At 63.3% G+C, this 49753-nt stretch carries 77 protein-coding genes and 1 tRNA gene (2 of these 78 running past the window's edge); 49 read left to right on the forward strand and 29 right to left on the reverse strand.

Annotated features, from left to right (window positions below; all coding sequences use genetic code 11):
* Together BRA1417_RS0122820 and BRA1417_RS0122825 are read left to right on the forward strand one after the other, a co-directional pair.
* Positions 1-605 carry the 3' portion of an acetyl/propionyl/methylcrotonyl-CoA carboxylase subunit alpha gene (locus tag BRA1417_RS0122820; protein WP_027517804.1) on the forward strand. 1399 nt of this gene lie to the left of the window's left edge, so only the last 605 of its 2004 coding nucleotides appear in the window; its start codon lies off the left edge, out of view; its stop codon occupies positions 603-605.
* 1 nt (position 606) lies between these two features.
* Positions 607-1518: a hydroxymethylglutaryl-CoA lyase gene (locus BRA1417_RS0122825; RefSeq protein ID WP_027517805.1), complete on the forward strand. Its 912-nt coding sequence runs from the start codon at positions 607-609 to the stop codon at positions 1516-1518.
* Positions 1519-1631: 113 nt separating this feature from the next.
* Here BRA1417_RS0122825 and BRA1417_RS0122830 read toward each other — a convergent pair whose 3' ends face one another.
* The 4 genes from BRA1417_RS0122830 to BRA1417_RS0122845 form a co-directional block, all read right to left on the reverse strand.
* Complete coding sequence (locus BRA1417_RS0122830; protein WP_027517806.1) at positions 1632-2558, reverse strand: dihydrodipicolinate synthase family protein; 927 nt, start codon at positions 2556-2558, stop codon at positions 1632-1634.
* Positions 2559-2632: 74 nt separating this feature from the next.
* A complete protein-coding gene (locus BRA1417_RS0122835; RefSeq protein WP_027517807.1) occupies positions 2633-3616 on the reverse strand; it encodes a TRAP transporter substrate-binding protein in 984 nt (327 codons plus the stop codon).
* Between the two features lie 24 nt (positions 3617-3640).
* Positions 3641-4906 carry a TRAP transporter large permease gene (locus BRA1417_RS0122840; RefSeq protein WP_027517808.1) on the reverse strand — a complete coding sequence of 422 codons (1266 nt, stop codon included), beginning with the start codon at positions 4904-4906 and terminating at the stop codon, positions 3641-3643.
* Positions 4906-5514: a TRAP transporter small permease gene (locus BRA1417_RS0122845; RefSeq protein WP_027517809.1), complete on the reverse strand. Its 609-nt coding sequence runs from the start codon at positions 5512-5514 to the stop codon at positions 4906-4908. Before BRA1417_RS0122845 ends, BRA1417_RS0122840 begins: the two co-directional genes overlap by 1 nt.
* Before the next feature lie 204 nt (positions 5515-5718).
* On the opposite strand from BRA1417_RS0122845, the gene BRA1417_RS0122850 reads away from it, so the two are divergent.
* Positions 5719-6402, forward strand: coding sequence for a GntR family transcriptional regulator (locus BRA1417_RS0122850; protein ID WP_027517810.1), 684 nt, complete (start codon positions 5719-5721; stop codon positions 6400-6402).
* A 58-nt stretch (positions 6403-6460) separates the two neighbouring features.
* Here BRA1417_RS0122850 and BRA1417_RS0122855 read toward each other — a convergent pair whose 3' ends face one another.
* Genes BRA1417_RS0122855 through dctP form a run of 3 tightly spaced genes read right to left on the reverse strand, consistent with a single transcriptional unit; the run spans position 6461 to position 9389 of the window.
* Positions 6461-7819, reverse strand: coding sequence for a TRAP transporter large permease (locus BRA1417_RS0122855; RefSeq protein WP_027517811.1), 1359 nt, complete (start codon positions 7817-7819; stop codon positions 6461-6463).
* On the reverse strand, positions 7816-8370 hold the full coding sequence (locus BRA1417_RS0122860; RefSeq protein WP_027517812.1) for a TRAP transporter small permease: 555 nt from the start codon (positions 8368-8370) through the stop codon (positions 7816-7818). The genes BRA1417_RS0122855 and BRA1417_RS0122860 overlap by 4 nt, the downstream gene beginning before the upstream one ends.
* Positions 8367-9389 carry a TRAP transporter substrate-binding protein DctP gene (gene dctP / locus BRA1417_RS0122865; RefSeq protein ID WP_027517813.1) on the reverse strand — a complete coding sequence of 341 codons (1023 nt, stop codon included), beginning with the start codon at positions 9387-9389 and terminating at the stop codon, positions 8367-8369. Before dctP ends, BRA1417_RS0122860 begins: the two co-directional genes overlap by 4 nt.
* A 342-nt stretch (positions 9390-9731) precedes the next feature.
* Between dctP and BRA1417_RS0122870 the strand changes: the two genes are divergently transcribed.
* Positions 9732-9974, forward strand: a complete 243-nt coding sequence (locus BRA1417_RS0122870; protein ID WP_027517814.1) for a pentapeptide MXKDX repeat protein — start codon at positions 9732-9734, stop codon at positions 9972-9974.
* A 137-nt stretch (positions 9975-10111) separates the two neighbouring features.
* Here BRA1417_RS0122870 and BRA1417_RS0122875 read toward each other — a convergent pair whose 3' ends face one another.
* Positions 10112-10459, reverse strand: a complete 348-nt coding sequence (locus BRA1417_RS0122875) for a DUF6481 family protein (RefSeq protein ID WP_007591299.1) — start codon at positions 10457-10459, stop codon at positions 10112-10114.
* A 268-nt stretch (positions 10460-10727) separates the two neighbouring features.
* On the opposite strand from BRA1417_RS0122875, the gene BRA1417_RS0122880 reads away from it, so the two are divergent.
* The 3 genes from BRA1417_RS0122880 (at position 10728) to BRA1417_RS0122890 (ending at position 12302) form a co-directional block, all read left to right on the forward strand.
* The gene (locus BRA1417_RS0122880) at positions 10728-10964 is read left to right on the forward strand and encodes a hypothetical protein (RefSeq protein ID WP_027517815.1); all 237 of its coding nucleotides are present in this window, start codon (positions 10728-10730) and stop codon (positions 10962-10964) included.
* Between the two features lie 77 nt (positions 10965-11041).
* Positions 11042-11311 carry a hypothetical protein gene (locus tag BRA1417_RS0122885; RefSeq protein WP_027517816.1) on the forward strand — a complete coding sequence of 90 codons (270 nt, stop codon included), beginning with the start codon at positions 11042-11044 and terminating at the stop codon, positions 11309-11311.
* Positions 11312-11495: 184 nt separating this feature from the next.
* On the forward strand, positions 11496-12302 hold the full coding sequence (locus tag BRA1417_RS0122890) for a hypothetical protein (RefSeq protein ID WP_027517817.1): 807 nt from the start codon (positions 11496-11498) through the stop codon (positions 12300-12302).
* A 111-nt stretch (positions 12303-12413) separates the two neighbouring features.
* On the opposite strand, the gene BRA1417_RS44920 is transcribed toward BRA1417_RS0122890, so the two are convergent.
* On the reverse strand, positions 12414-12575 hold the full coding sequence (locus BRA1417_RS44920) for a hypothetical protein (RefSeq protein ID WP_007610185.1): 162 nt from the start codon (positions 12573-12575) through the stop codon (positions 12414-12416).
* A gap of 246 nt (positions 12576-12821) precedes the next feature.
* Here BRA1417_RS44920 and BRA1417_RS44925 point away from each other — a divergent pair, with 246 nt between their 5' ends.
* On the forward strand, positions 12822-12971 hold the full coding sequence (locus BRA1417_RS44925; RefSeq protein ID WP_197031201.1) for a hypothetical protein: 150 nt from the start codon (positions 12822-12824) through the stop codon (positions 12969-12971).
* A gap of 238 nt (positions 12972-13209) precedes the next feature.
* Entirely contained in the window at positions 13210-13428 is a 219-nt protein-coding gene (locus BRA1417_RS0122905) for a hypothetical protein (RefSeq protein ID WP_027517818.1), read from the forward strand.
* Between the two features lie 126 nt (positions 13429-13554).
* On the opposite strand, the gene BRA1417_RS0122910 is transcribed toward BRA1417_RS0122905, so the two are convergent.
* Positions 13555-13782, reverse strand: a complete 228-nt coding sequence (locus BRA1417_RS0122910; RefSeq protein WP_027517819.1) for a DUF2171 domain-containing protein — start codon at positions 13780-13782, stop codon at positions 13555-13557.
* Positions 13783-13921: 139 nt separating this feature from the next.
* On the opposite strand from BRA1417_RS0122910, the gene BRA1417_RS0122915 reads away from it, so the two are divergent.
* On the forward strand, positions 13922-15205 hold the full coding sequence (locus BRA1417_RS0122915) for a hypothetical protein (protein ID WP_027517820.1): 1284 nt from the start codon (positions 13922-13924) through the stop codon (positions 15203-15205).
* A gap of 15 nt (positions 15206-15220) precedes the next feature.
* On the forward strand, positions 15221-15586 hold the full coding sequence (locus BRA1417_RS0122920) for a hypothetical protein (protein ID WP_007610194.1): 366 nt from the start codon (positions 15221-15223) through the stop codon (positions 15584-15586).
* Positions 15587-15645: 59 nt separating this feature from the next.
* Here BRA1417_RS0122920 and BRA1417_RS0122925 read toward each other — a convergent pair whose 3' ends face one another.
* The 18 genes from BRA1417_RS0122925 to BRA1417_RS44170 form a co-directional block, all read right to left on the reverse strand.
* Positions 15646-15888 carry a hypothetical protein gene (locus BRA1417_RS0122925; RefSeq protein WP_027517821.1) on the reverse strand — a complete coding sequence of 81 codons (243 nt, stop codon included), beginning with the start codon at positions 15886-15888 and terminating at the stop codon, positions 15646-15648.
* A gap of 719 nt (positions 15889-16607) precedes the next feature.
* The gene (locus BRA1417_RS0122940; protein ID WP_084462277.1) at positions 16608-17270 is read right to left on the reverse strand and encodes a PEPxxWA-CTERM sorting domain-containing protein; all 663 of its coding nucleotides are present in this window, start codon (positions 17268-17270) and stop codon (positions 16608-16610) included.
* Positions 17271-17813: 543 nt separating this feature from the next.
* Positions 17814-19004 (reverse strand): tyrosine-type recombinase/integrase, encoded by a 1191-nt coding sequence (locus tag BRA1417_RS40700; protein WP_051448364.1) that lies wholly within the window; start codon positions 19002-19004, stop codon positions 17814-17816.
* Between the two features lie 5 nt (positions 19005-19009).
* Positions 19010-19282 (reverse strand): AlpA family transcriptional regulator, encoded by a 273-nt coding sequence (locus BRA1417_RS40705; RefSeq protein WP_063628392.1) that lies wholly within the window; start codon positions 19280-19282, stop codon positions 19010-19012.
* The gene (locus BRA1417_RS0122955) at positions 19279-19548 is read right to left on the reverse strand and encodes a GIY-YIG nuclease family protein (protein ID WP_027517823.1); all 270 of its coding nucleotides are present in this window, start codon (positions 19546-19548) and stop codon (positions 19279-19281) included. The genes BRA1417_RS40705 and BRA1417_RS0122955 overlap by 4 nt, the downstream gene beginning before the upstream one ends.
* 107 nt (positions 19549-19655) lie before the next feature.
* Positions 19656-19820 carry a hypothetical protein gene (locus BRA1417_RS44160; protein ID WP_156948864.1) on the reverse strand — a complete coding sequence of 55 codons (165 nt, stop codon included), beginning with the start codon at positions 19818-19820 and terminating at the stop codon, positions 19656-19658.
* Positions 19817-20083 carry a hypothetical protein gene (locus BRA1417_RS0122965; RefSeq protein ID WP_027517824.1) on the reverse strand — a complete coding sequence of 89 codons (267 nt, stop codon included), beginning with the start codon at positions 20081-20083 and terminating at the stop codon, positions 19817-19819. The genes BRA1417_RS44160 and BRA1417_RS0122965 overlap by 4 nt, the downstream gene beginning before the upstream one ends.
* Entirely contained in the window at positions 20080-20529 is a 450-nt protein-coding gene (locus BRA1417_RS44165; RefSeq protein ID WP_156948865.1) for a hypothetical protein, read from the reverse strand. The genes BRA1417_RS0122965 and BRA1417_RS44165 overlap by 4 nt, the downstream gene beginning before the upstream one ends.
* Positions 20519-20770 carry a hypothetical protein gene (locus tag BRA1417_RS0122975; RefSeq protein ID WP_027517826.1) on the reverse strand — a complete coding sequence of 84 codons (252 nt, stop codon included), beginning with the start codon at positions 20768-20770 and terminating at the stop codon, positions 20519-20521. Before BRA1417_RS0122975 ends, BRA1417_RS44165 begins: the two co-directional genes overlap by 11 nt.
* Positions 20767-21336, reverse strand: coding sequence for a hypothetical protein (locus BRA1417_RS0122980; protein WP_027517827.1), 570 nt, complete (start codon positions 21334-21336; stop codon positions 20767-20769). Before BRA1417_RS0122980 ends, BRA1417_RS0122975 begins: the two co-directional genes overlap by 4 nt.
* Before the next feature lie 283 nt (positions 21337-21619).
* The gene (locus BRA1417_RS0122985) at positions 21620-21871 is read right to left on the reverse strand and encodes a hypothetical protein (RefSeq protein WP_027517828.1); all 252 of its coding nucleotides are present in this window, start codon (positions 21869-21871) and stop codon (positions 21620-21622) included.
* A 5-nt stretch (positions 21872-21876) separates the two neighbouring features.
* Entirely contained in the window at positions 21877-22092 is a 216-nt protein-coding gene (locus BRA1417_RS0122990) for a hypothetical protein (RefSeq protein ID WP_027517829.1), read from the reverse strand.
* Between the two features lie 83 nt (positions 22093-22175).
* A complete protein-coding gene (locus BRA1417_RS0122995) occupies positions 22176-22598 on the reverse strand; it encodes a hypothetical protein (protein ID WP_156948866.1) in 423 nt (140 codons plus the stop codon).
* A gap of 4 nt (positions 22599-22602) precedes the next feature.
* Positions 22603-23019, reverse strand: coding sequence for a hypothetical protein (locus BRA1417_RS0123000; RefSeq protein ID WP_027517831.1), 417 nt, complete (start codon positions 23017-23019; stop codon positions 22603-22605).
* Positions 23019-23390, reverse strand: a complete 372-nt coding sequence (locus tag BRA1417_RS41790; protein ID WP_051448365.1) for a hypothetical protein — start codon at positions 23388-23390, stop codon at positions 23019-23021. The genes BRA1417_RS0123000 and BRA1417_RS41790 overlap by 1 nt, the downstream gene beginning before the upstream one ends.
* Positions 23391-23466: 76 nt before the next feature.
* Positions 23467-23952: a hypothetical protein gene (locus tag BRA1417_RS0123010; RefSeq protein ID WP_027517832.1), complete on the reverse strand. Its 486-nt coding sequence runs from the start codon at positions 23950-23952 to the stop codon at positions 23467-23469.
* Between the two features lie 13 nt (positions 23953-23965).
* Entirely contained in the window at positions 23966-24427 is a 462-nt protein-coding gene (locus tag BRA1417_RS0123015) for a hypothetical protein (RefSeq protein ID WP_027517833.1), read from the reverse strand.
* A 109-nt stretch (positions 24428-24536) separates the two neighbouring features.
* Positions 24537-24890 (reverse strand): hypothetical protein, encoded by a 354-nt coding sequence (locus BRA1417_RS44170; protein WP_156948867.1) that lies wholly within the window; start codon positions 24888-24890, stop codon positions 24537-24539.
* Here BRA1417_RS44170 and BRA1417_RS44175 point away from each other — a divergent pair.
* From BRA1417_RS44175 to BRA1417_RS0123175, 31 genes are all read left to right on the forward strand, one after another.
* Positions 24883-25155, forward strand: a complete 273-nt coding sequence (locus tag BRA1417_RS44175; protein ID WP_156948868.1) for a hypothetical protein — start codon at positions 24883-24885, stop codon at positions 25153-25155. The genes BRA1417_RS44170 and BRA1417_RS44175 overlap by 8 nt on opposite strands.
* Positions 25156-25181: 26 nt before the next feature.
* Complete coding sequence (locus tag BRA1417_RS0123030; RefSeq protein WP_035968740.1) at positions 25182-25427, forward strand: hypothetical protein; 246 nt, start codon at positions 25182-25184, stop codon at positions 25425-25427.
* Between the two features lie 405 nt (positions 25428-25832).
* Positions 25833-25910 (forward strand) — tRNA-Met (locus BRA1417_RS0123035).
* Between the two features lie 295 nt (positions 25911-26205).
* On the forward strand, positions 26206-26673 hold the full coding sequence (locus BRA1417_RS40720; protein ID WP_156948869.1) for a hypothetical protein: 468 nt from the start codon (positions 26206-26208) through the stop codon (positions 26671-26673).
* A 118-nt stretch (positions 26674-26791) separates the two neighbouring features.
* Positions 26792-27034, forward strand: a complete 243-nt coding sequence (locus tag BRA1417_RS0123045) for a hypothetical protein (protein WP_027517836.1) — start codon at positions 26792-26794, stop codon at positions 27032-27034.
* The gene (locus BRA1417_RS0123050; RefSeq protein WP_027517837.1) at positions 27031-27363 is read left to right on the forward strand and encodes a hypothetical protein; all 333 of its coding nucleotides are present in this window, start codon (positions 27031-27033) and stop codon (positions 27361-27363) included. Before BRA1417_RS0123045 ends, BRA1417_RS0123050 begins: the two co-directional genes overlap by 4 nt.
* Positions 27363-27887 carry a phosphohydrolase gene (locus BRA1417_RS0123055; protein WP_027517838.1) on the forward strand — a complete coding sequence of 175 codons (525 nt, stop codon included), beginning with the start codon at positions 27363-27365 and terminating at the stop codon, positions 27885-27887. The genes BRA1417_RS0123050 and BRA1417_RS0123055 overlap by 1 nt, the downstream gene beginning before the upstream one ends.
* Complete coding sequence (locus BRA1417_RS0123060) at positions 27887-28222, forward strand: hypothetical protein (protein ID WP_027517839.1); 336 nt, start codon at positions 27887-27889, stop codon at positions 28220-28222. The genes BRA1417_RS0123055 and BRA1417_RS0123060 overlap by 1 nt, the downstream gene beginning before the upstream one ends.
* Complete coding sequence (locus BRA1417_RS0123065) at positions 28219-28548, forward strand: hypothetical protein (protein WP_027517840.1); 330 nt, start codon at positions 28219-28221, stop codon at positions 28546-28548. Before BRA1417_RS0123060 ends, BRA1417_RS0123065 begins: the two co-directional genes overlap by 4 nt.
* Positions 28545-28709 carry a hypothetical protein gene (locus tag BRA1417_RS44180; protein WP_156948870.1) on the forward strand — a complete coding sequence of 55 codons (165 nt, stop codon included), beginning with the start codon at positions 28545-28547 and terminating at the stop codon, positions 28707-28709. Before BRA1417_RS0123065 ends, BRA1417_RS44180 begins: the two co-directional genes overlap by 4 nt.
* Positions 28709-29320, forward strand: a complete 612-nt coding sequence (locus BRA1417_RS0123075) for a J domain-containing protein (protein WP_027517841.1) — start codon at positions 28709-28711, stop codon at positions 29318-29320. Before BRA1417_RS44180 ends, BRA1417_RS0123075 begins: the two co-directional genes overlap by 1 nt.
* Positions 29320-30405 (forward strand): DUF5131 family protein, encoded by a 1086-nt coding sequence (locus BRA1417_RS0123080; protein ID WP_027517842.1) that lies wholly within the window; start codon positions 29320-29322, stop codon positions 30403-30405. Before BRA1417_RS0123075 ends, BRA1417_RS0123080 begins: the two co-directional genes overlap by 1 nt.
* Positions 30402-31631 (forward strand): ParB/RepB/Spo0J family partition protein, encoded by a 1230-nt coding sequence (locus BRA1417_RS41795; protein WP_051448366.1) that lies wholly within the window; start codon positions 30402-30404, stop codon positions 31629-31631. Before BRA1417_RS0123080 ends, BRA1417_RS41795 begins: the two co-directional genes overlap by 4 nt.
* Positions 31628-32683, forward strand: a complete 1056-nt coding sequence (locus tag BRA1417_RS42940) for an MT-A70 family methyltransferase (RefSeq protein WP_245286263.1) — start codon at positions 31628-31630, stop codon at positions 32681-32683. The genes BRA1417_RS41795 and BRA1417_RS42940 overlap by 4 nt, the downstream gene beginning before the upstream one ends.
* On the forward strand, positions 32662-33030 hold the full coding sequence (locus BRA1417_RS0123095; protein ID WP_027517844.1) for a hypothetical protein: 369 nt from the start codon (positions 32662-32664) through the stop codon (positions 33028-33030). Before BRA1417_RS42940 ends, BRA1417_RS0123095 begins: the two co-directional genes overlap by 22 nt.
* Positions 33027-33248 carry a hypothetical protein gene (locus tag BRA1417_RS0123100; RefSeq protein WP_027517845.1) on the forward strand — a complete coding sequence of 74 codons (222 nt, stop codon included), beginning with the start codon at positions 33027-33029 and terminating at the stop codon, positions 33246-33248. The genes BRA1417_RS0123095 and BRA1417_RS0123100 overlap by 4 nt, the downstream gene beginning before the upstream one ends.
* Positions 33245-33592 carry a hypothetical protein gene (locus BRA1417_RS0123105; RefSeq protein ID WP_027517846.1) on the forward strand — a complete coding sequence of 116 codons (348 nt, stop codon included), beginning with the start codon at positions 33245-33247 and terminating at the stop codon, positions 33590-33592. The genes BRA1417_RS0123100 and BRA1417_RS0123105 overlap by 4 nt, the downstream gene beginning before the upstream one ends.
* 3 nt (positions 33593-33595) lie before the next feature.
* Positions 33596-34024, forward strand: coding sequence for a hypothetical protein (locus BRA1417_RS0123110; protein WP_027517847.1), 429 nt, complete (start codon positions 33596-33598; stop codon positions 34022-34024).
* Positions 34017-34178, forward strand: coding sequence for a hypothetical protein (locus BRA1417_RS44185; protein WP_156948871.1), 162 nt, complete (start codon positions 34017-34019; stop codon positions 34176-34178). The genes BRA1417_RS0123110 and BRA1417_RS44185 overlap by 8 nt, the downstream gene beginning before the upstream one ends.
* Before the next feature lie 15 nt (positions 34179-34193).
* A complete protein-coding gene (locus tag BRA1417_RS0123120; protein WP_027517848.1) occupies positions 34194-36050 on the forward strand; it encodes a hypothetical protein in 1857 nt (618 codons plus the stop codon).
* Positions 36051-36055: 5 nt separating this feature from the next.
* A complete protein-coding gene (locus tag BRA1417_RS0123125) occupies positions 36056-36310 on the forward strand; it encodes a hypothetical protein (RefSeq protein WP_027517849.1) in 255 nt (84 codons plus the stop codon).
* Positions 36311-36312: 2 nt separating this feature from the next.
* The gene (locus BRA1417_RS40730; RefSeq protein WP_051448367.1) at positions 36313-36621 is read left to right on the forward strand and encodes a hypothetical protein; all 309 of its coding nucleotides are present in this window, start codon (positions 36313-36315) and stop codon (positions 36619-36621) included.
* Positions 36618-37049 (forward strand): hypothetical protein, encoded by a 432-nt coding sequence (locus BRA1417_RS44190; RefSeq protein ID WP_156948872.1) that lies wholly within the window; start codon positions 36618-36620, stop codon positions 37047-37049. The genes BRA1417_RS40730 and BRA1417_RS44190 overlap by 4 nt, the downstream gene beginning before the upstream one ends.
* On the forward strand, positions 37049-37510 hold the full coding sequence (locus BRA1417_RS0123140) for a hypothetical protein (RefSeq protein ID WP_027517851.1): 462 nt from the start codon (positions 37049-37051) through the stop codon (positions 37508-37510). Before BRA1417_RS44190 ends, BRA1417_RS0123140 begins: the two co-directional genes overlap by 1 nt.
* A 2-nt stretch (positions 37511-37512) precedes the next feature.
* The gene (locus tag BRA1417_RS0123145; protein ID WP_156948873.1) at positions 37513-37794 is read left to right on the forward strand and encodes a hypothetical protein; all 282 of its coding nucleotides are present in this window, start codon (positions 37513-37515) and stop codon (positions 37792-37794) included.
* A 44-nt stretch (positions 37795-37838) separates the two neighbouring features.
* Complete coding sequence (locus BRA1417_RS0123150) at positions 37839-38099, forward strand: hypothetical protein (RefSeq protein ID WP_156948874.1); 261 nt, start codon at positions 37839-37841, stop codon at positions 38097-38099.
* Positions 38099-39295, forward strand: a complete 1197-nt coding sequence (locus BRA1417_RS0123155; RefSeq protein ID WP_035968745.1) for a CHC2 zinc finger domain-containing protein — start codon at positions 38099-38101, stop codon at positions 39293-39295. Before BRA1417_RS0123150 ends, BRA1417_RS0123155 begins: the two co-directional genes overlap by 1 nt.
* On the forward strand, positions 39292-39531 hold the full coding sequence (locus tag BRA1417_RS0123160) for a hypothetical protein (protein ID WP_027517855.1): 240 nt from the start codon (positions 39292-39294) through the stop codon (positions 39529-39531). The genes BRA1417_RS0123155 and BRA1417_RS0123160 overlap by 4 nt, the downstream gene beginning before the upstream one ends.
* The gene (locus BRA1417_RS40735; RefSeq protein WP_051448368.1) at positions 39528-41792 is read left to right on the forward strand and encodes a phage/plasmid primase, P4 family; all 2265 of its coding nucleotides are present in this window, start codon (positions 39528-39530) and stop codon (positions 41790-41792) included. The genes BRA1417_RS0123160 and BRA1417_RS40735 overlap by 4 nt, the downstream gene beginning before the upstream one ends.
* 420 nt (positions 41793-42212) lie before the next feature.
* On the forward strand, positions 42213-42839 hold the full coding sequence (locus BRA1417_RS0123170; RefSeq protein ID WP_245286369.1) for a GIY-YIG nuclease family protein: 627 nt from the start codon (positions 42213-42215) through the stop codon (positions 42837-42839).
* A 136-nt stretch (positions 42840-42975) separates the two neighbouring features.
* Complete coding sequence (locus tag BRA1417_RS0123175) at positions 42976-43551, forward strand: transcription termination/antitermination NusG family protein (protein WP_027517857.1); 576 nt, start codon at positions 42976-42978, stop codon at positions 43549-43551.
* A gap of 108 nt (positions 43552-43659) precedes the next feature.
* Here BRA1417_RS0123175 and BRA1417_RS0123180 read toward each other — a convergent pair whose 3' ends face one another.
* Positions 43660-43926 carry a hypothetical protein gene (locus BRA1417_RS0123180; protein ID WP_156948875.1) on the reverse strand — a complete coding sequence of 89 codons (267 nt, stop codon included), beginning with the start codon at positions 43924-43926 and terminating at the stop codon, positions 43660-43662.
* A gap of 58 nt (positions 43927-43984) precedes the next feature.
* On the opposite strand from BRA1417_RS0123180, the gene BRA1417_RS40740 reads away from it, so the two are divergent.
* The 7 genes from BRA1417_RS40740 to BRA1417_RS40755 form a co-directional block, all read left to right on the forward strand.
* Complete coding sequence (locus BRA1417_RS40740) at positions 43985-44224, forward strand: HNH endonuclease (protein ID WP_084462501.1); 240 nt, start codon at positions 43985-43987, stop codon at positions 44222-44224.
* A gap of 95 nt (positions 44225-44319) precedes the next feature.
* Complete coding sequence (locus BRA1417_RS0123190; protein ID WP_027517860.1) at positions 44320-44949, forward strand: hypothetical protein; 630 nt, start codon at positions 44320-44322, stop codon at positions 44947-44949.
* Between the two features lie 2 nt (positions 44950-44951).
* Positions 44952-46889: a terminase large subunit domain-containing protein gene (locus BRA1417_RS40745; protein WP_035968749.1), complete on the forward strand. Its 1938-nt coding sequence runs from the start codon at positions 44952-44954 to the stop codon at positions 46887-46889.
* On the forward strand, positions 46882-47085 hold the full coding sequence (locus tag BRA1417_RS0123200) for a hypothetical protein (RefSeq protein ID WP_027517861.1): 204 nt from the start codon (positions 46882-46884) through the stop codon (positions 47083-47085). Before BRA1417_RS40745 ends, BRA1417_RS0123200 begins: the two co-directional genes overlap by 8 nt.
* Before the next feature lies 1 nt (position 47086).
* A complete protein-coding gene (locus tag BRA1417_RS0123205; protein ID WP_027517862.1) occupies positions 47087-48472 on the forward strand; it encodes a phage portal protein in 1386 nt (461 codons plus the stop codon).
* Positions 48465-49532 carry a collagen-like protein gene (locus BRA1417_RS40750; RefSeq protein ID WP_084462279.1) on the forward strand — a complete coding sequence of 356 codons (1068 nt, stop codon included), beginning with the start codon at positions 48465-48467 and terminating at the stop codon, positions 49530-49532. The genes BRA1417_RS0123205 and BRA1417_RS40750 overlap by 8 nt, the downstream gene beginning before the upstream one ends.
* 8 nt (positions 49533-49540) lie before the next feature.
* Positions 49541-49753, forward strand: the beginning of a protein-coding gene (locus BRA1417_RS40755; RefSeq protein WP_051448370.1) for a head maturation protease, ClpP-related. The gene runs 525 nt beyond the window's last position; only the first 213 of its 738 coding nucleotides appear in the window; its start codon is at positions 49541-49543; the stop codon falls past the right edge of the window.

The raw sequence follows: 49753 nt of genomic DNA on the forward strand, positions 1-49753 counted from the left end.
AGCTCTGCGCCGCGGTGGCCGCTGTGATCAAGGACGAGCGGCAGGCTGCGCAGGCGAAAGCGAATTCACCCTGGCAGACCTTTGGCTGGATGCCGGTCGGCCGCCGCCAGCGCAGCTTTGCGTTCCGCGTTGGCCACGGGCCGGAGCAGAAGGTTATGCTGAACTACGGCAGCGGCCCGTCCACACTGGTGATCGGCGAGCGCGAGCTGGCGTTCACGACCGTGGTGAAGGACGGCGGCTTCGATCTGACGCTCGACGGCGTCAAAACGTCGGTCGCGGCCGTAATCGACGGCCATGAGCTGTATTTGCGCACGCGCAACGGCCGCTTCGACCTGCATTGGGTCGATCCGTTCGGCGGCGAGACGGAGGAGCAGGCCGGCGCGGACAAGATCGCGGCGCCCTTGCCGGGCACCGTCGTCGCCATGCTGGCCGAGGAGGGCGCCAAGCTCGAGAAGGGCGCGCCGATCCTGACGCTGGAAGTGATGAAGATGGAGCAGACGCTGCGCGCGCCTTATGCCGGCGTGCTGAAGTCCATCAAATGCAAGGTCGGCGACATCGTCCAGGAGGGCGTCGAGCTCGCCGTGGTCGAGCCTTCCGGAGAATGAGATGAGCGATCAGGTCCGCATCATCGAAATGGGGCCGCGCGACGGCCTCCAGAACGAGAAGACGGCGGTCAGCGTCGAGGCGCGCATCGCCTTCATCGAGGCGCTGGTCGCGGCCGGCCTCAATACAGTCGAGGTCGGCGCCTTCGTCTCGCCCAAGGCGATCCCGCAGATGGCGAGCTCGGACGCCGTGCTGCGCGGCGTTGCCCACGTGACCGGCGCCGAATTCCACGTGCTGGTGCCGAACGAGAAGGGCTATGACGCCGCGCGCGCGGCCGGCGCCAAGATCGTCTCGGTGTTCGCCGCCGCCTCCGAGGGCTTTTCGCGGGCCAACATCAACTGCACGGTCGCGGAGTCCATCGAACGGTTCAAGCCGGTGCTGGCGCGCGCCAAGGCCGATGGCGTCAAGGTGCGCGGCTATATCTCCTGCGTGCTCGGCTGCCCCTTCGACGGCGAGATCAAGCCGAAAGCTGTCGCAGATCTCGCCAACACGTTGTGGGAGCTCGGCTGCTACGAAATCTCGCTCGGCGACACCATCGGTGTCGGCACGCCTGATAAGGCCAAGGCGATGCTGCGCGCGGTCAGCGCCAACATTCCAGCCGACAAGCTGGCGATGCATTTCCACGACACCTACGGCCAGGCGCTCGCCAACCTCTATGCGGGGATGGAGCAGGGCGTCCGCACCATCGACGCCGCCGCCGGCGGCCTCGGCGGCTGTCCCTACGCACCGGGCGCGACCGGCAACGTCGCGACCGAGGACGTCGTCTACATGCTCGAAGGCATGGGCGTCAGCACCGGTGTCGATATGGACCGACTGCTGGCGGCGACCAACGAGATGAGCAGCGTGCTGGGCAAGCCGCCCGTGAGCCGTGTGGCGACCGCGCTGAACGCGAAGAAGAGGCGCACCAGTTCCTAGTTCTCCGTCATTGCGAGCGCAGCGAAGCAATCCAGAGTCCCTCCACGGGAAAAGTCTGGATTGCGTCGTCGCAAGGGCTCCTCGCAATGACGGCTGGGAGACCTTTTGCAGGATCAGGCTGCCTTCAGGCCCACATCCGGCAGGCGCGGCCGGCTCTTGAGAGCCTTGGCCATCATCGCCTCGACCTCGGCCTTCTCCTGCGGCAGCAGCGCGAGGCGGGGCGGGCGCGTCAGCGCGGTGCCGCGACCCATGATGTGCTCGCACAGCTTGATGCACTGGACGAGGTCCGGACGCGCGTCGAGATGCAGCAGCGGCATGAACCATTCGTAGAGCGGCATCGCCTCGGCAAAGCGCCCCGCCTTGGCCAGGCGAAACAGCGTCTCGCCTTCGCGCGGGAAGGCGTTGGACATGCCGGAGACCCACCCCACGGCGCCCATGGCGATGCTCTCGACGATGACGTCGTCGAGGCCGGCGAACAGCACGAAGCGATCGCCGACCATGTTCCTGGTGTCGATGAAGCGCCGAGTATCTCCGGAGGAATCCTTGAAGCAGACCACGGTCTCGACGTCGGCGAGCGTGGCCAGGATGTCGGGAGTGACGTCGTTCTTGTAGATCGGCGGATTGTTGTAGAGCATCACCGGCAGGTCTGTCGCTGTGGCGACGGCACGGAAATGCGCGGCGGTCTCGTGCGGCTTGGACGAATAGACCAGGGCCGGCATTACCATCACGCCGTCGATGCCGACGCGCGCGGCCTCCTTCGCAGTTTCAACGGCGAAGGCCGTGGTGAATTCGGCGATGCCGCACAGCACGGGCACGCGGCCGGCCGCGACGGACTTCGCCGTCTCCATGATCGCGACCTTCTCCTTGCGCTCCAGCGAGGTGTTCTCGCCGACCGAGCCGCAGACGATCAGGCCGGAGACGCCATCACGGATCAGCTCGTCCATCACCTTTGCGGTCGCATCGATGTCGAGCGAGAGATCGTCGTGGAATTGCGTGGTGACGGCCGGGAAGACGCCTTCCCAGGAAACACGGCGGCTCATGGCTTTACTCCGAGTGGATTTTGCCGGCGGGGGGCTGGATCCGCCGGGTGTTTTGAAGGGGATGGCGGGTGGGATCAGAGCGTGGCGCTGACCTTGCGCAGCTCGGCGAGGACGGGTGCCTTCGGCAGCCAGATCTTGTCGAACTCGGCAATGACAGCTTCGGTATCGCCGGCCGGCACCTGGCGGATCGGGATCGGGGCGTTGCGGAAATTCTCGATCAGCGCGGGCTCGTTGGAGGCCAACTCGTCGATCTGCGCGTCCAGCGTCGACTTGACGGTCTTGGCGATCAGCTCGCGGTCGGCGGCGGGGAGCGACTGCCAGACCCGGCCCGAGACCACTGCGGCCATCGGCATGAAGACGGCGTTCATCTGCAGGATCACCTTCGACACCTTGTCGAAGCGCTGGTTCCAGGAGAATTCGAGATCGGCCTCGAGGCCGTCGACCTGGCCATTGGCCATCGCGTCGAACACCTGCGGCGTCGGGATCGGTGTTGGTGCCGCGCCCAGCGAGGAATAGAAGTCGCGATAAACCGGCGTCGGATTGATGCGTAGCTTCATGCCCTTGATGTCGGCGAGCGAATTCAGGTCCTTGGAGGAGAATACCGCGCGCATGCCGGTGATGCCCCAGCCGAGCCCGATCGTGCCGGTCTCCTGCGGCAGTACCTCGAACAGTTTAATGGCCGCCGGATGCCGCACGAATTTCGCGACCGCGGGCGTTGAACGGACGATGTAGGGCGCGTTGATCGCTGCGATGTGCGGCACACGCGATCCGAGCTCCGCGGCCTGGATGAAGCCCATGTCGAGCGCGCCGGACTGCAATTGCTGCATCATTGCGGGCTCGTTGCCGAGCTGGCCGGAGTGGAACACGGTCAGGGTCAGGCGGCCGTTGGTGGCGGCTTTCAGGTCTTCGCCGAACTTGAGCGCAGCCTTGTTCCACGAATGGCCGTTCGGCGTGATCAGGCCGAGGCGGAATTCCTTGGCCTGGGCGAGCGCCAACGACGGCGCAAACACCGATGCGGCGGCGCTGGCTGCGAGAAAGCGGCGGCGAGAAAGCGGCATGGTCGGGCTTCCTTTTGGACGGGCCTATTTGATGAGGATCAGCGAGAGTGACGGATAGAGCGAGAGCAGCACCAGCAGGACGCAGGAGATGACGAAGAACGGCAGCGTCACCATGAACATCTTGCCGGGCTTGGCGCCGGTGACGGCGGCCGCGACGAAGAAGCAGAGCCCGACCGGCGGCGACAACAGGCCAAGCACGAGGTTGATCACCACCACGACGCCGAAATGCCGGGGATCGATGTGATAGACCTCGGTTGCGACCGGCAGCAGGATCGGCACCGTCATGATCAGACCGGGAATGCCGTCGATCACCGTGCCGATCACGAGCAGGATCACGTTGCAGATCAGCATGAAGCTGATCGGGTCCTTGGCGGCCGTCTGGATCCAGGCGGCGGTTTCCTGCGGCACCTTGCCGAAGATCAGCACCCAGGAGAACACGGCCGCGGCGGCCACCAGGAACAACACGATCGCCGAATAGATCGCGCTGCGCAGCATCATCTGCGGCAGCTGCGAGAACTCGAACTCCCTGGTCCAGAACTTTCCGACCAGGGCTGCGGCAACGGCGCCGACGGCAGCGGATTCCGTCGCGTTGGCGAGGCCGCCGAGGATGGTGCCGACGATGACGATCGGGATCAGCAGGGTGGGCGAGGTCCGCAGGATCGTCGCCACGCGCTGGCGCGGCGTCTGATAGTCCGCGCGCGGATAATTGTAGACATATCCCATCAGCGCGATGACGACGCAGAACATGACGGTGAGGATGACGCCGGGCACGATGCCGGCGATCAGCATGTCGCTGACCGAGACCTGTGCGAGCACGCTGTAGACCACGAACATCACCGATGGCGGGATGATCGGGCCGAGCATGCCGCCATAGGCGGTCAGCCCCGCCGCAAACGTCTTGTCGTAGCCCTTCTTCTCCATCTCCGGGACCATGATCTGGGCCATGATCGCGACCTGTGCGGTCGCCGATCCCAGGATCGAGGAGATGAACATGTTGGCGAGGATGTTGACGTAGGCGAGCCCGCCCTTGAGCGAGCCGACGAAGGCCATTGCCATGTCGACGATGCGCCGCGTGATGCCGCCGCCGTTCATGATCTCGCCGATCAGGATGAAGAGCGGGATGGCGATCAGGCCGTAGCTGTCGACGCCGCCGAACAGCTGCAGCGGATAGGACTGGAACAGCACCGGATTGCCGGACGCCGCGATGTAGACCAAGCCCGCAAGGCACAGGCAGAGGCCGATCGGCACGCCGACCAGCATGATCGCGAGGAAGGCTGCTGACGTGATCATCAGTTGACCCCGTCGAGCTCGGAGAGCGCAAAGCCCTTCGGCGGCGTACGCGGGACCAGTTCGAGATCTTCCAGCAGATTGGCGAGACCGTGCACGGTCATCGACACCGCGAAGATCGGCAGCGTCAGATAGAGCACCCAGGTCGGCCAGTTCAGCGTCTGGGTATGCTCCGTGTAGAGGAAGTTGAAGGTCTGGGCCGCGAGCTTGCGCCCGTCGAAGCCGGCGCGGGCGAGGCCAATCGGGTCCATCCAAAGCACGCAGGTGACGATCAGGGCGAGGCCGAACACCACGACGAGGCCGGTCGAGATCACCTTCGCGATCTTCTGGGCGCGGAGCGAAAGACGTTCCGTCAGCATCGTCACCGCGAAATCGAGCCGCAGCCGCGTCATCGCGGAGGCGCCGACGAATGTCAGCCAGACCACGCAATAGACCGCGGACTCGTCGATCCAGTAGATCGGGAAATGCGAGTAGCGGGTGACGACGTTGACCAGGATCAGGACGGTGAGCAGGTACATCAGGCCCATCAATGCGATCCGCTCGACGGCGAGCAGGGCGCAGGAGGCGCGGACGACCATGCGTCGAAAGCTGAGCGCGCGCGTGGCCGGCATCGTCTGCTCGATCATGAAGAGGCCCCATTGCCCGCGAGATTTATCGTGCGATGGCTTAATGTATAATTTATACATTTTGGCTGTCAAATGGAATCGCGGATTGCGTCGAAGGCGTGCACGCGCTTTTTGCGGGGACGCGATGACCTCAACATGCAAAACAGGGACCGTTCCGGCCGGCCGAGTCGGAGAGGGACGGAAGATCGGATGAAAGTGCCTCTGAAGCATCGCACTCTGTCGGCTGCGATCGTCGACCAGCTCCGGCAGGCAATCCTCGACGGGACCTATCCGGCCGGATCGCAACTGCGCCAGGATGCGCTTGGCGAGGCCTATGGCGTCAGCCGTATCCCGGTGCGCGAGGCGCTGTTTCAGCTCGAAGCGGAAGGCCTAGTGCGGATCGTTCCGCAGAAGGGCGCCATCGTCTCCGAGCTATCGCTGGACGAGATCAATGACGTCTTCGACCTGCGCCGGATCCTGGAGCCGCGGCTTCTGGCGCACTCGGCTCCCCGATTCACAATGGAGGATTTCGCCGGGCTGGACGACATCCACAAAAGCTTCGAGAAGGCGATCAAGGCCCGCAACGTCAGCGAATGGGGACAGCTGAACGCCGACTTCCACATGGCGCTCTATGTCCATGCCCCGCAGCCCCGCACCCGGGCGATCGTGCTGTCACTGCTCCAGACCAGCGACCGCTACACGCGCCTGCAGCTCTCCAACACCAAGGCGATGGGCACGGCGGAGAAGGAGCACGCCCATCTGATCGCGCTCTGTCGCGCGCAGAAGGTCGAGGAGGCCTGCCGGTTTTTGGAGCGTCACATCGAGGCGGTGCGCAAGGATCTGCTGCAGGTGGTGGCGATCGCACCGCGGTCGCGGCGCAAAGAGAAATCGTAGGGTGGGTTAGCTAAGCGTAACCCACCGCTTTTCTGACCGCATTGACCCTACGCGAGTTTCACCTGCTCCCGTCCGGGCCCATCACCAGGTCCGGCAGCCCGGTCGAGATCCCTGGCACGAAGCACAGCAGCAGCACGGCGAGCATCATCAGCAGCACGAACGGCAACGTGCCCCAGATCACCTCCCGCAGGGGAATGTCCGGCGCGACGTTGCGGATGACGAAGATGTTGAGCCCGACGGGTGGATGGATCAGCCCCATCTCCATCACGATGGTCATGACGACGCCGAACCAGATGATGTCGAAATTGGCGGCGCGAAGGGGCGGCAGGATGATCGGCGCGGTCATGAGAATGATCGAGACCGGTGGCAGGAAGAAGCCGAGCACGACGACCATGACGAGAATCGCGAACAAGAGGCCCCAGCGCGGCAGATGCATCGCCACGACGGATTCGGCAGCCGATTGCGAAATGTGCAGATAGCTCATCACGTAGGAATAGAGCAGCGACATGCCGATGATCATCATCAGCATGGTCGATTCCCGGATCGTCGACTTCAGGATCGGGGCGAGGTCGCTCGGCCGCCACACGCTGTAGATCGCCGCGATCAATGCCAGCGCCAGGAGGCCGCCGAGGCCGGCGGTCTCCGACGGCGTGGCGTAGCCGCCATAGAGCGCGATCATGACGCCGGTGAGCAGCAGCACGAAGGGGATCACGCGCGGCAGCACGCTGAAGCGTTCCGCGAGCGTGTACTCGTCGCGGGCGAGGATCGCAGCCTCGGGGCCGCCGTTCTTGTAGATCGCTTCGGCGGCGGCATATTCCTGGCGGAAGCGGATCACGGCGTAGACGCCAAACAGCGAGACCAGCAGCAGGCCGGGCCCGATGCCGGCGAGGAACAGCCGTCCCAGCGATTTTTCGGCGGCGACCGCAAACAGGATCATGGTGATCGACGGCGGGAGCAGAATGCCGAGCGTGCCGCCGGCGGCGATGATGCCGGCGGCAAAGCCGCCGGAATAGCCGCGCTTGCGCATCTCGGGGATGCCGGCCGAGCCGATTGCCGAGCACGTCGCGGGCGAGGAGCCCGCCATCGCCGCAAACAGCGCGCAGGCGAACACATTGGCGACGCCGAGGCCGCCGGGGACGCGGTGCAGCCAGGCGTGCAGGGCCGAGTAGAGATCCTGGCCCGCGCGCGACTTGCCGATCGCGGCGCCCTTCAGGATGAAGAGCGGGATCGACAGCAGCGTGATCGAGGCCATTTCCTCGTAGACGTTCTGCGTGACGGTATCGAGAGAGGCGGCGGGCATGTAGATGCCCATGAACACGACCGCGACCGCGCCGAGCGCGAACGCAATCGGCATGCCCGAAAACATCACGACCAGCGTCGCGATTCCGTACGCGAGGCCGATACCGAAAACGCTCATGAACGCCTGGCTCCAGCGAAAGGCAGCGCAAGCTGCACGAGGATCTGGACGCAGAGCAGGCTCATGCCGAACGCCATCAGCGAATAGGGGATCGCCAGCGGCGGCGACCACATCGAGTTCGAGACCTGGCCGTCGACATAGGCTTCATGCGCCAGCGTCCAGGACTTCCAGGCGAAGAAAGCGCAGAACAGAAGCGTCACGGCGTCGACCAGCCAGAGTCTGATCCGGTTCGCCAGCGGCGAGAGCAGGCCGACGAAGGCCTCGATGCCGATATGACCGCGGTTCTGCTGCACGTAGGCGGCGGTCATGAAGGTGGCGCCGACCAGCAGGAACACCGCCGCCTCGTCCTGCCAGTAATTGGCGGCCTTGAACAAGGCCCGGCTGAGCACGCTGTAGCTCAGGATGGCGCAGGCCGCGATCAGCGCAATCGCTGCGAACACGACGATGATGTTGTTGAGGATGGCGAGACCGCGATCGATCGCCGCCGCAAGGCCGGTCCTTGCGGCAGCGTTGGCCTGGTCGTCACGATCCGGAAGCGGACCGTGGCTCATGCGGCGACGTCGGTCGCGAGCTTGAGCAGGTTGGCCGAGGTCGCGGTCTTGGCGCCGTAGTCCTTCCAGGCGGTGTCGCGGGCGATGTCACGCCACTTGCCGACGGTCGCGGCATCGAGCGCCGAGACCTTGGCGCCGGCCTTCTCGTAGACCTTGGCAACCTCGACGTCGTCGTCCTGCGCGCCCTTGCGGCCGAAGGCTTCGAGCTCGGTGCCGACCGCGAGCAGGACGTCCTGCTGGTTCTTCGGCAGCTTGTCGAAGATCGCCTTCGACATCATCAGCGGCTCGAGCATGAACCAGTAGGACGCGCCTGCGCCCGAGGTCAGCGATTTCGCGACCTCTTCGAGGCGGAACGAGATCAGGCTGGTCGAGGAGGTGATGCCGGCATCGCAAGCACCCGTCTGCATCGCTGCGTAGATTTCATTCGAGGGCACCGACAGCACCGAGGCGCCGGCGGTCTGCAGCACCATGTCCATCTCGCGCGAGCCGCCGCGCACCTTGAGACCCTTGGCATCTTCGGGGGCCACGATCGGCTTGGAGCGGCTGGCGACGCCGCCGGCCTGCCACACCCAGCTGAGCAGGATGATGCCCTTGTCGGCGAGGAAGTCGGTCAAGGCCTTGCCGACCGGCTCCTTCTTCCAGCGCATGCCCTGGTCGTAGGTGGTGACAAGGCCCGGCATCAGGCCGATATTGGTTTCCGGCAATTCGCCGCCGGCGTAGGGCATCGGGTAGAGGCTGATGTCGAGCGCGCCCTTGCGCATCGCGGAGAACTGCGCGTTGGTCTTGATCAGCGAGGAGTTCGGATAGATTTCGGCGGCGATGTCGCCGTTGCTGCGCTTGGCGACTTCGGCGGCGAACATGCGGCAGAGCCGGTCACGGAAATCGCCCTTGTCGACGGTGCCGCCGGGGAATTGATGCGAGATCTTCAGCGTGGTCGCGGCATGCGCGGTGCCGGTGCCGAAACGGAGAATGGCGGGTGCGGCGACGGCGGTCGCGATCAGGTGGCGGCGCGTAAGCATGGCGTGATTCCCTTGGATGGTTTCTTGGGCGGTTTTTTGGACGGTTCTTTGGAGGGGTCTTGTTTGCCGTGATTTTGGGTTGGTCTTCGAGACCGTGCTGAGGCCCATCCTAGCCGGTCTTTCGGACAATGTTCTCTCATCTGATAGTTCGAGACTGAATGCCGCGGCAAGTGTCGGCCATGCTGCGTTGCACACCCCCGATTTCTCCATCCGCCGAACAAAGGACGGCGGCGGCGCGCAGAAATTTATCGGCGGCCGCGTAACAACGCCCCGTGGCAATCCGTCGAGATCAGATAGCGGCGTCCGTCGCTGACAAACCTCATCTCGAAGGGAAGACCAGTCATGACCATTCGTACCCGCATCGCGCTCGGCGTTTCAGCGGCCGTTCTCTCGCTCGGCCTCGCGCTGTCGCCGGCCGCCTTTGCCCAAGACAAGATGGGCAAGGATGACGGCATGATGAAAAAGGACACGATGTCCAAGGACGGCATGAAGAAGGACGCCATGTCCAAGGACGACGGCATGAAGAAGGATACGATGTCGAAGGACGGGATGAAGAAAGACGACGGGATGATGAAGAAGCACTGATCTTCCATCGTCGAGGAGGCGCTTGCGACAGGCAGACGCGCGCCAAAAATCTGGGGGCGGTCACGTAGACCGCCCCCGGATATTGTTTCAGCCCAAATTCAATTGAACGTGACTTGCGAGCGTTAGACTTGCGAGCGTTACTTGCGCTTCGCCTTGCGGGCGGCGTAGCGGGCGTCTCGCTTGGCCTTTTGATCGGCCTCGGCTTCGGCCGCCTTCGCGACGGCTTCTTCGGCTTCGCGGGCGATCCGCGCGGCCTCGAGCGCGGCAGCCTCTTCTTGAAGGCGCTTCTGCTCGGCCTTTTCCGTCTCGCGCGCAGCCTTCGCCTCGGCGCGCTTGGCCGCAAGGGCCTCGCGCTCCGCACGCTTCGCCACAACCGCGGGATCATCCGGCCCCGGCTGCGACTTGAATTTGTTCAAAAGGTTTTTGCGTGCTTCCTGTGCCGCCTTTTGTCGGTCGGAGAAGCCTGGTTCCCTAAATCCACTCATCGGCGAACCTTGTCATCCTCGCTTTCGATCCTACATCACTGCCTGTTGGTACGTCGGCTGGGCATAGCGGGCGCCGCGCGACGCAGATGCGTGTACATCGGCGCGCGCCGTGATGCCACCTATAATCGCAGCCGATCAGGTAGACGAAAATCGCCGCCCCCGACGATCTCTCGTAGCCCCGAAAAACTGCCGAATTGTGATGTCCCTCATAAGGGGGCACCAGGGCGGTGCCTAGCGTCCGCCCCGGTATGAGACGCGGAGCACGGGTATGACGATCTCACGACTGAGCCTGAAGGCGCTCGCAATCGCCGTTGTGGTGGCAGCCCTGGCCGGCGCCACGCTGCTCCTCGCCCGTCCGCAGCCGATCGAAAGTGCCGTCCTAGGCACAGATTGGGAATGCACCCAGACCGCGTTTGTGCTCACGACCTGCGCCCCGCGGGTCCAGCAGGCGATCCCAGCGGCCGAAACCTCGCGCAAGGAAGCGATGCGGCCGACCCGAGGCTAACCGAGAGAAGCCCGAGCGGGATGTGACGCCACGCCGCAGAGGTGATAAAGCCCGCTCGCCCCCGTGATCGGCCAGCCATGTCCAAGTCCGAAGCAGCCAAGTCCGAAGCAGCCAAATCCAAAGCAGCCAAGTCCGAAGCTCGGCCCGAACCGGGCGCGAAGCCCAGATCCCCTCCAAAACCTCAATCCGGTGACAACCGCCGCGGCGCTATCGCCGGCTTGATCATCGCGATCGTGATCCTCGGCGTCGGCTGGTGGCTCGCCCGCGATCTCACCTCGGCCAGCAAGATGCAGGACTGCCTGATGTCCGGACGAACCAACTGCAATGTGATCGAGCCGGCCCGCTAGCAGCACTCCAGCACGGTCCGCGCGGACGAAAAAATGTCGTGATCTTAATCATTTGTAACGGGACTTGGCCGACCAAAGCAGGTCAGTCATGTCAGCCGGCATCAGCTCAGCGCGAGCCGAATCGTCTATCGCGCCAAGCATCACGGTTATTGACGGCAATCGAGAGAGTAGGGGGCAAGCACGCATGAGTGCGTCCAGTCGCATCCAGATCATCATTCCCTTGGTTTCGGCGATGTCATTGCTCGCCGTCCCGGCACAGGCTCAGGACGCCAGACCGCCGAGGGACGCCGCCCAGCCATCGGCCGGGCCAGGCGCCGGCGCGCCGCCTCAGAACATGCGAAAGGGGCCGCCGCCGCAGCAGGCTGCCCGGCCCGCGCCACAGGCCGGCGTCCAGCCCTACGCCGGCGGTCCTGGTCATGCAGGTCCGGGTCCAAATCCTGCTCTCGCGAGTCCAGGTCCTGCGCCGCGCAATGCCGGCGGTCCGCCGCCGGGACGCAATTACGCCAGGGGTCCGGCGCCGGCGCGCGATTGGGGCGGACACGCCTATCGCGGCCATCTCGCCTGGGATGGCGGACGCTGGCGCCGCGAAGTCCACAACGGCCGCTCCGGCTGGTGGTGGGATGTGGGCGGCGCGCGGTATTATTATCCGCGGCGGATGGAGGGGCCCCCGGCTTACATCTCGGAGGATTATTACGACGACGTGCCCGTGGCCTATGCCCCGCCCGCCGCCTACGAACCGCCGCCGCCTCCGCCGCCGGCCGACCCCGGTGCGAGCGCGCTTGGCGGCGCTATTGTCGGCGGCGTGCTGGGCGGCCTGATCTCGGGCAACGCCTCGGGTGCGGCCGCAGGCGCTGTGATCGGCGGTGCCACCGGAGCGATCGCCGGCGCGACGGCCGCTTCGCGCCCCGGCTACTATCTGGCCCAAGGCAACTGCTACTACCGCTATCCGAGCGGCCAGTATGTGCAGGCCGACCCCCGGGCGTGCTACTGAGCACTCCAGGCGAGAGCTGAAGCGAAGAGGCGGGCGAAAAGTCCGCCTCTTTTCGTTTTGGGCTGGCCGTCAGCTGGCCGGGAATTGATTGAAGGGCCATCGCCCCGCGCGTCAGGACACCAGCCAGCTGAAGAACGCGATCGCAGCCCAGACCAGGCCTGCGATCCAGGCCAGCATCACGATGCCGATCGTCGCAAGATATGCGATGCCGAGCGGGTCGGAGCGTTCGCGCCGCGTCGGGACGGCAATTTCGGCTGCAGCTTCTTGTGTCATGACGGGAATACCTCCCATGCCTTCTCGCTCCCTGAGAGCGCTGAGCATTGTTTAGCGGAGGCGCCGGGTGTCGGCTGTGACGCACTTCACAGATCGGTGCTCATCAAGCCGACAATGGTTGCCGATCGTTCGACAGTTTGGTGAGTTGGATCGCGTTGCAAATCCGTGTGGGGAGGCGTTAACCCCGCAATCATACGGACGAAATTGCCACGCGCTTGTCCAGATCGTCCGGCTAGAATTGCGTTCATGTGTACCAAGTACGATCCACAGCATGAAGCCGAGGCGGCGATGAAGCGCGCCGTGGCGGCCGAAGGTCCCGACCGGCAGCGTCTCATCGAGCTGGCCCTGGCCTGGCATCAACTCGCCCGCGACCGGCGCGAAGAGCGGACGGACTAGGCCCACGCTCGTACGAGAGAACAGGTATTCACAGAAAAACCCCGTGCTCGGGGGGACAAGCACGGGGTTCTCGAGAGCCGATCGGGGCTGGCAAATCGGCACCACTGAATCTCGAACACGCTGATCGCAGGTTCGTTCCGCGTCTCCTCCATTCTTTTCGCGCGCGACCATGAAGGCCAACCGGAGTGAGGGGCGCTGCACCGATGGAACGTCGGTTCCCACCCGGCGTTGAGCTGCCATGACCGATCCCGAGTTGCGCGCAGAGTCCTTCGAGATTGCCTGGAAATATCTCGACCAATCCGGCCAGCTTACCGGCGAGCGGAGGGACGCGGCCCGTTTCATCCTGAACAGGATCGACCGCATGATGCGAGGTGGCGAACGGCGACGATTGCTGCTGTCCAACGCCGCAATCGACGCCTATCGGCTACGGCCCGTGCTCGTGACGCTCGACGCCTGACGCGAGCTGCCGAAACGTGACGTTAAGACTTGTTCGGATGACAAATTTCCGATCGCGATTCGTTTCAGGGAACGAAGCGGAGCAGGACCGTGAACAAACAAAAAGTCCCCGAAGGGACTTGCTGGCTCAGGCAGCTTCCGACTTCGGCACCGCGTCGGCATTGACCGAAAGCTTGACGACATCGCCTTCGACGGCACCCACATATTTCGCGTCGATGTAATGATGATGGTCCTTGTGACCTTCCGGGCTGTCCTTCCGCGTCAGCTTGATGCGGTTGCCTTCGACGCGGTCGACGGTGCCGACAGGTGCGCCGTCCTTGCCGATGATCTTCATGTGCTCTCTGATATCGCTCATGATGTTCTCCTTGTGCCGTGTCAACGGCGAGGACCGGTCTTCGTTGCAAGGATGAGCGAGACCGACTGTTGGAGCCAATGCGTTCGCCGAACGTTGAAAGTCAGTCGCAATTGCCAACACCACCCTCATCAAGATTCGCATGGAGACCTCCGAGGCCTATCTCGAACGAAAGCACAGGGAAATCGGGCTGCTGAACGATTGCCTGAGGAGCCCGCTGCATTTGGCTCGGCCGCAATCGGTCGACGAGGTGGTGGAGTGCAAATTTCAGCTCGCGGCCGCGCTACGCGCGGAGCATGCGCTGCAGGACTGGAAGGCGACGGAGACCGCCTGGTCGCACGCGGCGTCTCCCTCCAGCGGTCCGTTCGTATTCAGCTACGATTATCAGCGCGCGGACCTCAAGGTGCGCGGTCCCTCGTTTTATGAGCTCGCGCGGGGCTGCAGGAGCGAGGTGATCTATACCGCCTCCGGCATGGCCGCGATTTCCGCGCTGCTGCTCGCGTCCGCACGAATCATCGGCAAGGCAGATATCGTGGTGCTGCCGGGCACCTACGGCGAGACATTGGAGCTGATCGAGAGCCTCGTTCCCCGTTTACGGCTTGTGACCGCCAGGCTGCCGCTGGGCGAAGCGTTCGCTGCGGCGGCCTCGCCGCGGCTTCTCCTGCTGGATTCATGCGCCCCTGCCGGGGCGTTCGAAGCGGCTCTGCGTTGCGACGGTTCGGGGCTCGATCTGCTGATTTTCGACACGACATGTTTCGCCGGCAGGTCGGGGCGCATCGGGCGCGTCCTGGGATGGGCGGCGCGATGGGACATTCCCGTCGTGTTGGTGCGAAGCCACAACAAGCTGGATTCGCTCGGGGTGGAATACGGCCGGCTCGGCTCTGCCGTCTTCGTGCATTGGAGCCGGAAGGACCTCAAGGCAGGCCAGCTGCTGTCTGAAAGCCTGGCGGCGGAAACCCGCAATGCCGTCCGGCTTCTCGGTGGCGCGGCGCTGCCGGCGCACTTTCCGCCATTCGTGGGCTCGGCGGCCTATTGGGCCCTGACGAAAAGGCGCGTCGCGGCGATCCTGCGCAACGGTCGCCACACGGCGCGGTATTTCGCCTCCGAGCTGGCTTCGCTCTCGGCCGAGTTGCATTTCACCCACGGCCTCTATGTCACGCTTCGCGGCAGGCGCGCCCTCGATGAGGCGACCGCGCGGCAAGCCGCCGAAGACATGAGCCGCGACTTCGGCGGCAAAGGCTTCCCCATTCGCCACGCCGGCAGTTTTGGTTTTGATTTCGCGGCGACCGAGTGGTTTCACGACGCGACGACTGATCGGTACAGCGTCCGCGTGGCGGTGCCGGATCTGCCGACCGGGTTGTGGAATGATCTTGCGGCGGCGATTGCCGAGTGGTGGGCGCGACATCAGGGCGACACTGAAGGGTGAGTACGGTGCAAGGCCATGACAGAGCGACCGAAAGCGTTTCCTTACAGGGAATGCACGTGGCATGTGTCAGACGAACAGTCCCAGCAATGGCTTGCGGTGCTTGAAAAGACGGGTGCAGCCAACGTCCGAGCGCGCCTAGCCCAGACCGACGCGGCATCCGCAGGAGCGATTGCGATCGGAACCGCGCCCGTCATGACGATCGGATTCGCCCAGGAATGGCTGAACTGGAAAGATAATCAAAAATCCGAGGCGGATATCGAACGGCACGAGCGGCAGATCTGGTGGACTCGGACCGCGGCAATCGCCGCATCGGTCGCCGCCTTGAGCGCACTGTTCGGCTGGATTTGGACGATCTTCATCCGGGGGAATAACGGCCTGTAACAGACATGATTGCTACGTTGCGGATATATCCGCCGGACGAGAGCGGCGAGTGCGCTGTTTCAATCGATCGCCAGGCATTCTTCCACGGCCGGCTTCTGCTGGCCGCGACGCGCCCACGCCTGAACGGCGAAGGCGAGTTGATGCTGACTCGCTGCTACGTCGGCGATGGAGGCCCGCGCCGTCGCGATGGGCTTGGTGATGACGCCGGAGTTCACGACTCCCGCGTCAACTGCCAGGAACGATATTGCCACAATCGCGACCGCAGATGCGATCGCCATTCTCGTCAAGTCGGATAGTGGCATCGAAATCCTTATCGGGCGCACGTCGCTCGGCGCATAGATAGGGTTCGTTTGTCTGGATCAAAGCCCGGAACGAGGCGGCCCACGCGTTCGTGAAGGACAGCGGACCGTGCGGGTGCGCGTCGTAGATTGGGCTCACAATGAACGGATGAGACTGAAATTGGCGATCCCGGCAGGGTCGCCATCTTTAAGCATTTTCAATGGGATGAAATGCAGGTGAGAAAAAAGATCGTTCCACGCGTTTTCAATGACTTCCAACCGTTGATTTTCTCACCACTTTAATCATCGTTGCTGTCGTCTTGCCCGCCTGGCGTGAACACCAGCAGGCTCATAGCGCCGCCGGCCATGAGCTGCTGCGCACGGGCCGGCGGCAAGGGACATTGGCAATGGTCGCTGAGGCGTCCGATGCAATTACCCTCTACGTCTACGGGCTGATGGAGTCAGACATGGATGTCGGTGCGCCTCGCGCCGCGTTATTGTTGTGATGCCGGCGTGAGGAGAGCAGAGCAAGGCGCCTCTCAATGAGTAGGAGCTTTGCTTCCAGCATTTCAGTGAGCTTCTGATGGATTCTAGTATGTAGCGACTCCATCTCTTCGAGATCAATGCCTTCCAAATCTATTATCACAATGATCGCCCCCCGCGAATTCTGATGCGATGCAAGGCGCGGATGGACAAAAGGCCGCCCAAAGGGCGGCCTTTCTCCGGGAAAATATTACCCGCGATTAGACCAGTCGGAACGCGGCCGACGAGCGACGACGATAGGCAACGAAGCCCACGCCGGCGAAGCCAAGCAGCATCATGGCCCATGTAGTCGGCTCGGGAACGGCAGTAATTGCCATCACACCGGACAGTTCAAACTGTTTGATCTGTTCGAAGCCAAGAGTGGAGTGCAATGCAATCGAAGTCAGGTTGGTGCCGTTGATTGCCAGCGCGGTAAATTCGGTGTTTCCATTTGGCAGGTTGCTCAGGGTCGAAAAACCGCCATTGGAGGCCGTGATCGTGAATGGATTGGGGCTCAGGATATCGAACACCAGATCGGTGAAGGTGAAGCCTGCCGCAATGGTGATGAGCAGATCGTGATAGGGCGCCAGAGTTCTGCCGCTTCCGGTCGCGTCAATGGAAGCGAAGCCGTTTTTGGCATCGACGATGATGTCGCTGACGAAAGATACGAGGGGCGTTCCAGACTGGCTGCCCACGTGACCTGTGATCGTCTTCCCGGTCAGCTTGTCCAGATAGATTTTGGCTTCATCAGCCGAATTATTCTGACCGATGCTGACGGACAGGTCTCCGGTCGTGTTCACGACTGGAACGGCGCTGGCAATTCCAGCAAACGCCATTGTTGCGACCATAATCCCGCTCGCAACTGCCGAGCGAATAATATTCATGTTAAAACTCCTACGCTGATTAAAATTTATTTACGAATTGAAACTTATATAGATCTTTAATACATAAGCAAACTGGAATCGGGAAAATTTGGTAGTTGATTCGCGGCTTTTAGGACGCGAGCTTGGCGGGGCGCTGGTCCGATCTTGGCAGTTTGCTTAATGCCGCTCTGCTGATCACGTCGCTGATGCGGGGCGAGGTCCGGCTCAGACGCGGGACCCTAATCGCCGCAAGACTTTGATATTCATGGAAAGATCTGGGATATTTCGGCAATTGAACGGAAGCTGGCGCACTGTCGCCAGCTCGCGAAAGAGTTTCCCCATGGCCCGACGGCGAAGCATATCCAGATCTGGAGGACGAACTCAGAGCCGAGCTGGCGAACGAGCTGCACTGCCCTCAAAATACGAATGGTTAATTCGCGCGGCTAAGGCCGAGTTCGGCCACCTTTGTCCGGCTACTGTTCTCCGCGCAGCATGAAGTTGCCAAATTGCGCTATTCCGCAAACTATTAGTTGCTTAGCTTTTTCGCCTGATTTTCTCACCGTTTTAATCGTCATCGTCGTCCTGTCCGCCCGGCGTGAACACCAGCAGGCTCATCGCGCCGCCGGCCATCAACTGCTGCTGCACGGCCTTGGTGTAAAGCTCCGCTTGGGCGAGAGTCTTCCATCCGAAGATCGCCATGAGCTGATGCGGCGTCGCGCCGTTCTCCGCCGACATCGTCGCGCCGGCCTTGCGGAGCCCGTGGGCGCGTCCGGGAACGCCGGCCTCCACACATCGGTCACAGAACCAGTTGCCAAGCCCCTTGGTCGTGTGCGGCTTGCCGTGGGCCGTTTCGAGGAAGGTCATCGCGCCGAGCACGCCGGCATCCTTGGCTTCGCCGAGGACCGTCTCGAGCTGCGGCAGGATCGGGATCACCAGGTCGACCGGGGCACGGTTCCGGTTTTTGTGCTGGCGGAAGGCGAGCCAGCGTCCAGGGTGGATCTTGCGCAGCTTGGGCGCGATGTGCCGGGGCAGGCGGATATGCTGCCGGCCGAACTTGGCGACATCGGAGATGCGTTGCCCTAGCAGCAGGAACAGCATCAGGGCCAGATGAGCCTTGGTGCCGGGCGGATGTCGCTCGACGTAGATCTCGATCTCCGGGATTGACCATGTGTGATGGCCGGTCGATCTGGGCCGCTTCAACAGGTCGATCGCCTTCGCGCGGTTGACCTGGATCAGGGGCGGCGTCTGCTTGACTGCCCATTCCGACATCTTCCGGATCGCCTTGAGCCTGGCGTTGGCGGCGTCGATCGACGTCAGTGCCTTCCGATTCACCAGTAGTTCGATCTTGTCCTGTGGAATATCGCAGCCGAGCTCGCCGACGTCTTCGGGATCGTCCTCGCTTGCGGGCTCCCGACACAGGGCCGCGAGGATTCGGCGGCGGTTCTTCTGGGTCTCGATGTCATAGCCGCGAAATTCGAGGCTCTCGCGCATGTACTTGGCGCACAGCCAGCGCAGCGTGTTGACCTTCACTTGCGCCGGCGGAGCGGCCTTTGTCGATGCCAGCACGGCCTTGGCGTAGGGCCGATCGGCGAGTGCCGCGGCGTATTCCTCGAAGAACTCCGCCGAACCGACCGCTTCGCGCAGCCGTCTTTTGCGCAGCTTCTTCGTGTCGGGATTCCACTTGATGAAGTAAAGCCGGTCGTTGCCGTGCCGGTCCGGGTCGTGGTGGACGTAGCGCGGCAGGATCTCGGGCATGGAGCTTAGTTCACCTTGGCCCAGCCGCCGGCTTGAGGCTGGAGGGGGGCGTCGCTGGCGGGCGAGGGCGCGCTTTCATCCGGCAGGCTTTCGAAAGCCCTGTCAAGCTCATAGCGGTCCCATATGCGACAGCCATGCACAAGTTTACCGCGCGGCATCAGGCCTTCGGCGATAAGCTTGTCGAACGTCGATGGTTTGAATCCAACCCAGGCGGCGGCGTCCTCGCGTCGAAGTCCACGGTTGGGGTAGGGGCGATCGGAGTTATCCGGGCGGGTCATGCCCCTGCTCCACGATCCATGACACAGTGGGTGCGATTGTCCGCGATGAAGGCGAGCAAATCGTCGGTCAGGCGAAACCAGTCCCCCCTGATGTGACCGGCCCTGAATCGGGAGTGAAGTTGCCGTTCGCGGGCGGCGCCGCCTCGCAACACCAGCAAGGGCTCGAGAGTGAAAGGGCAGCCGGTCTGCACGTTGATCAGTCGTTGGCGCACATCGGCTGCGCTGCCGATTTTGATGAATTCACCGGCGCGTACGAAATAGACCAACGATCTGCTCTTCCGAGGCACCGCCGGGGTCGGAGGAGGGCGCGACTGATCGGGGCTGCGCACCGTAAGGGCCCATGCTCGCCGGCGGCGTTCACCTGGTGAAAGGGTCATTGGCGAGGCTCGTCGGGCGGCAGGTCTAGCAGTGTCCGGACGGCATCCATCTTCGCCAAAAGGTCGACGATCAACGGCGCCGTGTCGGCGTAGGCGTCGGGCAATTCTTTGAGATACTGCCGGATTTCTTCGGCGGCATCGTGGAGTGTATCGGAGATCATCGGTCAGCCTCCACTCTAAGCGCTTGGCAGCCCTCGCCCTGGATAGCGCCGCAGGCCATGCAGCTGCCGTCGAGGTCGACCTCATTCGTGGCGCAGCGCCGCGGCGGGGCGTCGTCGTCGCTGATGCGGCGTTCGATGACGCTGGTGCAATCGAGCATGCGGGCGACCATGGCCTCGCAGTCGCCGAGCTCGACCTGCCGGATGCCGCGGGCTTGCAGGTCGCGCATCAGCACGCCGGCCATGATGATGCTGACGCCGCTCATTGCTGTTTGCTCCGCTCCGCGATCGCAACCATCACGACGGCCCGCATCGCGACCAGATCGCCGCGCTGGGCGTAGAGCCGCGTGGTCACCCGATAGGGGTTGATCCCGAGCTGCGCCCAGAACGCTTCTTCGCCGCCGCGGTGCTGGGCGTGCTTCGCGTTCAGGTGGTCGTCGCGGCACAGCGGCAATGCGCGATCGTCGGAAACACGCTTGCCGAGCATGTTCTTCATGCCGAAGGCGGCACAGGAATATTTGACGTGAGCTGCCTCGCCGCACGGTTCAACCCCGCAGTAAAGGCACGGCAGCTGCCGCACCTCAGCGAGGTACTTTGGGTCACCTCCTTTCGGTTCTGCCTCCACGCGCCGCGGTGCGGCCGCGGTGATGCGCTTGAGCAGCGAGCCTGGCGGCTCGGGGCGGGAAACGCGTTGCGGGCGGCTAATCGGCATCGATCAAGCTCCGCCGTTGCCCGCGTTCGAAGCTGACCTTGCCGTTACGACGCAGGGTCTTGATTTCGCCGTCGACGACAACGAAGCGGCCTTCCTCGTCGAATTGCGGCTGGACGACGTATCCAGCTTCGTCATCGGCCTCGATCACGGAATGCAGCTGGACGCCATCGATCCATATCTCAGGCGAGACCAGGAACACCCTACGCCAGCAATGTTCGCCATCTTCTGCGGTGATCTTCATTGCCGGCTCTCTGGATCTTCGGGCGGCCGCAAGCTGTCGATGTGAACGCCACACTTCGCGCAGACCTTGGGATCGAGCGCGAGCGCTACGTGCCCCGGGCAGTTCTCTTCGCGCCCGAAGTTCTCAAACATCGAGTGAGCGGTGGCGACGCTTAGCGTCGAGGACACCTCACCATTGATATTCTCAATCACCAGTGCGAACTGGTTTCCCGATTCAACGGCAGCAAAATAATGGTCGAGCTGCAACGTATCGATGTGCACGATCACCTTGTGAAGCGCACCGGCGAGAAACATAGCGATGTCGGTTGGCGAGGCCTCCCGCTGCTGTGCCGGCTGCGAGCCAGCCTTCAGCTGAAGAACCATGTGGTGGCCGATGTAGGTCTGAAGCCGCTCGGTCAACGATTGCCCGGGAACGTCACCGAGCATATCCAACGCCCGCTGCAATTCGTCGGCTGCCCAGCGAAGCTCATTAGCGATGCGGTCGGATGAGCGGCCGGGGATGGGCCCCATCCGAGTATCAATCTCGTTGGCGCTGGCGGTCAGATCGGCGACCTGGATCTGTCTCATGGCTCGTCCCTCCGAAACGTCGCGCCACCATCCGGGGACCAAGAGGCGATTAGGTGAGGCCGGAGCAATCCGGCTTCAGGATCTGTGAAGTTTCCGATGCCGAGATATCGAACGGTGCGCATGCAGCCTGCGCAGTGGCACGTCTGCCCGTTGCAAACCGGGCAGAGCCCGGGCGGGTCGTTTTCGCAGGGCACGAGATCCGCCCAAACGAACAACCGGAGACAGTCCTGACAAAGCGCGTGCGTTTCGCTGTCAAGCCCGGGATCGATGCCGGCCACGTCGGTCATGGCTCGCTCATCTCCATCGCCACCACATGCTCTGCGGCTGTCTGCCGGGCATCGGCAAGTAGTGCGTGAACCTCGAAGGGCGAGTAGCCGAACGAGACCAAAGTCATGATGGAATCGGAGTGGTCAACGAAGGCGCCGGTCTCGACCAGCCGCGAGGCCATCTCGGCGACCTTGGCGATGCGCTGGGCCCGGACGGCATCGAGGCAGAGTGAGCCGTCGGGGAGGGCATGGATGGTGATGGGCTGCATGTGCATCAGGCCCAAAAGATGCGCGCGCAATGGCAGCACACGACGTCGCCGCACGATCCGATGGCATGGTGCCGACCATCCGGGCTCAACGCGCAGCGCGCGCTGGTGCCGAACGGGTCCGCGATCGTGGCAATCACGCAGCCGATCTCGCGCTCGCCGACAAAACTGATGATATTAGCAGGGCGCTCGGCGTGGCGGGCCGGCGTTCGGGCGATTTGCATGGCGGTGGTCCTCTGGCGGTTGAAAGAAGCGCGAGGTGGGCGGCGGCGTTACGCCACGTGCTGCCGCCCGGCCGCGCGGGTGGTCAGGTGAACAAGTTCTGGCTGTCGTGTCGGGCATGCGGGCTGCGATGCCCGCGGTAGAAATTCCGCTTCGTGGCCGCGCGCGCGACGGCGCGATCGAGCACCTCGCGCGTGGCCTGGTTGAACAGGGTTGGGTCGATGAAGCGCGGATGCAGGTTCTTCGCTTCAGCGAAACTCTTGGACATCGTCGCGATCAGAATGCCGCGCTCCGAGGGCACCTCGATCGTCACCATCGCCTTCGGCACCCACACGGCCTTGGCCGCAATGCCGCAATCGGAGACGAGGATCGCCTTGGCCGTCTGGCCATGGCGGACCAGCACCAGGGCCGTCATGCCGGGGCTGGTCGGCACGACGGCCCTTCGGCCGAAACCACGAGGCGCTACGCTCGCGGCAACAGAATTGGTGAAGTGGGCAATGGTACGCATGACGCTACTTTCCTTGCACTGGTTGACGCTTGGTGGTGTCGCAGCCGGCAAGATGCTCGGCATATTCGCGAGCCTCGCCGCTGCCGAACGGAAGCGGGCGCGGGCCGTCGATCGCGCGGGCGACTGCCGCGACGATCAGGTGCTTGACCCATTCTTCCGGCGAGTGGTCGGGCGTTGGCTTGCTGGTGCTGATGAGATGGAAACGACCGGCGAGATGCTTCGCGTCATTCAAAAGCGATGAGAGGGCTTTTGCGCCTTCGTCGGTTTCGCAATAGGTGCCGATCAGTGTGACGTCGTCGTAGCGAACGCCAGTCTTGCGCTGGACGCGTGCGCCGCAAGTGCCGTCATAGGCGGGCCGCACGACGTAGTCGCCGATAGCGGGAGCGACAGCCTGGGTGGGTTTCAGCTTGGCGGACGGCATCACGCACCCATCCGACGTTCGGCGGCGTGGATGGCGTCGCAGGCGCGACTGTCGCGCTCCTGGGCGTCGAAGGCGTTGAGCAAGATACGTTGGCGCCATCCGATGACGGCGTTGCGGTCGATCAGCTGCACGCGGCCGAGGCCATCGCAAGCCTGACATGGGACGTCATAGCGCCCGGCGAGATAATCGTCTCTGAAGTCGTCGTCCTGGTCGGCCCATTCGGAAGCCGTGAACGCACCAAGGTGCGAGCTGCTTTTGGCGGTGCCCTCACAGTGCGAGCAGATCAGCCACTTCGTGGGAAATTGCGCCTTGATCTCGTCGCGGTTGGTGAAGATCGAAACCGAGATCGTGCTGCGAGCGGCGGACGGCATGGAGGGCTCCGTGTGTTGACGGAGCCGATAATAAGACGTTTTGTCTTTTCGTCAAGGACGATTTGTCTTATTCCGTCTAGAGCCCTTTATTCGAATTTGTCAGCCTTGGGTGGTAGCTGAGAGAATAGCTCTGGTCTTCGGCAAACCCTATCCTGGTGATGTCAATCTGATCGCCGGCAGGCCGCCAAACCATGAAATCCATGATCTGGGATCTCGTGTTCGTCGCCGGCTCGCCGTATTTTGCCCTAAGAGAGCCAATCAGCTGGTTGCCCTTCGACGGATCATCGAGGCGCAGGGTAACGATCGCGAGCTTGTGAGTCTGGTTGTCGAAGAAGGCGAACGCAGTGAACGGCAAATCACCTGATTGATAGGACCCGTAGAGCAGCGCCGTTTCGTTAGCCGTCTTCTGTTTATTGCAGACCGCGCTGCATCGCTTCATCTGGCTCTTCGATGCGGCGACGACCTGATCGACGGTCATTCCCCATTTGGTGTACTGCCAATCCGCACTGGCCGCTGAGGTTGTGGCGAGAAATACGCCAATGCTCGCTGCAATCAATTTCACGGGTGAAATTTCCTTAGGCTGCTCGACGCTTGACGGTTTTCGGCTTTCTGCCCCGCTTCTCAACGGGCCGTTCGACGGCGGGTCCGCTGTAGAGCCAACCGATGGTCACGTTCGTCAGCGCGCAGAAGGAGGGAATGAGGTGATGAGGCAGGGGCGAGCGCGTTTCATATTTCTGGTAGGCGCTCGCCGCCTTCGAATCATCTTCCGCCGCAAGACCCATCTCGATCGCTATCGAGGCCTGGGTGAACCCGGCGTTGTGTCGAGCGTAGGCGGTTCTCGCCAAGAACTCCTCTTTGAAGTCGCTGACTTTGCGGGGCTTTTTCATGAAGACATTATGTCTTTGTGGAATACCCCCGTCGTCCGACAAGATGTCCTTGTCGTTTAAGACGATTTGTCTTATCTCCGTTGGTATGGTTGATTCGTTCCGCTCCATCATTGATCTCTGGCCGACGCGCATCGCGATGGCGTCGGACATCGGCGGGGACGCTGGTGAGGTCTCCAAATGGTGGCAGCGTGACAAGATACCCGACAGGTGGTGGGCACGGGTCGTTTCGACGGCGACGGCCAATGAAAACGGCGTCACCCTAGAAGTCCTTGCCCGGCTCGCGGCCGGCGCGGATGCCGAAGGGGCCCGCGCATGACGCCGCGCAGGAAAGCGAATTACCAAGCCCATTCCACCCGCCCCATTCTTTTTGCTTATTTTTCCTATCCTGATTGGGACCACAGGAACCTTCAACTAAAATCTGCATGTCTTCGTCAAAGTACGGAGAGGGTGTCCCGGGACGAAACAGCTTTTGCGCGCGCAGGTAGAGCAAGCCGGCATGGCCGTCATGCAGATCAGATTGCGCGCGTCCCGACAGGAATATCGCTGCGTTGCGCAAGCGGGCCTGCAGTTCAATCGACAGTGTTGCGTTGCGTAGGGGGTATGTCGTGTCCATTGTCGAATCGTGCACGTTGCCGCCCGTGCGGCCTAGGAGAACACTGCGAACAGTTGTTCGTAGAAAGTTCGAGAGAGAAAATCTTTCCAAGTTCGGGCGCGTCTGCGCTGAACTATGGCCGGACCAGAAGGTCGACGTCATCCTGGCGCAGCGCATCGGCTGCACTGAACGCGCCGCTCAATTCTACATCAGCGGTGGCCGCGAGCCTTCTTATGAAGCGCTCATGGTTGTGCTCGACGAGCTGCGCCCCCGCAAGCGGGCTTGAGACCAATCATCAACAGGAGGAATTCCATGTCGAACATTCTCGGCACGACCCGGCGCGACAAGATCACGGGCTTTCAGGGCGTGGTGACCGGTTACTGCGAGTACATCAGCGGCTGCAACCAGGCTCTATTGGTGCCGAAGGTCGACGAGAAAGGCTCTCACGTCGAACCGCACTGGTTCGATGTGCAGCGGCTGGAGCAGGTTGGCACCGAAGTGCTCAAGCTGGACAACGGTTCATCACCGGGCTGCGATATGGCGGCGCCGAAGCGCTGATTGAATCCCGAGCGAAAGAACCAAAGGCAAACGCAGGATCAGCGGTCGCGACATCGGGCCGCCCTGCATGGGTTCGAGTAGGATCGTCCGTGGTCGGGTCGCGGACTGCAACGTCTGAGAGAATGGACGCGACGGGCGGAGAGAGTGCCGCACCTTTTCAGCTTTGCTCGCCCGACTGGTCAGTTGACCCTCAAATAAACCGAGCATGGCGCGTTGCCCTTCGAACGGAAGGGCCTGCTGCATACGAGCGTCGTTACGGCGAGCGGTCCAGCATGGAAGCGGGAATAGACGCGCCCCGGGCCCACGGCGGTAGCATCAGACGTCGCCGAACGTCAGAGAGGTTTCGTGGGACGGCGGCGCGAGGGCAGGTGTGCCTGCTCGATCGTTCGTCATCGGCTAATTTCATGCAGGGCAGAGCAGCCCGGTCAGCTCATGTGGCTCATAACCACAAGGTCGTCAGTTCGAATCTGACCCCTGCAACCAATTCAGTTTCGGACGGCGTCACAAACGGCTCTCTTCCCTCGGGAGAGAGTGAGCCTGCGGTGACGCTGGTTCTCGCGCCGTCCGAATCCAGTTCGGGCGACGGCCTTGGCATCCATCAGCCCGGGTCAATGACACGTGGGTTCGCGGTTGAGCGTCAACCTGCGTCGGGAAGGGCGCGTGATCGCGCTATGTGCCCCGCCGTCGCCCGATTCAACCAGGGGAGGGCGGCGTAATGGGCAGCAAGACTAATCCAGGTCAATTCGACTGCTACGCCAGCGCGCTCCCAGACGAGCCGATGTTCATCCTGCTCGCGCGCGACCCGATGGCGCCGGCGTTGGTCCAAATGTGGGCCATCTTGCGGAAGCAACTGATAGCGACGGGCGAGAAGCCCCTCGAAGACATGGAGTTGGCCGACGAGGCGGAGACTTGCGCCGCCGTGATGCGTGCTTGGCGCTGGAACAATGAAGGAAAATGGAGCGTGCCCGCGGACGAAGGCATCGATCCGACGACAGCCGATCTGTTCAAGCCCACAGGAAACCACGGTCTCGTCGACGCCGAGATCTGCTTCAACTCGCTACTGCTGGTCGGCGATACCGACGTCACCGAAGAGCTGGTCGCCACCTGGACGCAAGAGCAGATGGACCGTGCGTACGACTGGGCCATGAGGGTTCATCTTCACGCCAGCGACAACCCCGGCGTTCTCGTGCCGGCTAGACCCGACTTCATTCTGAATTTCGCGAGGGCCGCCAGCACCGATAGCTGACGTCCTCGCATCCAGTTCCAGTAAGCATCACTAGCGTATCCCGACATCACCTGCAGCTGCACCCGTTCGGTCATTTCCGGACGTGAGCTTCTGCGTCCCTGAACCATGGAGCTGTTCGATGTCTCCGATCGTGCATCACCTGATCACCAGCCTCTTCGCCTACACCATGATCGGCTCCCTGGTGTGGATGGTGATCTACAGCTACGGCCATTTGGCGCGCGTGTACGACGAGCCCTCGGGCAGCGGCGAGGTGATCGACGGCATCGCCAACATCATCATCACCTTGACGCTGATCCTCGGCTGGCCCGGCATGCTCGGCGTCGTCCTGCACTGGGCCCGGCAGCGGAGGGCGCGCCAGTGAAGATCATCGACAACATGATGGTCGTGCTTCCCATCGCCGCAATAGCGATCGCGCTGCTGTTGGCGTGCGCGCTACGGATCGTCCGCCGAGGGGCCGCGTCGTCTCCTTCGCTTTCCGCGGTGGCGGACGATCCGTTCTTTTATCCGTTCGGCGAGATGCCGACCGTCCCGCCCGAGCGCCGCCTGGTGGCACGCGACTTCCGCGCCTGGGGCATTCCACTTCGTTCGCATTCCGCCGCGGTTGCCCACCAGCGGAATGAGGGCGACGGCCGTCCTGCATCCCTGTCGGGGACGGCCGTCGTTCTCAATTTTCCGAAGAGGAGCGCGTGATGCAACTCGCAGGTTGGATTCAGACGTTCACAGGTAAAAAGTTCTGGCCGCTCGATCCACGGCCTGAGGATGTCGATATCGTCGACATCGCTCACGCCCTGGCGATGCAGTGCCGGTTTGGCGGGCACTGCCTCAAATTCTACGCCAACGCCGAGCACTCGGTTTACGTCTCGCATCACAGTGGCGCCGACGCGCTCGCCGGATTGCTGCACGATGGCAGCGAGGCCTACCTGCTCGACATGTTGTCGCCCATCAAGGCTTTCATGCCGGACTACAAGGCGGCAGAGAAGCGGTGCCAGGCCGTGGTCTACCAGGCGTTTGGCCTGCCAGACGAGACGCCGGCGAGCGTTAAGACCGCCGATCGGCGCCTGCTCAAGACTGAGCGAATGCAGATCATGGCCCCTTCGGCGGATCCGTGGGTGATCGATGCCGAGGAGACGCTGCCGATCCAGATTGGAGGCTGGTCACCCTCGACGGCCAAGGTGGCCTTTCTCGATCGGTTCGAGCAGCTGAGGAAGGCGTGATGCAGCAACATCTCACCCGCGCCGAGCAGGCCAATCTGATCGCCGGCCACGCCGTCGCCTACGCGACCGCCTACCTCGATGGCCGCCACACCGCGCAGCAGCTCGCCGACAACGCCGACCGGCTGTTCCTCGACCTGCTGGTGATCGAAACCGCCGAGACCAGCACCTTCCTTATTCCGGTGCAACTGCTTGCCCTCACCATGATGCGTACCGCGCGCTGTGCGCGGGATATCTCGCAATGGCCGTCACGGGAGGATCGCTGGCAGGCCGTCATGGCCTCGCTCGTCGACCTCGTCATGAACGAAAGCCGCGAGCTCACAAAGGACCCATCATGAAGCCGCTCTCCGAGCACATGACCGTGCTGATCGCGACCGCCGAGGACATGATGCGGCGGCCGGTCCATCAGATCCCTACTGCGCTCCCGGCTGGTTTCGCCGAGATGGCTGCGGAGATCTATCGCGCTGATGCTTCGCCTTGCGACGGGATCCGCTCAACCATCGCTGCCGTTATCATGTGCAAGGCAATCGAAGGCTTCTTCTCCGGTCAGGCCGGTGATGGACACTATCAGTCGACCATCGGCCACACGCTGCCGCGCCTTAAAACGGAGGCATGGCAGCAGATGAAGAATGAGCGAGCGGTCTCCGAGGAGACGCGGCGATGAGCGTCAACAACGAAGAGATCCGCCGCGAGGTCGATCGGCGCCTCGCCGCCGCGCTTCGCGATGCGGCCGGCAGCGCGCTCGGCATGCCGGGTTCCGTCGACACCTTCAAGGCCATGCTCGAACGCGCCGATCTCGCGCTCGTCCTGAAAGAGGGGGTGTGATGGCCGATCGCTCCACACCCCAGGCGCAGGCCTATCCCCTGCAATGGCCGTCCGGTTTCCCGCGCTGGAAGCAGGGCCGCGTCTCGGGCTCGTTCAAGACGAACTTCGAGACGGCCTTGCGCAACGTCAAGAAAAGCCTCGAGCTGTTCGCCAAGGACAGCGGCAAGAAGATCGAATTCCCGGTTCTGTCGAGCAACATCGACATGAACCCGCTGACCTCGAATTCCGGCAACCGCCCCGCGGATCCCGGCGTCGCGGTCTGGTTCGCCTGGGATGGGCTGCAGGTCTGCATTCCCGTCGATCGCTACGACACGCCGGCGGCCAACCTGCAGGCCATCCATCACATCATCGAGGCACGCCGCGTCGAGCTCCGCCACGGCACGCTCGCCCTGGTGCGCGCGACCTTCTCCGGCTTCCAGGCGCTGCCGGCGCCGAAGGGCAAACATTGGCGCGACATCCTGCAGGTCGGCGGCAACCCGACCAGGGCCGTGGTCGAGGCCAACTACAAGCGCCTGGCGCAGGACTACCACCCCGACCGCGCCGGCGGCTCGATCGAGAAGATGTCCGAGCTCAACGCCGCGCGTGATGCGGCTATCGCGGAGATCGGGTGATGGCAGACCGCTCGGCAATCGAATGGACCGACGCAACGGTTAACTTCTGGTGGGGCTGCACCAAGGTTGGGCCCGGCTGTGATCACTGCTATGCGGAGACCTGGTCGAAGCGCACCGGCGGGGCGCATTGGGGCCATGGTGTGCCGCGCCGGAAGATCGCAAGCGCCGCGAAGTTGATCCATCGGCTCGACAACGACTACGCCGACTTCGCCGCTGATTGGCATGTGGCCGACGGCAATGCGCAAGCCTTCGGCCTTGAACGGCCGCGGCCTGGCTACAGGCGACGCGTCTTCATTCAGTCCATGTCCGATCTCTTCGATCTGGAAGTGCCACTGGAATGGTTCGCCGAGGCCTGGGGCCTGATCAAGGTCTGCAACCGCATCGAGATCCAGATCGTCACCAAGCGCATCAGCGCCGTCGAGAAGCGTCTCGCGGCAATAGGTGAAGATCTGAGGCGATGGCCGCAGCATGCCGGCCTCATCATCACCGTCGTCAACCAGGATGAAGCCGATCGAGATGTGCGCCGCCTTCTCGATCTCAAGGCGAAGCTCGGCATTCCCTGGGTTGGGCTCAGTTGCGAGCCTCTGCTGGGTCCCGTCGATCTGACGCGCATCTGTATCTTGCCGCAGAGGCCGGGATCGATCCGCGCCGGAATCCACCTGAATGCGCTCGCCGGCCTCTACTGCGAGAGCGGCATGCCGTACACGGGCGATTGGGACGTTTCGAAGCCAGCACCCACGATTCCGCCGGTTAGGCTCGACTGGGTGATCGTCGGCGGCGAGAGCGGCCGCGAGGCGCGCGTGATGCACCCTGACTGGGCTCGATCGCTGCGCGACCAATGCACCGCAGCCGGCGCGCCCTTCCTTTTCAAGCAATGGGGCGAATGGGCTCCGTCGACGCCGGCGGAAGCGAAAGGCAACCCGCGATCCGGATGGCAAGCGATGGCTGCACATCCGCACGTCGCCAAGGCAGCCGAACTCTATCCCGAAGCCGGCGCGAAGTTCGTCGCGCGCGTCGGCAAGAAGGCAGCCGGCCGCCTTCTCGACGGCGTCGAGCACAACGGCTTCCCGAAGGTGCCGGCATGACGCTCCGCGCCATCGACCCGGCGCCCTTCCGCGCCCGTTACGCCGGTCCGGCCTCGGAGGTCGGCGAGCGGCCGGAGCTGCAGTGGCTCAAGATCGCAAAACTTCGGATCGACCCGCGCTATCAGCGCGAGATCGGCCGCCGCGGCGGCGACAACATCGTTGCGATCGCACCGGCGTTCAAATGGGCGAAGTTCGCGCCGGTGGTGGTCGCGCCGATCGACGGCGGCCTGTTTGCCATCATTGATGGTCAGCACCGCACCACAGCTGCGGCGCTGCGGGGCTTCGAGTCCGTGCCCTGCGTCATCATCCAGGTCGACGGCGCCGAGCAGGCTGACGCCTTCGTCGCCATCAATGCCAACGTCACTGCGATGTCGCCCCTGCAGCTGCACGCCGCGCGCCTGGCCGCAGGCAACAGCGACGCGGCCGATCTGACCGAAGTCTGCCGCGAGGCGGGCGTCACGATCTGCCGCTACCCGGTTCCGGCGAACAAGATGAAGCCAGGCGAAACCCTCGCCGTGGGCATGCTGCAGTCGGTACTCGCCAAGTTCGGCCGTGAGGTGCTCATCACCGCGCTGTGCTGCATCACCAAGACCCGGCGTGGCAATCCCGGGATGATCCGCAAGCAGATCGTGCAGGCGGTGTGCGCCGTCCTCGAGGCCGAGAGCACGTGGCTTGCCGATCGCAATCGCCTGATCTTCGCCATGCAGACCTTCGACTTCGCGGCGCAGTTTTCCGCAGCCGCGGCCAAGTCGATCGATGCAGGCGAAACCGTCTCGGCCCTTCTGGTCGAGGCGATCGCGGCCCATCTCGACGGCAAGGTCGAGACGGCGCCGCCCGCGGCCGCTCCTCCAGCCCCGGCGGCCGCGAAGTCACCCGCAGCTACGGCGACGCCGCCGGCGGCGCCGAAGCCTGCGACCAGCCCAAAGCCTGCGAGCAACGGGCGCCCGTCGGGCCCGCTCTCGATCAGCCGGGAGGAAGTCAGCTGCAATGGTCTGCGCATCCGCGTGGTCCCGCGTGCGGCACTGCTGCTGCAGGCGCTTGCGAAGGCCCAGCCGCAGTGTGTCGGCGACGAATGGCTGATCCAGAAGATCTGGAGCGTGCGGCCGAACAATGCGGGCGAATTGCTCGACCAGCTCGTCCGTGATCTCGACGGGCTGAAGAAGCTTGGCCTCGAGGTGCGGACGCAACGGGGCATCGGCCGGCAGCTGGTGGAAATTCCGAGATGACCCAGCTCGCCGCCTACGATCGCGCCCGCGTCGCGCTTGCCGAGGCCACCCGGGTCGACCAGGTGCTCTCGATCCGCGACGAGATGCAGCACGTCAAGCTCTATGCCCGGCAGATCCAGGACAAGGCCTTGCTCGAGGACGCGATCGTTCTGCAGACCCGAACCGAACGCCGCCTGGGAATCCTGCTCGCGGCCGCCAAGGAAGCCGGCCAGATCGCGGAAGGCCGCAAGCGGAAAGACGACACGGAAGGCGAGCGCGTTACGCTGACCGAGATCGGCGTCGACCGCAAACTGTCGGCAAGGGCACAGAAGGCCGCGGCGCTCGATGACGAGCATTTCGAGCGCTTGATCGAGCACACCCGCGAGAAAGTCCGCGGCGGCGGCGCCATCCTGGTCGATCCTGTCAGCGCCGCGACCAAGGAAGCCGAGATCGCCGATCGCCGTGCCCAGCACGCCGCCCGCACCCTCAACGGCGGCTGCATCGCGGATCTCGGCGCGCTGGCACTGACCGGCAAGCGCTTCGGTTCGATCGGTTCTGACCCGCAATGGAAGTTTTTGACCAGGTCGGCCGCCGGCGAGGGCCGGTCCGCCAACATCCATTACAAGACCGAAGAGGTCGACAAGATCAAGGACCTCCCCGTCAACGAGCTTCTCGCCGACGATGGCGCCTTCTACATGTGGATGGTCGACTGGTGCCCGCAGGATGCGCTCGATCTGCTCGCGCATTGGGGCCTCAAGCACGTCACCACGGCCTTCACCTGGGTCAAGCAGAACGCATCCGGCGAGGGCTGGCATATGGGGCAGGGCTATTGGACCCGCGCTAATCCAGAGCAGTGCTGGCTCGCGACCAAAGGCAACCCCAAACGTCTCTACGCCGACGTGCGCCAGCTGATCGTCGCCCCGGTGATGGAGCATTCCCGCAAGCCCGACGAATGGCTCGACCGGATCGAGCGCCTCACTGAAGGCGATTACCTCGAGCTTCAGGCACGGCGGCCGCGAAAAGGATGGACGAGCTGGGGTGACGAGCTCGAATGGACGGGGGCCGCAGCATGACGTCTCGCACCAAGGAAAACAATCGCGAGTACATGCGCGATTACATGCGCGATCGTCGCAAGGTCAAAAAGGATGTGCGCCGGAAAGCGGCTTCAGGTCGCAACCGCGAGGCCGATCTCGCCCGCAAGCGTGACGAGTACAGGTCCGAGGCTCGTGGCATCCATACCAAGGGCGACTTCGTCCGCAGGGGCGATGCCCTTTACGATCCCCTGCGCGATGCTCCTTTGTTTTATGCCGACCTGACCGCTGCGATCCTTAAGGATCCACCGATCGGCCGGCGCGCGATCGACGAGCACATGGCGCGTTCGGCTACCCGCTCGATATCGCTGGCGGGAGATCTGCCATGACTTCACAGCCCCCTTTCTTCAACGCACCCAGTATCGGCATCGGAAGCTGCAAAGACCCGGCTTGCCGCTCGGTGCATGTTCATCTGCTGGACGAGCAGGATCAAGCGCACGCACAGTTCGTGATTAACTGCGAGCACATCGAAGACGTGATCGCCGACCTGCGCACCGTGCGCGATCGGATCGTCACGGGCGGCGAAAAGAAGGGGCTCGACAATTGACCCATCGTCACCGCCTCGCCACCCGCCGGCGCCACGAAACCATCGCGATGGAGCACGAAGGCCAACGCTACAAGGTTGGGCTCGGCCGGGAGGTCCTGTGCGACGGTAGCTGCGGCGCGACGGCGATGCGCTTCGGTCCGATCGCCGAAGTCTTTTTCAATGCCCAGAAGGTCAACTCGCCGATCGACGTGCTGGTCTCCGACAGTGCGATCCTGATGTCGATGCTGCTGCAGTACGGCTGCCCGCCCGCGGACATCTTCCACGCTATGAAGCGCAATCCGGATGGTTCGCCGGCGTCGCCGCTCGGCCGCGCCGCGGCCTACCTGGTCGAGGGCGAGCGATGATCCATGACCGATCACGACCTCAGCGACAAGCCCGTCCGCGAGAAGGCGCGAACGATCGGCGATATGATCGCGATCACAATGCATCCGGCCTTCCGGCTGGGATTCCTGGATGCGCGCGCCGGCAGGCCGCTCGATCACGACACAATCATGGCGCGGATATTCTCCGAAACGCCGGCCGGCGCCCTGAAGCGGCTCGGCTGGTCGACACCGGATCTGTTCGACGGGCCCGACATGTTCGGTGTCGAGAGCGCACAAGCCAAGCGCGCGGCGCTGAAGGTCGAGGTCGCCCAGTATCGCTACGAAGAAGGCCGCACGCTGTTTCTGGAATACGGCGTCCGCTGCAAGGCGTGGGGCCATCCAGACTTTCCGCCCGCGCAGGTGCGCGACTTCTGTCGAAAGCGCTTCGAAGAATTGAGGTCAGGTCATGACTGACATCGAGCGCCAGCTGCTGCTCAACCAGATTGCCATCATGGAGGCCTTGATCCCGCTTGGATCAAGCGGCCCGGAAGGCACGCGCGAGATCCTGCGCCGCCGGTACCGCGAGAGCGCCGAACTCGTCCGTCAACATTCACCCCCAAAAACCTGAAGGGATTCCGCCGCCATGGATATCAAGGTGCCGTTGAAGATGCTCAAATTCGGCCACGAAGACGGCGAGGGCATCAACGCCCGCGTCGCCGGCCGCGATGACGGCATTGCCGCGCTTGCCGCCAACCTCAACGCCAACGGCCAGATCGAAAACCTCGTCGTCAAGGACGCCGGCGACGGCTTCTTTTCGGTCGCCAATGGCAACCGGCGCCTTGCCGCGTTCCGCATGATGTACGGCGACGGCTCGGACCAGCCGATCGGCTGCACCCTGCACCAGGTCGATAACGCCAAGGCCTTCGAGTATTCGCTGGCAACCGCGATCACGGCGGAGCAGCTGCATCCCGTCGACCAGTATGAGGCCTTCGCCAAGCTCAAAGAGCGCGGGCAGACGGAAGAGGAGATCGCCCAGCACTACGGCTTGACGGTCAAGTATATCCGCCAGCGGTTGGCGATGGGGTCTTTGTCGCCGCTGGTCCGTCAGGCCTGGCGATCGGGCGAGTTCGATGAAGAGGCGGCCAAGGCCTTCACGCTCGCGGCCGATCACGCGCAGCAAGAGAAGGTGTTAGAGAAGCTCCGCAAGGATATCGCCGAGCAAAGCTGGGGCGACGGCAAGATCGACGCCGACGAAGTCGAGGACGAACTCAAGGTCGACCCCAACAACATCGGGTATCTGCTGCGCTTCGTGGGCACCGAGTCCTATGAGGCCAAAAAAGGCAAGATCATCACCCGCGATCTGTTCGGGCATCGCCACAAGGTGTCTGACGAAAAGCTTTTGAAGAAGCTTGCCGATGAAAAGCTCGAGGACGCCTGCAGGCGGCTAAAGAGCGAGGGCTGGTCTTTCGCGACCACCGGCCGCCCGAACAACTCTTGGGATTACGGCACAACGAAAATCGAACCGACACCGACGGCCGACGAAGATGCCCGGATCGAGCATCTCAATCAAATCATCGGCGACGACAACAGCCTAATGACCGGGGAGATGACCGCGGATCAAGTCCAGGCACGCACCGAGATGCAGGCGATCTGGAAGGCCATCCTCGATCGGGCTTATACTTCAGAAATGCGCGCCAAAAGCGGATGTTGGGTGGAAATCGACCATAACGGTGAGCTCAAGGTTGAGTACGGCAAGATCAAGCCGAAGGAAAAGGCAGCAGCGGCCGTCGTCGAGCGCACCGAGCGCAAGAAGGCCGCCGCGAACCAGTCCGCGGCCGAAGGCAAGCCGGCGCCGGAGTCGAAGGTCGTCTCGAACGCCCTTAGGCAGCGCCTTGAGGCGCAGCTGATCACGGCAACGCGCGATGCGATCGCCGGTGACCCGCTGCTCTCGGAATCGCCCTTGGCTGAGGTCATGGCCAAAACCATTTGCAGCATGATCACCCCCGATCGGGCTTATTCGATGCCGGATGGCGTGCGGACCAAGTTGCCGACCATCCGACAGGTGCTGGATGAGAACGTCTTCAACGCCGCGATGGCGAAGCGGTTCGATGCGAAGGACTATTTCTCCAACGCGCCGAAGCCGCTGGTGCTGAAGGCCATCAGCGAGGCGGTCAATCCAGACGAGGCCCGCAAGCTTGCCAGCAAGACGAAAGCCGACATCTGGAAGTGGGCGCTGGATAATCTGGCGAAGACCGGCTGGCTGCCAAAGGAGCTCCGCACCGTTCACTACAAGGGGCCGGGATCGGAAGGCTACAAAAAGCCAGTGACTGATGCCAAGGGCGCCAAGCCGGACATCGCGACTGCGATGCATGATGCCCTGACAAAGGCGGAGAAGGCGATGAAGCCGCTGAAACGCGCGGCCGCGGTACGAGAGTCCGCGAAGGCCGCTGCGAAGAAGGCCGCCAAGAAGCCCGTCAAAAAACCTGCGAAGAAGAAGTAACGGTCATGCACATCGGGCGCATCAAGGACACCACGCGCGTGATCGGTCAGCGGCAGGGCTATCTCGGCCTGCCCCTGCGCGACATCACGATCGACTGTTCGGTCAACGGACCGCGCACGCCGGCGATGGAGACGGCCTGGCTGCCGACTCCGGAGGAGATCGCCGCGATCGTCTGCGGCGCGCCCGTGGTGCTGCGCATTCTCGGCAATCAGCATCCGCCGGTCGCGGTCTATGTCGGCGACATTCCGAGGCAGGACTAGCCATGGCAGGCGAGGCACATGAGGGCGTGGTGTCGTTCGAGCCACTGACGCTCGGCCGCGAGGCCGTGATGCTCGGCAAGGTTCGGGTCGGCGAGATCAGCCCGCTCGACGGCAGCCGCTACCGGGCGTGCTTTCGCCTGAGTCTCCCCGAGGCCTCGGCCACCAGCTGGCGCCCTGCAAGCGATATCGACGACGCCAGGCGCCTTACCCTGATCAAGATCAACGACTGGCTCAATGCCGCAGGGGTCGTGCCGATCGGCGCGGGCGCCGGGCAGATGATTGCCTGTCACCAGCCGGAGGGAGAGCGATGAATTTACCACCGAGCAGCGGCAAACCCTTCGGATACGGCGTGCGTGAAGCGTCCGGCGAAACCCGACAATCGCCGACGCAAACCGTGTCGCACGCACTGCCAACCCTCGGCTCGGCAGACACGGCAGCAGAGACGCTTGTCGAACGATCGCGGCGGCTTTTGCAGCGGGAAGCGTCGCTGGAGTTCCGCATCAGCCGGGCCGCACTAGAAGTTCTGGTGACGGATAGCGAACGATACGCGGAGCTTAACCAGCGCGTATCCGCTGCAATCCCAGTCGCGCAATCACTGCGACAAGATGGACTTCGCATAACGGGCGAGAGCTACACCATTCGCGAGACCTGCGAACGGGTTTGGAAGCTCGTCTCGTTCATCCTGAATGACGATCAGCGGCAGCTAAACACGTCTCACCGGCCGGAGGGCGGCTCCTGATGGTCGCCTATTCCTACAAAGGTCGCTTCGTCGCTCCGATCCGCGTCGGCCTCGGCCTTCCCGTGCTCGACGTGCATTACGAGCTTGGCGGCTATCTCCCCGGCCAGCCGATCCGCCCGAAACGCCAGACCATCCGCGCCAACGGCCGACGCCGGCATGCCCGGCCTGGTGAGACGCTGCAGCACTATCACAGCATGCGGACGACCAAGTGTTTCAAGATCGGCGACGCACACTGCAGTGCCGTGAGCATGATCCGGGTGTTCGTTCACGACGGGCGAGTCTTGATCAACCAGCGCGGGCGCCTGATCGAATATCGAAAGCCGAGAGATCTCGACATGTTTGCTCGTGATGACGGCTTCGAAGACTGGGCTGGAATGCGCAACTTTTGGCTCGATGAGCACGACGGGAAGCACCTCGGACCCTTTGTCGGCGTCCTGGTCCAGTGGGAGGCGCTGCCGTGACCTTGAACATCGATCTTCCACGTCATGCTGCCGAAAAGGTCACGCGTGCCCTTAAGGACGTCCTGCAGCTGACCAAGGATCCGGGCGATCATTTGCGCATTTGCTTGCTCGCTTCGGGAGTCTGCATAGGCGGCGCCGGCCAGGCCTTTGCGCAGATGGCGAAGAATGATGGCGAGCAGCTTTCGGAAGTCGACGCCAAGCTGGAGATCGTGAAGCTGCTCGAGGTGCTCGTCTCCAAGGGCGCCGATGCGGCCATAAGATATTTGGATGGCGAAAGAGAATGAAGCCGCCCGGCAAAACCACGCTCGTCCGCATGCAGCGCACTGCCATGATCGAGGCCGAGCGCATCGAGATCACCCAGGACTACTGGGTCGGCGAGGGCCGCATCAAGCAGCCTGAGCCAGACTTCGTTGCTCGCCGCGACGACTTCGCGGGCATCGTTCGGATGATCGACGCGATCGAGAGTGACGAACGGCTCAAGGAGCGTGTCATCGAGCGGATGGCAGCGCGGGCCAAGATTGCAGTCGTCGCACCGATCGCGCCGGTCAATGCCGAGGGCGATGTTGAAATTCCGGAAGCAACCGACTGATGGCCCGCATCACCGACGACGAGCTCGACGACATCCGCGCCCGCAACCCGATCGCGGACGTCGCCAGTGGCTACACCAAGCTGCGCCGCGCCGGCGGCCGGCTGGTCGGTCCATGCCCGATCTGCGGCGGGCGCACCAGCTCGCAGCGTTTCGAGGTGATCGAGAAGGAGGGCACTTGGCTCTGTGCCGTGTGTCCAGACGGCGGCGACGTGATCCGCCTGGTCGAGAAGGTCGAGGGCTGCGACTTCCGCGCCGCGATCGAGAAGCTCGGCGGCCGTACCGCGATCGATGCGGCCCGCGCCAAGGAATTGTTCGAGGAACGGGAGCGCAAGCGCCTGGCGCGCGAGAAGACCTCGGCCGACTACCGCGAGGCCGAGCGCAAGCGGCTGTTCCGGACGTGGAAAGGCGCACTGCCGATTCACGACACCGTCGCCGCGCGCTATCTCGAGGGCCGGGGCCTGGCGCTGCCTGATCATTGCCCCGGCCTGCGCTTTATGCCCACAATGTCCTATTGGCACGGCGAGACGATCGACGAGCGCGGCCGCAAGGCGCCGCGGCAGATCTATGCGGGCCCGGCGATGTGCGGCGCCTTCATACGGCCGGACGGAAAGTTCGGCGGGCTTCACCTGACCTGGCTGAACGTCGCTACGTCACCTGATGACGTAACCGCGCCGGCGCCGGTGAAAGCCGAGATCCTCGATCCGGATTCCGGCGAGGTCCTCAACTCAAAGAAGATGCGCGGATCCAAGACCGGCGCCTATATCGCCATCGTGATGCACGACGCGCCGCGGCGCCTGGTGATCGGCGAGGGGATCGAAACGGTGCTGTCGGTCTGGACCGCGATGCACCAGGCCGGCCGGCCGCTCGATGACATGGCCTTCTGGGCCGCCGGCGACCTGGGCAATCTCGCCGGCCGAGCGAACAAGACGGTCAACCACCCGACCTTGAAGCGGCCGAACGGTCAGCCCCAGAAGGTGCCCGATCGCTTCCCCGACCTCGACGATCTCGGCCTGTCGATCCCCGATTCCGTGGAGGAACTGATCCTGCTCGGCGACGGCGACAGCGAAAAGGTGCTGACCGAGAACGCCATGGAACGCGCAGCGCGCCGCTACGCGCGGCAAGGGCGCGTGATCCGGATTGCGTTTGCGCCGTCCGGGCTCGATTTCAATGACCTGCTGAAGGCGGAGGCGGCGTGAGCGTGAAGTTGACCGATGCGCAGCGCCGCATGCTGCTGGAAAGCAAGCCCGACGATCGCACGGGTGATGAGGGATGTGGTGTCGAGCTGCGTACAGGGGCCGATTATGCAGCAGCTAAGGCGCTGCAGCGTCGTGGCCTTGGCTCTGTGACCGGGCCCGACGGAAGTCTGCCTGGAATGTATTGGAGCAACAGCGCTGGCCTGCAGCGCCGTTCTGAGCTGATCGAGTCCGCATGACCCTCGAAGCCGTCCTCGACCTGGTCGACAACGCTCCCGCGTTCGTCGACGTCGACCCCGCAACCCTCGCACAGGCTGAGCGCAAGTTCGGACTCGAGCAGCTGAACGCCGGCCTGGCGCAGATCCGCGCAGCCGAGGGCGTCGATCGCGCGCCCATGCTGGCGTCGATCGCCGAGCAGCTCGGCGAGCTCGCGGGCGCCGGCGCGATCGACGAGCGCTTCGCCAAGGCCTCGCTCGAGGATGCGGCCGCCGGCGTCGGTCTGATCCGCGATCTGGGTGCGAAGGCCGTCAAGAGCGCGATCGCCGCCGGCCTGAAGCTTGGCCGGAAGTCGCCCCGGGATTTAACCGAGGTGCGACGCGCCGCTTCTTCAGCGGCGCTTGGAGCACCTCATGATGATGGGCGCCCGCGAGAGGCGGGCGACAATGTGATCTCTTTCCCGGCCGATCGGCCGGACCTTGCGTTTTCTTCTTTCGCTTCGTCCTCCCCCCGCACCCCCTCGGGGGAAGAAGAGAGTCAGAATGAAACCCTCACAAACGAGGATAAGGATCAGGGACCGCCGGACGACGAAATCAGCGACCAGACGTTCCGGGACTGCGCGGAGCTCGATCAATCCGACGTCGACAACGGCAAGCGCCTGATTGCCTATTTCGGGCGCGACCTGATGGTGAGGCAGGAAGACGATGTTGCGGCCGGCCAGATGCTGGCCTGGACCGGCACGCATTGGGATCTCGCCGGCGGCGAAGCGCTCGCACATCTGATCGGCCAGCGCGTCGGCGACCTGATCAAGCTGGAAGCGGCCTACATCGAGTTTTCGAATTCGGAGGCCCGCGCGGTCAACGCGGCCGAGGCGGCGGCCAAGGAGCTCAAAGACCTCGTCCCGGATACGCCCGAGCAATTTGCGAGGGTTGAGGAGCTCGGCGCGATCGTCGCTGCGGGGAAAAAGGCGCGGACAGCGCTCTCGACGCGGCGCGCCAATCGCAAGAAATGGGGCATCGCCACCAAGAACGCCGGGCGCATCGCCGCCATGATCAAATGCGCAGCGCCACATCTGCGCCGGCATCCCGATGCCTTCAACGCGGATCCGCTCAAGGTCGCGACTTTGACGCACACACTGTCGTTCGTGCCCATGCTCGATCCTGAAAATCCAGACCCCGACGGCAAGCGCCAGCTGGTGGTCGACGGCCGCGTTCAGTACGAGATGGTCGCCAAGCCCGGCCACGAACGCGAGGACCTGCTCACGGCCGTGATACCCTACGCCTACAAGAAGGGTGCGACGGCGCGCGAGTTCAACGTCTTCCTCGATCTGTTCCAGCCGGAAGCCAAGAAGCGCCGAACCGTGCAGCAATACTCCGGCATGAGCCTCACGGCCCAGCCGGTGCAGCGGGTCATGTTCCACACCGGCACCGGCGGCAACGGCAAGAGCGTCTTCCTCGAGGTGCTGGCGCGCGTGTTCGGCGACGGCCTGTCCGTCGGCGTGCCCGCGGAAACGGTCTCGGGCGTGGTCGCGAACAATCCAAGCGCGCCGACGCCCGACATCGCCCGCTGCTACGCCAAGCGCTACCTGCGCATTGCCGAGCTGCCGAAGGATGCTCCGCTCAAGATGGAGACCATCAAGAAGCTGACCGGCGGCGAACGCTGGCCGGTGCGCACGATGTACAAGGGCTATTTCGAGTTCAAGCCGACGGCCAAGCCGCACATGAGCGGCAACGGCGAGCCGAAGTTCGATGGCTCCGACGGCGGCATGAAGCGGCGCCTGGCGATCGTGGAATGGTCGGTGACGCTGCCGCCGGAAAAGCATCGCGACTTCGAGGACGTCGTCACCGAGATCGTTGCCGAAGGCTCCGGCATCCTGAACTGGCTGATCGCCGGCGCCCTCGACTTTCTCAACAACGGCTTCATCCTCTCCGAGGACGTGCTGCAGACCACCGCAGAGCACTTCGCCGAGATGGATCCTGTCGGCCAGTTTGCCGACGCACATGTGAAACCTGACGCCGGCGGACCAGGCGTGCCGGCACGCGCGATGTTTCTTGCCTACAAGGCCTGGAGCGAAGCCAACGGCAAGGCGCACATGCACGAGACCCGGTTCGGCCGCACCATGAAGAAGAAGTTCAAGCGCGACGACAGCGGCCGCATCCACCGCTATGTCGACGTCGCGTTGCACGACGTGCCGGAGAGCCCACACCAGCAGAGTACACCATCCTCACCGCCGGACGACGGCTACCAACCGCCGACCCGCCACCCTGGCGATGACGAAATCTGACAATGGAAAGGCGCATCTGTTGCAAATAGATCACCGAGGGTCTCGGATTTTCGAGGGTTTGTCGAGGGTCCAAGTTTTAACCCTCGTCACGCGATATGTGCCTGTGTCGCAATGGCTTTTGCACTCGCGTCGAGGGTTTCGAGGGTCTCGCGCGCGCATACACATGCGAGAGGGGAAAGCGGACGCACATGGTGTCCGTGTTGGCGGAGGTCACCTGCTTTCTGTGAAGGGTACAAAATCCTAGATCATGTAAGACAAACTCTCGAAACCCTCGAAAATATTGAAGAAAACACTGTAGATATAGCATTCGCGAGGGTTTTCTGATTCAATTTCTATACTATCGCAAACTCTCGAAACCCTCGAAAGGACGGTTCGATGTCGGCAAGGTTGAAATCTGACGGGAGCTTGGTGGACGTGAAAATGCCGAGCGGTGCCCGGCCTGAACGGCGTCGAGTGCCGGTAGCGAGAAAACCTCGCGATCTCAGCCGCGGATCTAAGATCTATTTCATTCTTTGTCAGGCGACAGGCCGTGTGAAATGTGGCGTGGCGAATGATCCGCGGGCGAGACTTTCGGGGTTGCAGGTTGGATCACCGACGCCCTTGAAGCTGATTGCAGAGATCGACGGTGACGACGCGAAGGAGAAGTTGATCCATAGGCGGTTGGATCCATGGCACATCCACGGCGAATGGTTTCACTACGTGCCAGATGTGTGCGGCATTATCGTTGACGAGATTTCCTCGTTTTTTAAGAGGTTGTACCTAGGTGATGATATTGTCCGGACGTTTGCAGCTGATGGCATTCCGCAGCACACCAGGCCGACAGACCCACGCATACACCGCTTCATCGCCGACTATACCGTCAGCAGCCCTGGCGCCCGCACGCAGTCCAGCAACCTCTACAAGGCATTCGAGGTGTGGTGCGGATCGGCGGGAATAATTGCTTGCAGCCAAAAAGCGTTCACGATGGCCATGGCAAACGCCGGTTATCGCCGCATCACATCCAGCGTCGTGTTCTTCCTCGACATTGCGCTGAAAGCACATCCATAGAGGGAGTAGCGACGGGATGATGTTCTAAGGGGCTCTGGGCAAGCTCCCGACCATTCTGCGAGAAACTGTACCCGGTTGGTACAGTTTCTGACGACCAGCAAATCGACAGGGAAAATCGAGATGTTGGAGCTACCGAATGAAGCCGCTGTCGACCGCACCACTTCCGGATCCACAATTGGTCCGCAAGACGCGATCCCAACTGTTCCGCGAAGCAGAGATTGCCGTCGCCGAGATGACGAAACGGTTCGACGTCTCAAAGCTGCGCAACGCTGAGATCGTCGAAGGTGAACTGGCTAAATGGTATGTGGTCGAGGTGTATGCATCCGAACAGCATGACGTTGCCGTTGAACTGGCAAAGCATCGGTTCGGCGTCTACGTTCCAGTGATCAGCGAAACCGTAATCCTGCGGGGACGCAAGATCGACCGGCGCATTCCGTTGTTGTCGGGCTACGTCTTCGTCTTCATGTGGTTTAACGACAGACACTGGCGCTGGATCTCGGACACACCTGGCGTCGTCAGCATTCTTGGATGGATCGATGACAGAGAGATCCACCGTGTTCGATTTGAGGAAAGCTGCGAACAGTTGAGCGCGGAGGATCGCAGGAAGGTAGAGCAACGCGTGCTGAGCAAGCTGCATAAGCGGGCAGGATCGTCGCGCCGGAAGAAGCGGCGATCGAAAAAGGGCAACCTCAAAACTCAGGAGGCCGCTTGACGCGGTCTCTTAGAATCAGCCATTGGCGTTGGTGGCTGATTGCCTCGCTTCATTTGAGCTCACCGAATTGGGGGTTGGTGCTCTGAGCGATGGTGGACCGAAGCGGATTTATCCCTTCACCAGCCGGAACTGTGCCCAAAGCAAATCGACCCTGAGCCCGGACACGGAAACGTGCCGGGCTTTTGTGTTTGCATAGGGTGTGCGGTCGCGCACCTGTGCGTTGCCGCTGCCCTCCTTGGGCGTTTCCTCCTTAGACTTGGCCGCGCCGCCTGCATTGACTGCATCATGCAGGCGGCGGCCCTTTCCCACGGTGGTCGATGTGGCGTTACGGGTGTTGGGCCACAAGCTGAGACCGCCAGCGCGCAATACGCTCATCTCGGTAAGGCCGAAGGAAGCGCTGCCGTTCTACCTGTCGCCTGAGTGGAAGGCCCTGATGAGACAGATCATCAAGGTTAGGGGCAGGCGATGCGAAGATCCGCAGCATGACATAGCCAAGCCGCGCGATGGCATTCGGCTCTACGGTGACCACATCATCGAGCTTGCTGATCGTGGACCCAAGCTCGATCCATCCAACGTGCTGCTGCGTTGCGGTCCGTGCCACGGTCGCAAGACGGCCGAAGCCAGGGCCGCTCGCGCCCAAGGCCGAGGGGGGCCTTCAATCTCTGGCGCGTAAGGAGCGGGAACCGCATGGTTCGTCATACGCGGAAATTTTTTCTGGGCCCAGAGCGTTGATTTAATCGAAGCCCAATCAAAGAAATCAAACGGCCCATGAGTTTTGGCGACGAGACGGCTCCGAAGTCCAAGCGCGGCGGCAAACGCCCTGGCGCTGGCCGGAAGCCGAAGGGTCACAAGGCGACTTCGGCGCTGCCGGCACTCGATCTCGAGGCGGCCTTGGCGGCGCCGGCGCCCGACGACATCGAGTCGACCGCGCAGGCCTATTCCCGCGGCGCGATCGCCTCGCTGGTGAAGCAGCTCTGCCACGGCAAGAGCGAGTCCTCGAAGGTGAACGCGGCGAACGCCATCCTCGATCGAGGTTACGGCAAACCGTCAGTCGACATCGGCGGCCTCTCGCAGCTGTCGCTGTTCGGCGGCATTCGGCCGGCGGCCGTCGTCGGCGACGAGATCCGCGTCGAGGCGCGCAAGTACGCCAACCTGGCGATCGAGGTGCTGGGTTCGATCGCCACGCGCGGTGAAACCGAGAGCGCGAGGGTTTCGGCCGCGAAGTCGCTCCTCGATCGAGGAGTGGGAACGGTGCAGGTGGCCAAGGTGCCGGAAGGCTTGCAGCCAAAGGCGTTGGGTAAGAAGGAAGAGGCCGCCGTCGCCGCCCGCAATGCTGCGGCCGGGAAATATGCTCCGCCTGCTGCGCCGGGCTCACGTAGGGTTGAGACCGTTCAGTGAACATGATGCCGACGTGGTCGACCGCGTGCCTCGACTGGAAGGAACGCATCGTCAACCGGCAATCGCTGGTGACGTTCGACGCCCTCTTCCCGGATGAAGCGGAAGCAGCTCTGTCGATCTTTCGGGATCTGATCCTGGTCGACGTGCCTGGTCGACCGACGATCGGCGAATGTTGCCTGCCGTGGGTCTATGATCTCCCGCGCATCCTGTTCGGCTCATACGATGCCGAGGGGATCTCCGACCCGGCTAATCTCGGCCGCCGACTGATCCGCTATTTTCTTCTTCACGTTGCGAAGAAGAACACCAAGTCCACACTGGCCGCCGGCGTGATGGTCACAGCACTCCTGCGCAACTGGCGCGAGAGCGGCGAGTTCTACATCCTGGCGCCGACCAAGGAAGTTGCCGACAACTCGTTTTTCCCCGCGCGCGACATGATCCGCGCCGACGAGGAACTGCTCAAGCTTCTGCACGTCCAGGACAGCCAGCGGCTGATCACACACAGGACGACGGGCGCGTTTCTGAAGGTCGCCGCGGCCGACAGCGAAACGGTGTCCGGCAAGAAGACGATCGGGCTCCTGATCGACGAACTCTGGCTGTTCGGGCAGCGCGCCAATGCTGAATCGATGATCCGTGAGGCCGAGGGCGGTCTCAACTCGCGACCCGAGGGCTTCGTGATCTATCTGACGACGCAATCGCCGAAGCCGCCCGCCGGCATCTTCGATCAGAAGCTGAAGGACTTCCGCGACATCCGCGACGGCAAACTGGTCGATCCGCAGAGCCTGCCGATCATCTACGAGTTCCCCGAGGAGATGATCAAGTCGAAGGCTTACGAGAAGCCTGAGAACTGGTTCATCCCGAATCCCAACTGGGGCAAGTCGGTCGACCCGAACTTTCTGATCGGCAAGCGCGCCGAGGCTGCCCGCAGCGGCAAGGCCTCGCTGATCGACTGGGACGCGAAGTTTCTCAACGTCCAGGCCGGCATGTCGCAGCGTGCCGATGGCTGGGCTGGCGCCGAGCTCTGGGATCGCGGCATCGACCGATCGCTCACATTGGACACGGTCCTCGAGCGGAGCGAGGTCGTGACGATGGGCCTCGACGGCGGCGGCCTCGACGATCTGCTTGGCGCCGGCGTGGTCGGACGCGAGAAGGTAACGAAGCGCTGGCTCGGTTGGGCTTGCGCCCTGATTTCGACGATCGGTCTTTATCGCCGGAAGGCAAACCTGACGGAGTACAAGAAGTTCATCGCATCCGGTGATCTGATCGTGTTCCGCTTTCATAGCAAAGATGCCGAGGAAGCCGAGAGCGATCCGGACGTGGCCGCGCTGCTGGCCGAATTTCCGCCGGCCATCAGCATCGAGGGCGAACTTCCATTCGACATCAAGTTCGTTGTCGACCTGGTGGCGAAGATCCGGGACGTCGGCTTGCTTGCCCAGGTCGGCGTCGACGCCGCCGGCATCGGCGCCATCGTCGACGCGCTCGCCGGGATCGACATCACGCAGGACGCCGAGACGCTCGACGCCGTGCGGCAGGGCATCGGCCTGATGGGTGCCTACAAGACTGTCGAGCGCAAGCTTGGCGATCGGACATTCCTTCACTGTGGGTCCGAGCTTCTCAACTGGTGTGTCGGCAATGCACGCGTGGTGCTGACGACGACCGCGTCGCGGATTGCGCGTGAAGAAGCCGGCTTTGGAAAGATCGACCCGTTGATCGCGCTGTTCAATGCGGCCCACTTGATGACGCTCAACCCCGAAGCGAGCGGGCTGTCCGTTTTCGACACCATGGGCGACGGCGAAGACCCGCAATCGGATGCCGAGTCCGCGCAAGACGTTGCCGAAGAGGCGGCGATCCTCCGCGATCCGCAGCATCCTCGCTTCGAAGAGATGCGCGAGCGTTTCAACGCGCGCCTGGCCGCCAACGATCAGGACGATCTGTATGCGTAAGGCACTTGCAGCGGTGGGCGTCTGGGTCCGCGCGAACATCGACGCGCGTGATGTCATGCTGGCGTCCGGCCTGACGCTCCTGGCCTTGGGCCTCTGGCAGGTCTGGCCGCCGGCGGCACTGATCGTGCCAGGCGTAATCATCTCGGCGGTGGCGATCTTCGCCGGCCGCATCAACGGCAGCGCAGGGGAGGGCTGACATGGGAATCCTCGCGCGCGTGACGTCCGACCAGCGCTATCCTGGTGCTGCTCGCGTCTCGAATCCCATCCGCACGCTTGCTGGCGTCGCGATCACGCCGGACACCGCAATCACCAGCGCGACCGTTTGGGCATGCATCCGCTATCTGTCGCAGACGGTGGCTGTGCCGCCGTGGCACGTAAAGAAGGATGGGAAGAACGGCCCGGAGATCCAGTCCTCGCACGGCGTCGACTACCTGTTGTGGAAGCGGCCGAGCAGAGAGTGGTCTTCGTTCCAGTTCAGAGAGACGCTGACGCATTGGGCACTCCGCTGGGGAAACGGTTATGGGGAAATCGAGCCTGATCAGCTTGGGCGTCCGTTTGCGATGTGGCCCATCCATCCCGAGCGGGTCACGGTCTACCGGGCAATCGAACCTGCCGAAGATGCATATGGCACGGTTATTGAGACCGGGGATCTGTACTACGAGGTCGACACCCGCGGCGAGACGCAGGGTCCGCGGACGATCCTCGCCGCTGCCAACATGTTCCATATCCGCGGCTTTGGCGAAGGCCCCGTCGGCGTCAACGTAATTTCCTATGCGGCGCAGTCGCTCGGTTGGGCCCGGGCGGCGCAGTTGTTCGGCGCATCCTTCTTCGGCAACGGCATGAATCCCGCCGGCGTGGTCGTCAACAAGAAGCCATTGAAGCCGGATGGATTGAAGCGCCAGAAAGCGGAATTCGAGCAGCTCTACAAGGGCCCGAACAATGCCAACCGCACGGCATTCCTCGATAACGATGCCGACTGGAAAGCGATCGGCTTCAACGCGCGTGATGCGCAGCTGATCGACGTTCACCAGTTCCTGATCGAAGAACAATGTCGATGGTTCGGTGTGCCGCCGCACAAGGTCATGCACCTGTTGCGCGCGACCTTCACCAACATCGAGAGCCAGGGCATCGAAGTCGTGGTCGATTCCATCTCCCCTTGGGTGAAGCGCTTCGAGGATGAGGCCGAATACAAATTGTTCGGCCAGAACCGCCAGAGGCTTTACACCAAGATCGACATGCGGGGCCTGATGCGGGGCGACATGGCGGCGCGCGTAGCCTACTACCAGGCCATGGTCGGCATCGGGGCCTATTCGCCGAACCGCGTGCTCGAGCTCGAGGACGAGAACACGATCGGGGCGGATGGCGATATCCACGTGATGCAGTCGCAGAACGTGACGCTGGAGCGCATCGCCGATGGCACTGCGACGGCCGCGGCCGCACCTGGTTCAACGCCAGCTGAGCCGGCCGAGCCAGATGATCCGGCGACGCCGCCAGAAGTCGGCGAGGATGAAGAAACGCAGGCGCGGATGGCCCGGAGGCTTTACGCGATCGAGCAGCTGATGGGCGAGCCCACGCATGTCTAAGGTCCCCGTCATGCTCGCGCGCGGCGAAACGCCGCCGCTCGAGAAGCCGGTCTCGCTGCTTGAGCGCACTATCGCTCTGGTGGAGCGGCTCGTCGGCCGCGTCAGTGCGCTCGAGCAGAAGCCGCTCGGCCGCGATGGTCGCGATGGTATCCAGGGCGAACGCGGCGCCGCGGGCGAAGCAGGACCGCGCGGCGAGGCCGGGCCGATCGGCGAGCGTGGTGAGCAAGGCCCGCGCGGCGAGGCCGGTCCAGCCGGTGAACAGGGGCTGGCCGGCGACCGCGGCGAAGCCGGTCCGCAAGGTGATCACGGTCCCGCTGGCGAGCCCGGCGAAGCTGGTCCGCAGGGCGCGCGCGGCGAGCCAGGTGAGCGTGGTGAGACCGGACCGCAGGGTGATCAGGGCCCGGCCGGTGAACGCGGCGAAGCCGGCCGGCAGGGTGAGCGCGGCGAGGCAGGCGAGCGTGGTGAGGCCGGACCGCAGGGCGACGCCGGACCAGCCGGTGAGCGCGGCGAAGTCGGTCCGCAAGGCGAAGCTGGCCCGCGTGGCGAGCGTGGCGACATCGGTCCTCGGGGCGAGATCGGCCCTGTCGGCGAACGAGGTACGGCCGGAGAAGCTGGCCCGACCGGCGAGCAGGGTCCCGAAGGCCAAATCGGCCGCGACGGTCGCGACGGTTTGCCGGGCATCCAGGGCGAGCGAGGCCCCCATGGCGAGGCCGGCGCGATCGGCCCGCAAGGTGAAGCCGGTCCGCGCGGTGAAACCGGCGAGCCTGGTCCGCGTGGTGAAGGCGGTCCGATGGGCCCGCAAGGCGATCAAGGACTCCCGGGCCCGCGCGGCGAGCGCGGCGAGGCCGGTCCCCGCGGTGAACAGGGATTGCAGGGCCCGATCGGCAAGCAAGGCCCGCGCGGCGAGGCTGGTCCGATCGGCCAGCGGGGCGAGCCTGGTGCGAACATCGAGATCGGCGACGTCTTCCGTGCCGGCATCACGTCGAAGGACCTGGATCGCCTTATGGTCCGCGAGATCACCGTCAATGGCGAGACCTTTCAGGTCCTCGTTCCGAATTGAGGTCTGATATGAGCAAGCGCTTTCCGATCTTCAACGCCGTCGTGCCGATCAAGGCCAAGCCAACCGCCGGCGCCAAGCCGAGCGGCTATCGCGTTGTCGCCAACAAGGCGACCAATAGCGCCGAGATCTACGTCTACGGCGTGATCGGCGGCGACTGGTTCGGAGAGGGCGTGACCGCCAAGCAGTTTGCCGACGATCTCAAGGCGCTCGGCAACGTCAAG

It is taken from the genome of Bradyrhizobium sp. WSM1417 (assembly GCF_000515415.1).
Taxonomy (GTDB): Bacteria; Pseudomonadota; Alphaproteobacteria; order Rhizobiales; family Xanthobacteraceae; genus Bradyrhizobium.

What these genes read in the sequence shown, in the direction of transcription:
- BRA1417_RS0122825 (WP_027517805.1), top strand. Translation starts at nt 607, where the DNA reads ATGAGCGATCAGGTCCGCATCATCGAAATGGGGCCGCGCGACGGCCTC.
- BRA1417_RS0122830 (WP_027517806.1), bottom strand. Translation starts at nt 2,558, where the DNA reads ATGAGCCGCCGTGTTTCCTGGGAAGGCGTCTTCCCGGCCGTCACCACG.
- BRA1417_RS0122835 (WP_027517807.1), bottom strand. Translation starts at nt 3,616, where the DNA reads ATGCCGCTTTCTCGCCGCCGCTTTCTCGCAGCCAGCGCCGCCGCATCG.
- BRA1417_RS0122840 (WP_027517808.1), bottom strand. Translation starts at nt 4,906, where the DNA reads ATGATCACGTCAGCAGCCTTCCTCGCGATCATGCTGGTCGGCGTGCCG.
- BRA1417_RS0122845 (WP_027517809.1), bottom strand. Translation starts at nt 5,514, where the DNA reads ATGCCGGCCACGCGCGCGCTCAGCTTTCGACGCATGGTCGTCCGCGCC.
- BRA1417_RS0122850 (WP_027517810.1), top strand. Translation starts at nt 5,719, where the DNA reads ATGAAAGTGCCTCTGAAGCATCGCACTCTGTCGGCTGCGATCGTCGAC.
- BRA1417_RS0122855 (WP_027517811.1), bottom strand. Translation starts at nt 7,819, where the DNA reads ATGAGCGTTTTCGGTATCGGCCTCGCGTACGGAATCGCGACGCTGGTC.
- BRA1417_RS0122860 (WP_027517812.1), bottom strand. Translation starts at nt 8,370, where the DNA reads ATGAGCCACGGTCCGCTTCCGGATCGTGACGACCAGGCCAACGCTGCC.
- dctP (WP_027517813.1), bottom strand. Translation starts at nt 9,389, where the DNA reads ATGCTTACGCGCCGCCACCTGATCGCGACCGCCGTCGCCGCACCCGCC.
- BRA1417_RS0122870 (WP_027517814.1), top strand. Translation starts at nt 9,732, where the DNA reads ATGACCATTCGTACCCGCATCGCGCTCGGCGTTTCAGCGGCCGTTCTC.
- BRA1417_RS0122875 (WP_007591299.1), bottom strand. Translation starts at nt 10,459, where the DNA reads ATGAGTGGATTTAGGGAACCAGGCTTCTCCGACCGACAAAAGGCGGCA.
- BRA1417_RS0122880 (WP_027517815.1), top strand. Translation starts at nt 10,728, where the DNA reads ATGACGATCTCACGACTGAGCCTGAAGGCGCTCGCAATCGCCGTTGTG.
- BRA1417_RS0122885 (WP_027517816.1), top strand. Translation starts at nt 11,042, where the DNA reads ATGTCCAAGTCCGAAGCAGCCAAGTCCGAAGCAGCCAAATCCAAAGCA.
- BRA1417_RS0122890 (WP_027517817.1), top strand. Translation starts at nt 11,496, where the DNA reads ATGAGTGCGTCCAGTCGCATCCAGATCATCATTCCCTTGGTTTCGGCG.
- BRA1417_RS44920 (WP_007610185.1), bottom strand. Translation starts at nt 12,575, where the DNA reads ATGACACAAGAAGCTGCAGCCGAAATTGCCGTCCCGACGCGGCGCGAA.
- BRA1417_RS44925 (WP_197031201.1), top strand. Translation starts at nt 12,822, where the DNA reads ATGTGTACCAAGTACGATCCACAGCATGAAGCCGAGGCGGCGATGAAG.
- BRA1417_RS0122905 (WP_027517818.1), top strand. Translation starts at nt 13,210, where the DNA reads ATGACCGATCCCGAGTTGCGCGCAGAGTCCTTCGAGATTGCCTGGAAA.
- BRA1417_RS0122910 (WP_027517819.1), bottom strand. Translation starts at nt 13,782, where the DNA reads ATGAGCGATATCAGAGAGCACATGAAGATCATCGGCAAGGACGGCGCA.
- BRA1417_RS0122915 (WP_027517820.1), top strand. Translation starts at nt 13,922, where the DNA reads ATGGAGACCTCCGAGGCCTATCTCGAACGAAAGCACAGGGAAATCGGG.
- BRA1417_RS0122920 (WP_007610194.1), top strand. Translation starts at nt 15,221, where the DNA reads ATGACAGAGCGACCGAAAGCGTTTCCTTACAGGGAATGCACGTGGCAT.
- BRA1417_RS0122925 (WP_027517821.1), bottom strand. Translation starts at nt 15,888, where the DNA reads ATGCCACTATCCGACTTGACGAGAATGGCGATCGCATCTGCGGTCGCG.
- BRA1417_RS0122940 (WP_084462277.1), bottom strand. Translation starts at nt 17,270, where the DNA reads ATGAATATTATTCGCTCGGCAGTTGCGAGCGGGATTATGGTCGCAACA.
- BRA1417_RS40700 (WP_051448364.1), bottom strand. Translation starts at nt 19,004, where the DNA reads ATGCCCGAGATCCTGCCGCGCTACGTCCACCACGACCCGGACCGGCAC.
- BRA1417_RS40705 (WP_063628392.1), bottom strand. Translation starts at nt 19,282, where the DNA reads ATGACCCGCCCGGATAACTCCGATCGCCCCTACCCCAACCGTGGACTT.
- BRA1417_RS44160 (WP_156948864.1), bottom strand. Translation starts at nt 19,820, where the DNA reads ATGATCTCCGATACACTCCACGATGCCGCCGAAGAAATCCGGCAGTAT.
- BRA1417_RS0122965 (WP_027517824.1), bottom strand. Translation starts at nt 20,083, where the DNA reads ATGAGCGGCGTCAGCATCATCATGGCCGGCGTGCTGATGCGCGACCTG.
- BRA1417_RS44165 (WP_156948865.1), bottom strand. Translation starts at nt 20,529, where the DNA reads ATGCCGATTAGCCGCCCGCAACGCGTTTCCCGCCCCGAGCCGCCAGGC.
- BRA1417_RS0122975 (WP_027517826.1), bottom strand. Translation starts at nt 20,770, where the DNA reads ATGAAGATCACCGCAGAAGATGGCGAACATTGCTGGCGTAGGGTGTTC.
- BRA1417_RS0122980 (WP_027517827.1), bottom strand. Translation starts at nt 21,336, where the DNA reads ATGAGACAGATCCAGGTCGCCGATCTGACCGCCAGCGCCAACGAGATT.
- BRA1417_RS0122985 (WP_027517828.1), bottom strand. Translation starts at nt 21,871, where the DNA reads ATGCAGCCCATCACCATCCATGCCCTCCCCGACGGCTCACTCTGCCTC.
- BRA1417_RS0122990 (WP_027517829.1), bottom strand. Translation starts at nt 22,092, where the DNA reads ATGCAAATCGCCCGAACGCCGGCCCGCCACGCCGAGCGCCCTGCTAAT.
- BRA1417_RS0122995 (WP_156948866.1), bottom strand. Translation starts at nt 22,598, where the DNA reads ATGCGTACCATTGCCCACTTCACCAATTCTGTTGCCGCGAGCGTAGCG.
- BRA1417_RS0123000 (WP_027517831.1), bottom strand. Translation starts at nt 23,019, where the DNA reads ATGCCGTCCGCCAAGCTGAAACCCACCCAGGCTGTCGCTCCCGCTATC.
- BRA1417_RS41790 (WP_051448365.1), bottom strand. Translation starts at nt 23,390, where the DNA reads ATGCCGTCCGCCGCTCGCAGCACGATCTCGGTTTCGATCTTCACCAAC.
- BRA1417_RS0123015 (WP_027517833.1), bottom strand. Translation starts at nt 24,427, where the DNA reads ATGTCCGACGCCATCGCGATGCGCGTCGGCCAGAGATCAATGATGGAG.
- BRA1417_RS44170 (WP_156948867.1), bottom strand. Translation starts at nt 24,890, where the DNA reads ATGGACACGACATACCCCCTACGCAACGCAACACTGTCGATTGAACTG.
- BRA1417_RS0123030 (WP_035968740.1), top strand. Translation starts at nt 25,182, where the DNA reads ATGTCGAACATTCTCGGCACGACCCGGCGCGACAAGATCACGGGCTTT.
- BRA1417_RS40720 (WP_156948869.1), top strand. Translation starts at nt 26,206, where the DNA reads ATGTTCATCCTGCTCGCGCGCGACCCGATGGCGCCGGCGTTGGTCCAA.
- BRA1417_RS0123045 (WP_027517836.1), top strand. Translation starts at nt 26,792, where the DNA reads ATGTCTCCGATCGTGCATCACCTGATCACCAGCCTCTTCGCCTACACC.
- BRA1417_RS0123055 (WP_027517838.1), top strand. Translation starts at nt 27,363, where the DNA reads ATGCAACTCGCAGGTTGGATTCAGACGTTCACAGGTAAAAAGTTCTGG.
- BRA1417_RS0123060 (WP_027517839.1), top strand. Translation starts at nt 27,887, where the DNA reads ATGCAGCAACATCTCACCCGCGCCGAGCAGGCCAATCTGATCGCCGGC.
- BRA1417_RS0123065 (WP_027517840.1), top strand. Translation starts at nt 28,219, where the DNA reads ATGAAGCCGCTCTCCGAGCACATGACCGTGCTGATCGCGACCGCCGAG.
- BRA1417_RS44180 (WP_156948870.1), top strand. Translation starts at nt 28,545, where the DNA reads ATGAGCGTCAACAACGAAGAGATCCGCCGCGAGGTCGATCGGCGCCTC.
- BRA1417_RS0123075 (WP_027517841.1), top strand. Translation starts at nt 28,709, where the DNA reads ATGGCCGATCGCTCCACACCCCAGGCGCAGGCCTATCCCCTGCAATGG.
- BRA1417_RS0123080 (WP_027517842.1), top strand. Translation starts at nt 29,320, where the DNA reads ATGGCAGACCGCTCGGCAATCGAATGGACCGACGCAACGGTTAACTTC.
- BRA1417_RS41795 (WP_051448366.1), top strand. Translation starts at nt 30,402, where the DNA reads ATGACGCTCCGCGCCATCGACCCGGCGCCCTTCCGCGCCCGTTACGCC.
- BRA1417_RS42940 (WP_245286263.1), top strand. Translation starts at nt 31,628, where the DNA reads ATGACCCAGCTCGCCGCCTACGATCGCGCCCGCGTCGCGCTTGCCGAG.
- BRA1417_RS0123095 (WP_027517844.1), top strand. Translation starts at nt 32,662, where the DNA reads ATGGACGGGGGCCGCAGCATGACGTCTCGCACCAAGGAAAACAATCGC.
- BRA1417_RS0123100 (WP_027517845.1), top strand. Translation starts at nt 33,027, where the DNA reads ATGACTTCACAGCCCCCTTTCTTCAACGCACCCAGTATCGGCATCGGA.
- BRA1417_RS0123110 (WP_027517847.1), top strand. Translation starts at nt 33,596, where the DNA reads ATGACCGATCACGACCTCAGCGACAAGCCCGTCCGCGAGAAGGCGCGA.
- BRA1417_RS44185 (WP_156948871.1), top strand. Translation starts at nt 34,017, where the DNA reads ATGACTGACATCGAGCGCCAGCTGCTGCTCAACCAGATTGCCATCATG.
- BRA1417_RS0123120 (WP_027517848.1), top strand. Translation starts at nt 34,194, where the DNA reads ATGGATATCAAGGTGCCGTTGAAGATGCTCAAATTCGGCCACGAAGAC.
- BRA1417_RS0123125 (WP_027517849.1), top strand. Translation starts at nt 36,056, where the DNA reads ATGCACATCGGGCGCATCAAGGACACCACGCGCGTGATCGGTCAGCGG.
- BRA1417_RS40730 (WP_051448367.1), top strand. Translation starts at nt 36,313, where the DNA reads ATGGCAGGCGAGGCACATGAGGGCGTGGTGTCGTTCGAGCCACTGACG.
- BRA1417_RS44190 (WP_156948872.1), top strand. Translation starts at nt 36,618, where the DNA reads ATGAATTTACCACCGAGCAGCGGCAAACCCTTCGGATACGGCGTGCGT.
- BRA1417_RS0123140 (WP_027517851.1), top strand. Translation starts at nt 37,049, where the DNA reads ATGGTCGCCTATTCCTACAAAGGTCGCTTCGTCGCTCCGATCCGCGTC.
- BRA1417_RS0123150 (WP_156948874.1), top strand. Translation starts at nt 37,839, where the DNA reads ATGATCGAGGCCGAGCGCATCGAGATCACCCAGGACTACTGGGTCGGC.
- BRA1417_RS0123155 (WP_035968745.1), top strand. Translation starts at nt 38,099, where the DNA reads ATGGCCCGCATCACCGACGACGAGCTCGACGACATCCGCGCCCGCAAC.
- BRA1417_RS40735 (WP_051448368.1), top strand. Translation starts at nt 39,528, where the DNA reads ATGACCCTCGAAGCCGTCCTCGACCTGGTCGACAACGCTCCCGCGTTC.
- BRA1417_RS0123170 (WP_245286369.1), top strand. Translation starts at nt 42,213, where the DNA reads ATGCCGAGCGGTGCCCGGCCTGAACGGCGTCGAGTGCCGGTAGCGAGA.
- BRA1417_RS0123175 (WP_027517857.1), top strand. Translation starts at nt 42,976, where the DNA reads ATGAAGCCGCTGTCGACCGCACCACTTCCGGATCCACAATTGGTCCGC.
- BRA1417_RS0123180 (WP_156948875.1), bottom strand. Translation starts at nt 43,926, where the DNA reads ATGAGCGTATTGCGCGCTGGCGGTCTCAGCTTGTGGCCCAACACCCGT.
- BRA1417_RS40740 (WP_084462501.1), top strand. Translation starts at nt 43,985, where the DNA reads ATGAGACAGATCATCAAGGTTAGGGGCAGGCGATGCGAAGATCCGCAG.
- BRA1417_RS0123190 (WP_027517860.1), top strand. Translation starts at nt 44,320, where the DNA reads ATGAGTTTTGGCGACGAGACGGCTCCGAAGTCCAAGCGCGGCGGCAAA.
- BRA1417_RS40745 (WP_035968749.1), top strand. Translation starts at nt 44,952, where the DNA reads ATGATGCCGACGTGGTCGACCGCGTGCCTCGACTGGAAGGAACGCATC.
- BRA1417_RS0123200 (WP_027517861.1), top strand. Translation starts at nt 46,882, where the DNA reads ATGCGTAAGGCACTTGCAGCGGTGGGCGTCTGGGTCCGCGCGAACATC.
- BRA1417_RS0123205 (WP_027517862.1), top strand. Translation starts at nt 47,087, where the DNA reads ATGGGAATCCTCGCGCGCGTGACGTCCGACCAGCGCTATCCTGGTGCT.
- BRA1417_RS40750 (WP_084462279.1), top strand. Translation starts at nt 48,465, where the DNA reads ATGTCTAAGGTCCCCGTCATGCTCGCGCGCGGCGAAACGCCGCCGCTC.